Raw genomic sequence first — 40,866 nt, forward strand, 5'->3', positions numbered from 1 at the left:
GAATTTTGAATTACAGAAAGAGAATCTTGTAGCTGTAATTCCTTTTTATGTTGATCAACAAACACAATTGTTCAATACTAATTTCAAGCAAAGAATAGATAAAGAACATAGCTCCCCTCCCTTTTTATTAAGCTCTACTCTTCTTATTTGATTTTTCACTAATTTCATTCCATTAATAGAAGTTAACTACTTCTTGGTGGCTTTCTGGACATACTCCGTATTCTCTGTATAGTGATTTTTTCGCAGAGTTCATTTGAGAATTTTCAGATAACCACTGAGAGAATCTTAAAATATATTGAGAAAACATTATGATTGAAAAAATAATTGAATGGTCTTCGCAGAACAGATTCATTGTGATTCTGATTTATCTGCTTGTGATCGGTTTTGGAATCTATAGCGTTGTTAATTTGCCGGTTGATGCCATACCCGATCTTTCTGAAAATCAAGTAATAATTTTCACTGAGTGGATGGGACGATCACCCCAGATAATTGAGAACCAAATTACCTTTCCAATAGTCTCCGGTTTACAAGGATTGCCTCATGTAAAAGCTGTCCGTGCAACTTCAATGTTCGGTATGGCTTTCGTATTCGTAATCTTTGAAGATGGTGTAGATACTTATTTTGCACGAACGCGCGTATTAGAAAGAATGAATACAATTCAAGCGCAACTTCCGGGCGGAGTTGTTCCTTCTCTTGGACCGGATGGAACCGGCGTCGGTCATATTTATTGGTATACAGTTGAAGGTAAAGGATTCGATCTCGGTGCTCTTCGTGCAGTTCAAGATTGGTATATACGTTACAAACTATCATCTGTTGACGGAGTTGCAGAAGTTGCAAGCATCGGCGGATTTGTTAAACAATATCAAGTTGATGTTAATCCAACTGATCTCCGTGCTTACAATTTAACTGTCTCCGATGTTGTCAATGCCGTTCAAAGAAGCAATAACGAAGTTGGCGGAAAAATCTTGGAAGTAAGCGACGCAGAATATTTTGTGCGCGGGCAAGGTTACATCAAATCAAAAGATGATGTTGAAAACACGGTAATAAAAACCGCATCGAATGGAATTCCGATCCTTATTAAAAATGTTGCATCGGTTTCTTTAGGAGGAGATATAAGACGCGGAGCGATGGAAAAGAACGGTGAAGGACAAGTTGTTGGCGGAATTGTTGTTATGCGAACCGGCGAGAATGCACAAAAAGTAATTGACCGCGTAAAAGAAAAGATTAAAGAAATTTCTCCCGGTCTTCCTCCCGGAGTGGAAATTGTAACTTCGTATGATAGAAGCACATTGATAAAAGAAGCCGTTGGAACTTTGGAAAAAGCTTTGATTGAAGCGTCAATCACAGTTTCTATAATGGTAATGATTTTCTTACTTCATTTTAGAAGTATTGTAAGAATTTTAATTGAACTGCCGATAGCAATTCTTATCGCTTTCATTCTGATGTATCTATTCGGAATTTCCTCCAACATTATGTCGCTCGGCGGAATAATTTTAGCGGTAGGGGTAATAGTCGATTCTTCCATTGTACTTGTGGAAAACGCGTACAGAAATTTAGCCAAGGCAATTGATGAGAAAGGACACCTAACGCCGGAAGAATATAAACGCATTTCAATTGATTCGGCTAAACAAGTCGGTAGAGCAATCTTCTTTTCCGAATTAATCATTCTTGTTTCTTTTCTTCCTGTATTTATGTTAACCGGGCAGGAAGGAAAATTATTTCATCCGCTGGCTTACACAAAATCATTTGCACTGATCGGATCTGCAATTGTAGTTATCTCTCTAATTCCCGTCTTGATGACAATGTTGATGCGAGGTAAGTTCAAACCGGAAGATAAAAATCCAACCACGCACTTTTTCATTAAACTTTATGCGCCGGTAATTCATTGGGTGCTTAAACACAGAAAAATTACTATTGCTATTAATGTAATTGCTCTTCTTATAACTATTCCAATGATTCTTAACACCGGCAGCGAGTTTATGCCCCCGCTTGATGAAGGTTCAATTCTTTATATGCCGGTTACTTTGCCCGGAGCTTCTATTGCTGAGGTGAATAGGATATTACAGGAACAGGATAAAATTATTAAGTCGGTTCCCGAAGTTCATCACGTCCTTGGAAAAACCGGACGCGCAGAAACTGCAACAGACAACGCACCGCTTAGTATGATCGAAACAATTATTTTACTCAAACCTAAAAACGAGTGGCGCCCTGGAATAACAAAACAAGATATTGTTGCCGAACTCGATTCTAAATTACAAATACCTGGTGTGCGCAACGGATGGACTCAGCCGATCATCAATAGAATAAATATGCTTTCTACTGGTGTTAGAACCGACATCGGTTTTAAAATTTTTGGTCCCGATCTCGATACTCTTGAAACATACGCCATCAAAGCGGAAAAATTATTGAAGACAGTAAACGGCGCAGCAGATGTTGTGGCTGAAAGAGTTCAGAATGGTTATTACTTAGACATACAAATCAAACGCGGTATCGCCGCTCGCTACGGTGTAAACATCCGCGATCTTCAAGACATAATTGAAACTGCTATCGGCGGTCAAAATCTTGGGATTGTTATCGAAGGACGAATGCGCTTCCCGATCAGAATGCGTTATCAAAAAGATTACCGTGACAACATTGAAGAACTGAAAAGCTTAATTGTTCCTGTTGCATTATCAAATCCTATGGCTGTTCAATCTTCTTCAAGTTCAATGAGCGGTGGTAAAAGTAACTCCGGCGGGATGTCTCCCTCGATGGGAAGTTCAAGCCAAGCAAGCATCATTCCGCAAGCATCTAACACACAAAATGATTTTTCACTCACAAGCACAAATCAAAACGCAATTACTTATCTGCCTCTCACAGAATTGGCAGATATAAATTTAGTAACCGGTCCTCCAATGATAAGCAGTGAAAACGGAATGCTTCGTTCAATAGTTTTTATGAACACACGTGGACGCGATATGGGCAGCGTGATGGTTGATGCTAAAAAGGTTATCGAAAATGGATTAAAACTTCCAGCCGGTTATTCTTACACGTGGAGCGGGCAGTATGAAAGCAAAGTAAGAGCTCAACAAACAATAGAAATTATTATGCCTATAGTTTTCTTGTTGATCTATCTTCTTCTTTATTTAACACTAAAAAATTATGTCGAAGCAGGTGTTGTGATGCTTTCAGTTCCATTCGCTCTCATAGGTGGAATGTACATGGTTTATATTCTTGGTTATAATTTCTCGGTTGCCGTTTGGGTCGGGTTCATTGCCCTATACGGAATTGCAGTAGAGACCGGTGTTATAATGGTTGTTTATCTGCATGAAGCTTTGGATAGAAGAATTCGCGATCATCAAAAAGGGAAAAGAGGACCAATAACAGATGTTGATATTTATGAAGCAACAGTCGAAGGTTCAGTTTTAAGATTGAGACCAAAACTAATGACCGTCTTTACTGCAATGGTTGGACTTGTTCCGATCATGTGGGCAACCGGCACAGGTTCCGATGTTATGAAACCGCTCACTGCACCAATGATTGGAGGACTCTTGACTTCCGCAGTTCATGTTCTTGTTGTAACACCAATTCTTTTCACAATGATGAAAGAACACGCACTTAAAAAAGGTACGCTTGAAATTTCCAAAATGGCTGATTGGATGAAGGAGGGAGAATAATATGGAAAATGTAAAATGTATGATGGTTGAGGGAAAATATAAAATGGAGAATTTAGAACTATGCCTACCGGCAGGCAGGTTGAGAATGGAGAATTATAAAATGAAAAAAAAATTGTGGAACTCTACGTTTTTCTCAGCGGTCTTTGCGGTAAGCCTTTTCTTCTTATCAATTAACCAACTAAACGCACAGTCTGTTGATTCTTTAGTGGTGGAAGCAGTAAAAAATAATCTGCAGTTGAAATCACTTCAATATAAAATTACTGCTTCTGAAAAGAGAACTGAATCGATCAACACTCTTCCGGCGCCGAATCTTTCGGTCGAGTTTTCTCAAGTACCAACAAATACTTTTGATGTTTGGAATCAATCCAATTCCAACAACTTCGCTCTCTCTCAAATGTTTCCTCTTGGCGGAAAGTTGAATGCAATGGCGGAGGTGGAGAGAAAAAATACTTTGGTTGAAGGTAGCAATTATGAGATATATAAAATTAATCTTACTGCCCAAGTTAAAATGTCGTACTACACACTTTGGTTGTTTGATAGAAAAATCGAAGTCCAAAAGAAAAACATCTCATTGATAAATGAGCTAACCAAATCAGTTGAATCCTCTTACTACACGAACAAGATCAATCAAGCGGATCTTCTCACACTTCAAAGTGAAATTGCATCTTCCGAAACCCAGCTTTTGATTCTGGAAAGACAAAAAGAAGCTGAGATTTACAAACTCAATAAGCTACTCGGACGTAATCTTGACTCGAAAGAAGTTTATGCCGTTACAGATTTCTCAGTGGATATACTTTCATCTTCTCAATCAAAATTAGAAGAACTACTTGGTTCCTTAAATCCTTCGCTTAAAAAGATGGATAGTATGATCGAAATGAATAAGGCAATGATTGATGCAAACAACCGAGAGTTAATTCCAGACTTGATGATTCAAGGAATGCTTATGAGAATGCCGCGAGGAATGATCTTAACATCGAAAAGCGATCTTACAATGCTCGATCCGAAAACAGAAACAATGTATTCGCTGATGTTCTCAATCAATCTTCCGTTTGCTCCATGGTCAATCAACAAATACAAAGCTAAGGAAGAAGAATTATTTGCCGGAATCAACAGCATTGAATATGAAAAATCCGATATGCAGCGCGAGATGACTTCTCAATTGAAAACAGCTCTTGTTAAATATAACACCGCAGTTGATCTGACTAAACTTTACAATGAGAAAGTTATTCCGCTTTATAGCAAAGCGGCGGAATCACAAGTTTCGGCATATCAGAATAACAGAACCGGTGTTACAACCGTAATTGATTCTTACCGCATGTTATTGATGCAGCAGATGAATTATTACATGTCGCAAGCTGATATTCAAATGTCATTAGCGGAAATCGAAATGATGGTGGGAACAACTCTTAAAAGTTTTAGGTGATACTATGAAAATTTTTATAAGAATAAATAGAGGAACAAAAATGAAAATAGTGAGATATCTATTCATTCCATTTATTGCTTTTGCTCTTGTACTCTCAGGCTGCACAAAATCTTCAGAGAACGGTAAGCAAGAAAACACGGAAGTTAAACAAAAAGATTATTGGACATGCACCATGCATCCGCAAGTCCACATGGATAGACCGGGCGCTTGCCCGATTTGCGGAATGGATCTCATCAAAAAAATTGCTGATGAAAACGAACAACCAGCGAATGATAAAGATATGGTGAACATGGTTACGCTTAGCGGTAAAAAACAAGTTCTCGCAAATGTTTCAACTGTTATTGTGAAGAAAGAAAATCTTCAAGAACAAGTTACTGCATACAGCTATCTAGATTTTGTTGAGAACAACCGCAAAACAATTTCTGCGCGTTTCAACGGAAGAATTGAAAAGCTGTTTGTTAATAAAACCGGAGATTATATTAAGAAAGGCCAACCGCTATTTGAAATATACAGTCCGGATTTAGTACAAGCGCAGAATGAATATCTGATTGCGCTGAACAATTCTTCAAACTCTTCTTCGCTTCTTAAAGCTACAAAGAAGAAATTGGAAATCTTCGGATTGACTCCAGAACAGATTCAAACGCTTGAAAAGACACGAGAGATAAACATCACTCTGACATATTTCTCCCCTACAAATGGAACTGTGATTGAGAAGAAAGTTCAAGAAGGTGTTTATGTAAATGAAGGAACTGTAATTTATGATGTTGCCGAACTTTCAACTCTTTGGAATATCGCTGAAGTATACGAAAATAATTTATCGAATGTAAGAGTTGGGAGCTCAGTTAAACTACACTTACGAGCTTATCCCGGTGAAGAGTTTAACGGAAGAGTTACTTTCATTTATCCGGTAATTAATTCGCAAACAAGAACGGTAAAAGTAAGAAGTGAATTTTCTAATTACGGCGGTAAACTTAAACCGCAAATGTATGGTGAAACTGTATTCAACAAAGCCGGCGGACAAGGTTTACTTGTTCCGGCAGATGCAGTTATCATTGCCGGTAAAAGAGCTGTTGTTTGGGTAAAAACCGGTGATGGAATGTTTGAAGCACACAGTGTTCAAATCGGCAATCGCTTCGGGGATAAATATCAAATTATTTCCGGATTAAATGAAGGCGATGAGATAGCAGCTACTGGTGGTTTCTTAATTGATTCCGAAAGTCAGCTTAAAACCGGAATGCCTAGCGGCGATAAAATAAACGGTTCAAAAAAATCAGCTCCCAGCACAATGCCTGGAATGAAAATGTAATATCTAATTCATGAAGAATAAGCATGAACAAAATACATAAGGAGTAACAAAATGAAATCACTCAAAATTCTTTTAATTGCATGCACGTTAATCGCAACTTCTTCGCTGGTAATTCTTGCACAAGAGAATACGCATGGGAATCATTCTAAAATGGAAATGAAAAAAGATTCTGTAAAATCAGAAAATATCGTTCGTAAAGGCGTTATTAATCTGAAAGCAATCGATAAAAACAAAGATGGGAAAGTATTTCAAGATCAAATGGATTGGAATGTAATTTCCGATAAATCTGGAAAGTGTCCGTTATGTAATATGAAATTAAAAGAAGTTACACTTGAAGATGCTAAGAAAAATTTAACAGAACACGGTTACAAAACAAAATAAATCAACTACTGGAGGAAATATGTTTCAACAAAGTAATTTTACAAAACTTTTTATCATCGCTGTATTATTTATTGCTTCTTCAATATTTGCTCAAAACAAATCAATGCATATGCAAATGAAAGATATGAAGACTGAAAAACAATCTACTGACTCAAGTATTGTTCGAAAAGGTATAATTGACTTAAAATCTATTGATAAAAATAATGATGGTAAAGTCTATCAATGCCCGATGGAAGCAAATGTTTTATCAGATGAAAAAGGTGAATGTCCTTTATGTGGAATGGATATAAAAGAAGTTACCATAGAAAAAGCTAAAGAAAAATTATTAAAAAGAGGATTTAAAGTTTCGGAAACAGAATTAAAAGAAAATCCCGGAACTGTAAATAAATCAACCGACACAAAACTTAGCATTTGGAACAAGGTTTGCCCTGTAACGGGTGAAGATGTAGATACTGATACACCCACAGAGGTATACCAAGGAAAAACAATTGGATTTTGCTGTTCAGGATGTATTAAAAAATTCAAAAAAGATCCGGAAAAGTATATGAAGAATTTAAGTGAGGATGGGTCAAAATTCCTAGATAAATAAAATCATTCAGAGCCTAAGAATTCTTTCTCAGGCTCTTTTTAAATGCTAATAAATGAACTATTTTGACAATTATTGGGTTAAAATTATAGTCTAAATGTTATTCAGATATTTATTGTCAGCAATTTATTATATAAACTAAACTTTTGTTACCATATAGTTAGATTTTGATAGACAATCAGACAAAATTTACTTACTTTTGAGCGGTGATTTTAATTAGCACATATCAAATAACTACTTATAAAAATAAGTTTTGTACTCTCTTTTCAAATTCACATCAGAGACAAATTAAATAAGGAGAAAATATTCATAAGAAGAATATTTCCCCTCTTTAGGAACTTTATCGAGTAATAAGAGTCAAAAGTAAGTTTAATCCAGTAAAAATTAGTTTATCAGTAGAAAATTTTAATTCAAGGAGATAGTAAGAATTGAAGATTACGAAGCAATTTACAAACCGCGAAAGTAAATCTTTAGATCAGTACCTACAAGAGATCGGGAAAGTAGATCTCCTTACACCAAATGAAGAAATTGAATTGGCAATTCGTATCAAAAAGGGAGATCAATTAGCTCTTGAGAAACTTACTAAAGCAAATTTAAGATTTGTCGTAAGTGTTGCCAAACAATATCAGAATCAAGGTCTTCCTCTTGGTGATTTAATCAATGAAGGTAACTTAGGTTTGATAAAAGCCGGAAGAAGATTTGATGAAACACGCGGCTTCAAATTTATTTCTTATGCAGTTTGGTGGATTCGCCAATCAATTATGCAGGCAATTGCAGAACAGTCTAGAATGGTTCGTCTTCCGTTGAATCGTGTTGGTGCATTGAATAAAATGGGAAAAGCACTCAGCCAACTCGAACAAGAATATGAGCGAAGACCAAGTCCCGAAGAAATTGCTACTCAACTTGATATGGATGTTTCTGATGTTACTTATGCTATGCAGATTGCAGGCCGTCACGTTTCAATGGATGCACCGTTTGCTCATAGTGAAGATAACAATAACAGTTTGTTAGATGTTATGCCGAATGATGATCAACCGGCTCCGGATTTTACTCTTATGAAGGAATCTCTAAAAGCTGAAATTGAAAGATCACTTTCTACACTAACTGAAAGAGAAGCCGAAGTCATTCGTCTTTACTTTGGATTAGGTAAAGAACACTCACTTACTTTAGAAGAGATCGGTGAGAAACTGAATCTAACCCGCGAACGTGTTCGCCAGATTAAAGAGAAAGCATTAATCAGATTACGCCATTCTACACGAAGTAAAAATTTGAAAGCATATCTTGGTTAATTTTGGAAATTAATATAAAGCCCCTTGCATTGCGAGGGGCTTTTTTGTTTTAAACTGACTATTTTTGAATTGTTTAGAATACATTTTGGGAATTATGTGAAAACATTATTTAAAATATTTTTCCTTTTGATTTTGTCTTTATCACAGATCAATGCACAAAAAGAAATTTTAGGTTACTGGTCCGGAAAATTGAAAATGCTCAGTATGGAATTGAATTTTCAAATTCAAGTTTCCAAATCAAATAAAGCTCTCGATGGATTCATTAATATCCCTTCTCAAAAAGTTAGCAAATATAAATTACCAGTCTTTACATATAGAAAAAATCAAGTCCATTTTGAACTGCCCGGTTCAGCAGGTGTTGCAAAATTTGACGGCAGATTAAAAGCTGATTCAATAAAAGGAACACTTCTTCAAGCAGGTATTAAAGGAATATTCAATTTAGTTAAAACAGATCAGCCGGTTAAAGAAGAGAAAGTTGAAATACAAAAGAAAGAACCTCTTCCCTATTCAGAAGAAGATATCGCATTTAAAAGTGGACGAATACTACTTGCTGGAACATTAACAACACCCAAGACCGAAGGCATATATCCTGCAGTAATTCTTCTAACTGGAAACGGACCGCAAGACAGAGATGAAGATGTTTTCGGATTTAAAATTTTTCAAATAATTGCCGACTACTTAACCAAAAATGGTTTTGCTGTTCTTAGATATGATGACCGCGGCGTTGGCGGGTCAACCGGTAACACAATGCAATCTACAACTGAAGATTTTTCAAACGATGCGCTCGCAGCAATCGAATTTCTCAAAAAGCAAAATAAAATTGATCAAACAAAAATTGGTTTATTGGGACACAGTGAAGGCGCACAAATAGCTGAACTTGCTGCTGTTAATTCAAAAGATGTTTCTTTTATAGTATTGCTTTCCGGAAATGGTGTTGATGGCGGCAAGGCATTGATAGAACAGCAAAAATTAATTTTAAAAGCAAGCGGCGTTGCAGATACTCTAATTACACAAAATTTGGAATTACAAAATAAGATTAACTACGCTCTCCGTAATGATATTGACCTCAATGATATTCGAAAAGATATCAGAGCATTTGCTGAAAAAGATTTTGCCGGCTTAAGCAAGGAAGTAAAAAATTCTATTCAGAATAAAGAAACTTATCTCAACTCTAACGTTCAATCACAAATTCAGATTTTCAATAATCCTTGGTTTAGGTATTACGTTAAATATGACCCGATTCCAACATTAGAAAAAATTAAGATTCCGGTTCTAATGTTATTTGGAGAATTAGATTTACAATTTCCTCCTTCCTTAAATAAACAAAGAATGGAAGATGCACTTGTTAAAGCCGGAAATAGAAATTTCGAATCAATTGTACTTCCAAAAGCAAATCATTTATATCAAGAAGCAAAAATCGGAATTCCAGCAGAATACTCAGAATTGAAAAAGGAATTTGTGCCCGATTTTTTAGAAACAATTGGAATTTGGATTCAAACTGTTATAAAATAATTTATTCAACGCGTTGTGTGAATTAAATAATATAGATTGGTAAGTTAACCCCGCGATTAATCGCGGGGTTAGAAAAACATAACGCAGTTATAAAACCGTTTTAACGGTTTACATTCTAATTCACATAACGGGTTTATTCAATTCTTTTAATACAGGATAAAATATGTTAGATAATCAAAATCGAGTTGCCGGACTATCAAGTATGATGGGCAATACTCCCCTATTAGAAATTAAATTTTTATTTAACGGAGAGAAGAGAAGAATTTTTGCCAAGGCAGAAAATCTAAACATGACTGGAAGCATCAAGGATAGAATGGCATTCTTCATTTTTAAGAACGGATATGAAAAAAATAATTTAAGACCAGGCGCGTTAATCATCGAAGCAACAAGCGGAAATACTGGAATTTCTTTCTCTGCTATCGGCAGAGCTCTCGGGCATCCAGTAACTATCTTTATACCTGATTGGATGAGCCATGAAAGAATTAATCTCATTAAAAGTTTTGGAGCTAATATTGTTTTGGTAAGCAAAGAAGAAGGCGGATTTCTCGGAAGCATTCAACGCGCTGAAGAGTTAGCCGCTAAAACAGAAAATTCTTTTCTCCCGAGACAATTCTCGAACAATGATAATTGTGAAGCGCATTACCGAACTACCGGACCGGAAATTTTTTGGCAATTACAATTTCACGGTTTAAAACCGGATGCATTTATAGCGGGTGTTGGAACCGGCGGAACTATTATGGGAACGGGACGGTTTCTAAAAGAAAAATATCCGGATATAAAAATTTATCCTTTGGAGCCATCTAATTCTCCAACGCTTTCAACCGGTTACAAAGTTGGCAAGCACCGCATACAAGGTATATCCGATGAATTCATCCCGCAGATATTAAAATTAAATTCCTTAGATAAAGTTGTTGACGTTGACGATGGAGATGCAATTATTATGGCTCAAAAACTTGCGTCCGAACTTGGCATCGGTGTAGGAATTTCATCGGGCGCTAATTTACTTGGAGCTCTAAAAATTCAGAATGAACTTGGTAAAGATGCTGTTGTTGTAACAGTTTTTTCCGACGACAATAAAAAATATTTAAGCACGGATTTATTCCACGAAGAACCAATTAAAAAAGATTTCCTGGCTCCGCATATTAAATTGTTGGAAGTACGTGCATTCAAACGTGTTTGTTATACTTGCTGTAATCCTGAAGAATGTACGGATGCGCATTTTGAAACCGCATTTGAATTTCCGAATGGCTGTCCAAGAAAGGTTGATACAAAATTCTAGTTAATAAAGTTTTCCCCTCTTTGCGGGGCTGTCCGTATTGAGCAATGGGTTATAAGGAGTTTATTTAATCTCGTATTAATCTTTCTTGTAAAAGTTTTTGCATATCTCTACGACCATCCAAGACACAATGAATAAAAACCTCTTTCTCAATAATTTGATAAATAATACGATAAGGTTTATAGTTTAGTTCTAGAAAATCATTTATTCCAAGCAAACTTAATTCTGGAGGGACGTGACCACGCTTTGGATATTCTTGAAGGGATAAACATTTCTCATACAATTTCGAGTATAAATTCTCGGCTCTTTCTTTAGAATCATTAAAATAAACATATTTATAAATTTCAAATAAATCTTTTTCAGCAGATGAAACGATATTAACTTTGAACTTCACGTTGTCCCCGTTTAAAAGCATTTATACGACTTCGAACATTTTCAAACGTTTTTTCTAATGTTTTATAATTACCTTTTCTTAATTCTTTTCCACTCAATGCAAGAATTTTTAATAGAGCAATGCTCTCTTGTGTCTTTTCATATACTTTGACATCTTGAAGAATAACTTTTGCTTCACCGTTATGCGTGATAATCAATGTTTTTTGATTCTCTGCAACATCGCGGATAACTTCAGAAGCATGTGTTTTTAAATAACTTATTGGCTTTACCGCTTCACTGAATTTCATTTTGTTCCTTTTAATTTTACGACCACAATATAGCCCTTTAAGTAGTCTCGATCAATCCAAACATCAAATCTGATTTTATGCTTTATACCGTGTTGTTTTAAGCCGTCGCTCAGATTTACCCGCCATCTTATTGGCGGGACAGCAATTTATTTCGTCAAGTTTGCCCGCCGGTTTGTTGGCGGGGTCCATACCTTGACTGAAACAATTTATTTTTTCCAGAAACATTTTTTCTTATTTGCTGCAGTAGTGCTTCCTCCAAGCGAAATGCTTAATCCTAAAAGATAGCCGAAATTATACCATCCGCCGTTATTATAAACGGCATAGATAGCAACATTTTTATCGAAGAGAGAAATTATAAAACTTATCGGTGCAATAATTCCGTGCCATAAACCATACCAAAAACCAACCGGTTTAATATCTACAGCATATTGATATTGAATAGCGTCTGCACAGCCGCTTAACAAGACAATTAATATAACCGAAGCAGTAATGACTAATAATTTTTTGTAGCGCATTTTTTATTCCTTAATCTGTTAATGTGTGTTTCTATTTTTTCTGTCAAGGAGTGGTCCTTGACGACCGAGTAATTATGGTTTTACGCCAACCTTCCATCGTGCAAATAGTCGAAGTAACCAGGGAAGTAAGCTCCAAAGAATCATAATGATTACGACTAGCACTGTTGTAATCACATTGTGTGGTAAAATATATGACAATATTATTATGAATGGAAAAAATAGAACCCACCCTATCAAATATAAATACACATACAACACTTGGTAGAATGAAAGAGATTCGTTAGAGATAAATTTATAGTGACTTATTTCTGTTCTGCTCCCCCATTCAAATTGGCTTTCGACTCTACTTTGAGGCATACTTCGAGGTAAAGGACCTAAGTCATCTCTCTCAAATGCCCAAGCTATTCTAACACTTCTAAGCGGGAAGATTGGTATAAAAAACAATGTGAACCATTCTGTTGTTAACCAAGAACAGTCAGGATGGTAATCTCTTTGGCCACAATATCTAGTTCCTATTCCGTTGATAGTGGATGGCATTTTTTATCCTTTTTTATTGAAATTATAGTAAACATGCGAGGCCGACTAACAGCGTGGCTTTTCATCCGTCCACCCGAACAACAATTCGAAACTGAAAAGCTACTGCCAATAATTTTTAACAATTTTATTTAATAGAACAATGTTACTTGCGATGCTTACCTTTTTAACCAAACCAGAAATCTTAAACACTGCCGCAATGAAAAAGCGATCGGGTGGAAAAGCTGGTTAGGTGTATTTTTAATAGGAATCGGAATAATCTTCACTAACACCTTTGCCAAAATATACACTACGACTTTCTCTCAACAGCATAAAATCTTGTAATCCTTTATAAGGCAGAGTCTTTCTCTCCACTTCATCGTATTCAAGACGATATGTAATATCTTTTCCTTCAATAGTGGGTCCTTGTGTTATTAGCAATACTCCTTCTTTTATTCTATAACTTTTTAAAAGATATTTTCTTACAAGTTCGTATATATAATTGCAAGCTTTAGTTAATTCGCAAACAAAATCATCTATTAGGGCTTCGTGAAAATTAAATTTCTTCAATAACATATCATATCTTTCTTTATCATACTCACGAATATGATAGAATCTTTCAGTAACGCACCAATCGTCACTTTTTTCAGTTGTCATATGCTTGTCAAATACTAATAAGAAATCATTAAGAATTAAGCGAAAGTTTAGAAATGCATCTTCGAGCTCGGTATATCTATTAGGCCATACTCTGTTTAATAAATAATTTCGCAATTCTTTCAGATTATTGTAATGTTCTTTAGTCATTTCTGAAGATGATGAAATAATAAAGGATGTCCAACCATTCCAATTATCTGCGTTAACTAGTTTATTGAAAGATTCTAAATAAGAAGCATATATTTCATCATCTCTTTGTTTTTGTTCATCATAACTTAATTTTTCCTTAACCCATTTTTCGTGTTCATTTTTCATATTTCCCAATACATCAACTGAATAGGTATTATACTGATCATCAGCCAGTTTATGGTGAATTTTACAAAGCAAAACTAAATTTCCATATTTATCAATTTTATCAATTGGATAATTTGGATTTCCCCTAGGGCCATCAGCTTGTTGAGCTATAATGTGAGCTTCGTCCCCGATAATGGACTCATCGTCAGTTTCTGTTTCGTCCATTACCAATTCAATTTTACAATCAGGAAAAGCACAACGATTCGCTGCTCTTCCCCATAACATTTTTCTTGTCTTTACTCCAATACTCATTACAATACACGTAACTATTAGTTAACCAGCTAATTTATATAATGGCGTTTTTGTTTTATCAAACTGAATATTTTACTGCCCGCTAAAGGAATAATCTATTTATATAGATGTAAACTACTTTGTGGAATGAAAAACTGAAAAGAGAAATTGATAGAATCTTGAGCCATAAGAGATATCCCCTTGTTCTGCACACAACTTAGAATAAAAATAAGAATAGGTCAAGGACTAATTGAGAATTGAGAATGGCGAATTGAGAATTGGAAGTTGTTGTTGTCTGGGGGTTAATGTTTACATATTCTATAAAAATTCTTTAAGACTTCTTCTCCGGCTATACCGGATAGTTCCGGATTGAATTGCACACCGAAATAATTATCATTTTCTAACGAACCGCAAATCTCTTTCCCATCTAACAAAATAATTGAAGTCGAATCTTTTGATGATTCTACACTACAAGTTAGATTAGAAAGTATCACTCTTTTATCTGATAGATTACCGAGTAGCTTTGATTTTGCAGTTGTCTTAATAACAGATTCAATTTGCTCTTTTTGATTTTCCAGTCTTACACTTTCACATTTGAAAAATCCTAGTCCGTGAACGTTCTCTTCTAAAATTGATTCTGTCATTAAATTCATTCCGGCATTAATTCCAAGAATTGGTTTTTTTATCATTCGAAGTGAACTGTTAAAATTACATAACTGCAACTTCTTAGAAGCTAACTGAATGTTATAACAATCCGGAATTATTACTCCGTCTGCTTTAAGAACTTCATCTTCTTTATTGGATATTATATTTTCAATTCCTAAAAAAGTAAGAAAATCAGAAACAGATTTACTACGCCCGGTTTCGATATCAAGTATTACGATCATTAAATTTCCTAAATAAATAAACTGGAGAACAAAAATATTTATTAATTTTGAAACGGACTAATTAAAAATAATTCTATGATTTCCTTATTTGTTTCAGATCTTCATGGCAAAGAAGAGCAATACGTTAAACTATTCAAAACAATTGAATCTTATCAGCCGGCATTGGTCTTTTTAGGCGGCGATCTTCTGCCGCATCACTATCTTAATAAGAATTTTATTTTCGATTTTCTTCAACCAAATCTTCAAACTTTAAAAACCAAACTTGAGATTCATTATCCCAAAATTTTCTTAATCTTGGGCAATGACGATGCTAGAATTGAAGAACCATTCATTCTTGAACTTGAAAAAAAATTATTGATCGAATACATCCACTTTCGTAAAACAAATTTCTTAGAATATGATATTTACGGTTATGCTTTTACTCCGCCGTCTCCTTTCTTATTAAAAGATTGGGAGAAATATGATGTTTCAAGATTTGTTGATCCGGGATCTATTTCACCCGAAGAAGGAAAAAGAACAGTTGATGTTTCGATCCACGAGAAAAAATATTCCACAATAAAAGATGATCTGGATACGCTTACTAAAGATGAAGATCTTTCCAAATCAATTTTTCTTTTCCATGGCCCGCCTTATCAAACTAATTTAGACCGTATCGCACAAGGCGGAAAGTTAATAGATCATGTTCCTGTTGATACTCATGTTGGCAGTGTTGCAATAAAAAGATTTATTGAGAAGAAACAACCGCTGATTACTTTACACGGTCATATTCATGAATCAGCTCGAATTTCCGGAAGTTGGAAAGATAAAATAGGCAGGACATATTGTTTCAGTGCTGCTCACCACGGAAGCGAACTGGCAATTGTAAAGTTTGAATTAAATAATCCGGAAACAGCAGAAAGAATTCTTCTCTAAGAACCACTGAAAAATATATTATGTCATTACAACTCCCGCATTGCGGGGCTTCTTCGACTTGCCTGCGGTAAACACATTGGCGTCAACTTAACTATGAATTTTTATTAATAACTCCGGCATTCATGCCGGAGAATATCAACTCACTCAAAATTCTGGACTTTAGTCCAAGACAAAGTAACAATTTGGGCTGAAGCCCTTGGTTTTTGTGCTCTTTTTTTCCCCGACTTAAAAAGTCGGGGTTATAGCAACAAACTTCTACTAAGTTGACGCTGATGTGCGGTAAGCAGGAATGACATTTCAGAATTTTTCAGATTTTTTCTTTAATTAGCTTTAGCCTTAACCTTTAATGGACGTGCTGCATCAGTGACAGCACCGATCTTTGAAGCATAACTTGATTTATTTTTAATATCTTCATCTGTAACGTAATGAATGTCAAGCAATCCCGATGATCTGTAACCGGTGCGCAAATAATTCATTTCACTTAGAGCTAAACTCCATCCTTCGAACCACAATGAAAGTTCTTTCATATTACATTTTTCTTTTTCAATATGAACAATAAGATCTATATCACTACCCGGACCTGAAACAGCATTCTTTGTACTTCCGAAAACATAAATTCCTTTTACACCAAATCGGTCGGCATCTAACTCTGAGGCAATCTTCTCAGCCATCTTCATCCGCCATCTCCAATAATCGCTCGGATGATATTCAATGACTTCTTTATATTCTTTTTCCGAATTTATTTCAGTGGACTGAGCTGCAAACATTCCTAATGCTTCATCAATCTCTGCATTCATGAATAACTTTAATATTGATCCTCCGGTAGAACTAATTACATCAATTACTTTAATCGTATCTTCTAAATAATTATACTCCTGGACTAACTCACAAAAAATATTCGGCGAAGAATTTAGAAACTTCTCATTAAATACAACTCCCGCATCATCAGGATACAACGGCAGATAGCGAATACCGGCTTCAACAAGGTCTTGGAAAAAATGTGTTCCGAAAGAAAGATCAGGAACGTAATTCCCTTTTTTTCTTGCAACTTCAATCAGCACGGCTGTGTTATTAATATCAGAATATGTAACGCTTACTCCAAGTTTTATATCACCTCTGCTGCCCCATCTGCCCGGACCAATTAAGATAAATTTTCTTTTGGGAAGAGTTTTGTTCAGCTTACTTATTGCACGCCCAACATTAAGCATTTTGTTCCGATCGGATATCTCAGAATATTTTTGCGGATCCACATAAACGATATGAGTTATATCAGGCACTCTTCCGTTGGAAATAAACTTATGAGCAGTAAAAACAATTTTCTCTTCCGGTACATCTTTAGGAATTGACTCAGAATTTGATTCTCTAGTGAAACTTTGCGGACGGCACTGCAGCATATAAAAATCTTTTCCATCATAGGCAAATTCAATATCTACCGGAGTTTTAATTTTTTCTTGCAAAGTTTTTAATATTACATCAATGCGTTTCAAGAAATTAGTCTTTGAAATTAATCCATCAAACGTTACTAAAAATTCTTTAGAATGATCAAATACATCTAACGGTCCGGGTTGTCTAATCATCGTTCCATCAAGAACTGAAAATATTTCGGTGAACAAAGGGTATTCTGAACTACATTCTTCTAAAAGATTATTGATCTGGATTGATTCAAAATCATTTGTTTCTAAATTTATAACATCTATTTTTTTCGGAGAATATCTTCGCAATTCTTCAGGAGAAATATTTATTTTTAGATTCGGCTGACCGGGGGAAACAAGAACCGGATAATCATCGCTCAATCTATCCACAGCTCGTGTACCTAAACCGGGAACCATTCGTACAAGCCCATCTTCCCTTTTAATACGAGGAGACCAGCGGAATTCATTATTGCTAAATGCAACACCGGCAAATGCAGGAAAATAATATTTGCCGACTTTCGTACCGACCATTTCCTGGATCATAACACCCATCTCTTCGTGGAAATCTAGCAAACCACGTTCTGCGCGATATTCTATCGGGTCGGGACTGAATAATGATGCATAGACTTCAGCGATTGCATCCATCAATGCAATTAATCTCTGCTGTTTTGTTCCTTGATTGGCAAGAAATAAACTTTTGTACTTACCGGAGAATGCCGCACCTATTTGATCTTCAAGAAGACTTGAACTTCTAACGACTAACGGTTTGTCACCAAGATCATCCAACGCAACTGATAAACCTTTAATTATATCCGGTGGGAATTCCGAATTCTTAAATAATTGAACCACATGAGGATATTCAATTCTGACTTCATCAATCTCTTTATATTTTTGTTCTAGAACTTCTTCAAGATTATTATGCTGCATAAAATGAAGAATACCATCTGAGGTTAGGTACCACGTCTTCGGAGTTTTGATATCGCTTAAGAGTTCAACACTTTCACCAACCTTTTGAAGAATGTGAGCTGCTAAAAACAATCCTGCACTTTTACCGCCCAGTTTACCGTGGCTTCCGGAAGGAAAAATCATTTTATCTATAAGTTTATAAAAATCCGTTAGCTTAACATATTCTTTTGCTACACTGATGTATTCAAGTTGTTCGGTAAAAAATCTTCTTAAGAGTGAAACTCGTAATCCTTTTATTGTTGATGGCGGAAGTTCAAATTTCTCCGGAGCCATGTGATAATATTTACGAATTGCATCGGCAATGTCTGTTAGTGATGTGTCTTGTGTTTCAACAACTTTTACAAGTGCACTCGATTTATCTTCTTGAATCCACTTTTGTATTCTAGAAAGGATTATATCATCCGGTAAATTTTCATCAGCCAATTTTAAAATTGTTTCAACATATTGATCATAGCTAACCATCTTAGAAACTTTTAACGGTTTATTTTCATCATACTGAAGTTCTTCCTCTGTTGTCCCGCCTCTCCAAGAAAGACTTGTATGCTTCATCAACATTTCTGCTTCTTCAACACCCTTCCAACATAAAAGATGAAGTGTTTTTCTTATTAGACTCATGAACAAATTAGGATCTGTCTTGCGGATCATATCTAAAACGATTCGCCATTCTCCTTTTGTATGTCCGTCAACTTGTTGACGTACTGACTTAAATTCATTAAAAACATTTTTCAATTTTTGATGAAGAATGAAGTGACCAAGCCGTTCAGCAATTGTATCTAATAATTTTTTTTCTTCTTTAAGAAATGGGCCGGTACCCGACGAAGGAACTTCCTCTGTGTAATAAACTGCTATATGTCCAACCACTTGTTCCTGCACAACAATATTTGATTTAATCATCCACCTAGTTTCTTCAAAATCACTCGTTTGATAAACAATATCGCCGTAAACCAATTTTGCTTTACAAACATTTTGAAATTGCCAACCGGGAGGAATTGCATTTATAACTGTGTGAAAAGCCTGGCGCAGTGAAATATCCGATCTGTTCAAACTATCTTCTATAGTGTAAAGACAGTTTAATTCTTTTGCACGTTCTTGAAGTTCAAATACTAAATTATCTATCGGTTTTTGTTCGTTTACCATTTTTGAATTACTCCGCGGCTCTTTCTTCCGTCAACTTTTATTTTTAGAGATTTTGAAAGTTTTACATGTTTAACAAAATTTTTCTCAGTAATTACCGTCTGTTTATTTAGCCAATCCCAGTCTATCTTAAAATCTCCATCAAAAGTTATTGAAAAATAGCTTACGTTGAAACTGGTAAGATTATGAAAGAAATGTGAACCTTGACTCAATTCAACATTTATTCCGAATAAAGTAGATTCAACAATAGCTTTTACGCCGGCTATCTGTCCCCAATCTATTGGTATGCCTAACCAAGGATCGCAACTTCCCCATCTGCCGAAACCTATTAGAAGATATTTAGTATTTCCATTAACCAAATCTTTATTGATCGAATCAATTTCAGCAGCAATTTTTACTGTATCTTTTTTATCAAATGTTTCCGGCTTTACAAAGACAATATTAAAAATATTATCTACCAATCCATTCCCCATAACACGGTCTGAAGCAATTAAAACATCGTCGCCATACATTTCAGATTTATCAAGATCGATCGTTTCATCCGATACAACCATTGGCCGAACTTGCAGAAATCCTAATCGCAATTTTTTAGGCTCGTTTGAAATTGTAACTGCAAATTCAATTTCAACCGGACTTTGTAAAGCTTGTTCATAAACCTCTAATAATTTTTTGATAAGATCATTGAATTTAAATTCATTCATGGACAGTAGTTGTAAAAAATTAATCACCCTCGGTCCACTATTCCCTGTTCCCATTACGATACGTTGAGATGATGCATCATAAGTTGATGCAATATATTTAAGTGTATCATCATAATCGGCTTCACCTAAATCCGGTTGTATCAAATACTCTGTTTCCTTAGTGGGATCGTATTCGATTACCGGATTCATATTCACTGCCCAAAAATTGTTCTGAGTATTTTTCAAAATATCTGTTGGATCTGCAAACGGAGTTACTGCTTTTGGAAATGCCGGAGAGTAACTCCATACTATTCCGCCATCAACAATAGTTTTGCCAAGACCAAGAGCAAGATTTACAACTCCGTTTTTAGGTTTAGCTCTCCCTGTCGGATAAAAATTATACGACCTCGCAACTCCCGAAAAGTTCGGATAAAATCTAACGTCGTATTTATTACCAACGACTTCTTGAATAATGACCGCCATCTTTTCATCTTGTAATTTGTGTGATGATACTTTGAAATAATCTTTAGATGCTTTAAGAAATGTTGACGCAAATACAAATTTAATTGCTTCAGTGAGTTTCAAAAATCTTGTATCTGTACTCGGTTGATTATTGGGAATCATCTTTGTTGCAAAAATACCGGCAAAAGGTTCAAACTTTGCATCTTCAAGCATACTTGATGAACGAACCGCCAAAGGAATATTCACACTTTCAATAAGAGAACGCAAATCTCCAAGTATCTCAGTAGGAAGATCTGATTGTAAAAATTCAAGAGTTATGTCGTCGTCGGATTGATCAGAGTAAGCAATTTCAAAAAGATTATTTCGCTCCATAAATAAATCGAACACTTCAGTACGGAGAACAATCATCCGCGGAATATTTAACTCAACTTCCGGAAAGACGCTAAGATCAATTTTCTCTTTTATGATTTTATTTGCTAAGGCAAGACCGCTCGCTTTTCCGCCGAATGAACCTTCACCTATCCAAGAAAAATATTCAGATGATTCAAAAAAGTTACGATCGAATCGAGGTAAAAATGTGTTATCGTTATTTGTGTTTGATAGCATTCAAAACCTAATGAAGATTAAAAAGCCGGAAACTGTTTGAATGGATCTCACAATTCCCGGCTAAAAGCTAATGGCTAATCGCTTTTCATACCCAACCGCGGTCTTTACAAGCTTGCGCTACACGATTAACAGAAATAACATAAGCAGCATCTCTCATATAAAGTTTTTTCTTCTTTGCCAAATCGCTTACAGCATGGAAGGCGGCGGTCATCTTAACATCTAACTTACCAAGCACTTCATCTTTTTCCCAATAGTAATTCATGTTACATTGAACTTGCTCAAAATAACTGCAAGTAACACCGCCTGCATTAGCCAAGAAATCGGGGACAACAAAAATTCCTCTTTCTTGAATTACTTTATCAGCTTCAGGTGTCGTTGGACCGTTAGCACCCTCAGCAATAATTTTTACTTTTTTACTGATCTTATCAACGTTGTCTTTACGAATTTGATTTTCTAGAGCAGCAGGAATAAGTATATCAGCTTCTTGTTCGATCCATGCATCTCCATCTAGAATTTCGTATCCAAGTTTTTTTGCTTGGGCTTTATCAATTCCGCCGAACTTGTCTGTAATTTTCAACAACTCTTGTAAATTAATTCCACTTGCACGCTTAAATGTATAAGAACATTGATCATTTTGGTCCCAACTTGAAACGCAAACAACCTTTCCGCCCATCTGGTTATAAAGCTCAATTGCATATTGAGCAACGTTACCAAATCCTTGTACTGCTGCTGTTGTATCTTGCGAACGAATGCCAAGTTCTTTTAAAGCTTCACGAACTGTAAAAATAACTCCATAGCCGGTAGCTTCAGCTCTACCAAGAGAGCCGCCCATTCCAACCGGTTTTCCTGTAATGAATCCGGGAAATTTAGCGCCATGAATTGTTTCAAATTCATCAAGCATCCATAACATGTGCTGTGCATTTGTCATCACATCAGGTGCCGGAACATCATTAAGCGGACCTACATTTTTTGCCATTTGACGGATCCATCCGCGGCAAATTTTTTCTTGTTCTTTCATGCTAAGATTATGAGGATCGCAAATAACTCCTCCCTTGCCTCCGCCTAATGGAATATTTACTACTGCACATTTCCACGTCATCCACATTGAAAGTGCTTTGACAGTATCAATGGTTTCTTGCGGGTGAAAACGAATTCCGCCTTTACATGGACCGCGTGCATCATTATGCTGAACTCTGAATCCTCTAAATACTTTTGTTGTTCCATCATCCATTCTTACAGGAATGCTAAAGTGAAATTCTCTTAATGGATTTCTTAATAATTGTCTTGTCGCATCATCGAGATTTAATATTTCTGCAACTTTGTCAAATTGTGTCTGTGCCATCTCGAAAGGATTAAAAGCTTTGTCGCTACTCATAAAATAACCTCTATTAGAATTTTGTTATTAATATTGATGAGCTACCGAATTGAAATTCTACAGTGAAAAGATTTTATAGGATTTATCTATTTACTTTAAATCAGAACTCAAATCGTTAACCGATCTTCCATAAATTGGAAAATTTACATAAGAAAAATAGACACGTTTGCCTTCTTACGCAACTATAACAGCTTGATAGTAATCCATTATTGGAATCAACTGTAATCAAAAATTTGATTTTTGGTTGAATAGATTAATATTTTCACAATGTATAAAGTGAAAATGATTTTTTTTAACAAAGGGAGCAATAAAATGAAGTCTTGTATCAAGCTATTAGTTCTGATTGCTTTTATTTACTCTTCACTATCTGCACAAAATCAACAAATTAAATATCCTACAACAAAAAAAGTAGATCATGCTGATGATTACCATGGCACAAAAGTTTCAGATCCTTACAGTTGGCTTGAGGATAATAATTCAAAAGAAACTGCAGATTGGGTAGAAGCGGAAAACAATGTAACACACGATTATCTTTCCAAAATTCCTTTCCGTGATGAATTAAGAAAAAGACTTACTGATTTGTGGAATTATGAAAAGTATTCAGCACCATCTAAACACGGTGAATATTATACTTTTTCTAAAAATGATGGTTTACAGGAGCAAAGTGTAATTTATATTCAAAAAGGTTTGAACGGAACACCGGAAGTTTTACTCGATCCTAATAAACTTTCAACGGATGGTTCTATTAGTCTGGGAAGTTTAGCTTTTTCTAAAGATGATAAATATTTGTGTTACGGAATTTCCCGCGGTGGTTCCGATTGGCGAGAATTTTATGTGATGGATATTCTAACAAAAAAATTAACAACCGATTATATCAAATGGTCTAAGTTCAGCGGCACTTCTTGGCACAAAGATGGCTTTTATTACAGCCGATACGATGAGCCTAAAGCCGGTGAAGAATTAAAACAAAAAGTAGAATTTCAAAAACTTTATTATCACAAACTTGGGACACCACAGACAGAAGATAGATTAGTAATGGAAGACAAACAAAATCCAAAATACGGATTTGGTGCCGGTGTAACAGATGACGAAAGATTCTTGATAATATCTGTTTCTCAAGGAACAGCACCGGAAAATCTTCTTTACTACAAAGATTTGACAACTGATATGCCGATTAAACCAGTATTCACAAAATTCGAAGCAGATTATAGCCTTATTGATAACATCGGCGATAAATTTTTAATATCTACAAATTATCAAGCGCCTAATAACAAACTAATCTTAATTGATCCAAATAAACCTGAAAAGGAAAATTGGAAAACAATTATTCCTGAAGCTAAAGAAGTTATGCAAAGTGTTTCTCTTGTTGGCGGTAAATTATTTGCTACTTATTTAAAAGATGCAACAAGTAATGTTTCGGTTTTCGATACAGATGGAAAGTATTTATACGATGTTAATTTACCTGCGGTTGGAACTTGCGGAGGTTTTGATGGAAAGAAAGATGAATTTGAAACTTTCTACACTTTTACTTCCTTTACTTATCCACCAACAATTTATAAGTACGATATAAAAAACAATAAATCAGAATTATTCAGAAAATCGGAAGTTAAATTTGAACCATCGGCCTATGAAACAAAAGAAATCTTTTACGAGAGTAAAGATGGTACAAAAGTGCCAATGTTTATTGTATATAAAAAAGGATTGAAACTAGACGGCAATAATCCAACTCTTCTTTATGCTTATGGTGGATTCAATATATCAATATTACCCGGATTCAGTGTTGCAAGAATTCCGTTACTGGAAAATGGAGTTGTTTATGCTTCGGCATGTTTACGCGGTGGCAGTGAGTATGGTGAAAATTGGCATCGAGCTGGTATGTTCGAGAAAAAACAAAATGTGTTTGATGATTTTATTTCTGCTGCAGAATATTTAATCAAGAACAAATATACAAATCCAAATAAACTTGCAGTTCAAGGCGGCTCTAATGGCGGATTATTAATCGGTGCTGTAATTAATCAAAGACCAGATTTATATAAAGTGGCTTTCCCGCAAGTTGGTGTTATGGATATGCTGCGTTTCCACAAATTCACAATTGGTTGGGCTTGGGTTTCGGAATATGGATCAAGTGATAATCCCGATCAATTCAAATATTTAATAAAATATTCTCCCCTTCACAATATTAAGAAAGGTGTGGATTACCCTGCAACAATAATCACTACTGCTGATCATGATGATCGAGTTTTCCCTGCTCACTCATTTAAGTATGCTGCAACTCTTCAAGAAATGAATAGCAGAAAGAATCCAGCTCTAATTCGTATTGAGACAAAAGTAGGACACGGTGCAGGAACAAGTACATCAAAATCTATTGAGCTTGTTACCGATCTTTATTCTTTCATGTTTTATAATATGGGAATTACACCGAAGTTTTAATTTTTCATGATAAATCTGTTTGCTTAGAGACGTCATTTATGACGTCTCTACCCCTTTATTCTTTTCTAAAAATTCTTGAAATTATTTTTAGCAGGTTTATTAATCCATTCAACTTCAATGATAACTTTTTACTGTAAAGTAAATCAATCAATCCCTTCAAACCTTTGTAAAGATTTTTGTTGAACGGATGCCACCACAAATTCTTTTTTACAAATGGTAGAATATCTTTTACAATTGTTAATGGCTGTGTCATTTCATCGAATCCCATTTCACCATGAGTTCTACCGATACCGGATTCCTTAAATCCTCCCCATGGTGTTTCAGCTAAACCGTGACTCATTAAATGATCATTTATAGTAACTACACCTGCTTTAATTTGCTTTGCAATTTTTTCGCCTCGATTTTGATTTTTCGTCCATACAGATCCGGTAAGCCCCAGATAAGAATCATTTGCCAGTTTAATAGCTTCTTCATAATTATTGAATTTCATAACTCCAACAACGGGTCCGAATGTTTCATCGCGCATGACGATCATATCGTGATTAACATTTGTAAGAACCACAGCCGGATGAAAATTTTTCAATTTATTATTCTTCGGTGTTTTTGATTGAGCATAAACATTTGCGCCTTTATTCAACGCATCTTCGATATGATTTCTTACTGTCTCTAATTGTCTCTCGGTAGTCATACAACCCATATCAGAATTAAAATCAGTATCGTAATCAACATGAAGGTTTTCAATTTTATCTTTTAAGATATTCATGAAAGAGTCATAAATTTTTTCATGCACATAAATTCTTTCAACACCGCCACAAGATTGTCCGGCATTCTGGAATCCGGCCCATAAAGCACCCATTGCCGCACGATATGGATCAGCATCTTCACAAACAATCATTGCATCATTGCCGCCGAGTTCTAGACAAATTGGAGTTAAAGTTTTTGAGGCTTGTCCCATCAAATATTTGCCGACTGCTACAGATCCTGTAAAAAATAATTTATTAATCCCGCTATCAAGAAAAGCATCACCGGCAATTTTTCCGGGTAGATTCATAAAATTAAAAATCCCGTTCGGAAGATTTGCAGATTCAACTGCTTCCTTCAATGCTAAGCCAACCATCTGTGTTTCAGATGCAGTTTTTAATATTACAGCATTGCCGGCAAGCAAACCCATAATAACTTCCGCCAAAGGAATTGAGAATGGGTAATTCCATGGAGAAATTATTCCTACCACTCCGTAAGGTACTCTTACTATTTTACTTCTTTTATTGATCAGAAATATATTTCCGCTTCCGAGTTTTTTATCACGTAAAAATCTTTTTGCATTTTTACAGTAGAAAGAAACTCCCATCGCAGCAGGTAAAACTTCAGTTGCTAATGCATCAATCCTGGTTTTCCCATTATCCCGGGAAATTATCTCTGCTATTTTATCTGCATTATCAACTATATATTCACGAATCTTCAAAACAGATTTAATTCTATCTGCTACTGAATATTCTTTCCATAATTTCTGTGCCTCTTCTGCATGATGGACCATTTCTACTAACTCATCAACCGAATGTAATTTAGAATATCCTAAACTTTCTCCGGTAGCCGGATTAAAATCTTCTGTTTGATTGTTCATGATTCTCCATAATATTTTGCCAATAAAATAATTACTCTAATTTAATATCTGTTAATGGAATAATATTAATTAGTTTATCAATTCCATTTGAGACAGCATAATCGAGTGGTGGATATGTAATATTCTTACTATTAAGAGAATATCCTTCTTCACCTAATACCTGCGATTTCCATAAAACTCTTCCATCTTTCAGTGAGATTAAATAATAAGTGAATTGACACGAAATTAATGTTGCAGGTTGAATCCCGTAATGTGTTCTAGAAGAAGTGTAACCTTTTTTCTTAACCACTTTATTTATCACACCAATAATCATTGCATCCGTAGAATCTTCATCAACAGCATAACCAATATCAGTATCAAAAAAATATTTTAGATCAAGTCTTCTCAATTTCTCAATAGAATCAATTATTTTAGAAATAACTAAAGTATCTGAGGTTAATATGGAATCAACAAGTGGTATAATAAACTTAGTATTTGGAAAATTTTGCTTTAATGAATTAAGAAAATGGTTTGTAGCAAAGAAAGTTCCATTATCAGTAGTATCATCAGGTGCCATTGGTAATAAAGCAATTGACCGTATTTTATATAAATTAAGTTTGGGTGATTCATATACCGAAAGAATCTGATTCCTTGGCCATACAATTCTATCGAGCAACTCATTGCACGCAGAAAAGAATATGATAAAACTTAGAGTGGAAAGAAGTAATAATAAACCGGTAATTTTACGGTAATTCATATTCTTATTAACTTAATCTGCATTTTTTAGATCAATGTCATTTATAATTTGCATTAATTTTAATATGATGTCAACGTATAAATGAAAGCAAAAGAAATTGCAGTTATTTTTTAAGTATTAGTAGTCAATTTTGAGTATGATTTACTAAATTTGTGCCTCAAAAATCTATTGTAAAAGGAAAGGTTCATGGGAAGAATATTCGAAACAAGAAAGCATGTAATGTTTGCGCGTTATGCACGTATGTCTAAAGCATTTAATAGAATAAGAAAAGATATTGAAATTGCTGTTAAAGCTGGTGGTTCTGATACGAAAGTAAATTTTAAACTCAGAATTGCAATACAAAATGCAAAAAGTGTTAACATGCCAAAAGATAAAGTTGAAGCTGCAATTAAAAGAGCTATATCAAAAGACACTACCGGTTATCAAGAAATAATTTATGAAGGTTATGCACCGCATGGAATTGGTGTAGTTGTTGAATGTGCGACAGATAATCCAACAAGAACTGTTGCAAACGTACGTCATCATTTTAGAAAACATGAGGGATCTTTAGGAACAACAGGTTCTATCTCTTTTATGTTTGAAAGAAAGGGATTGTTCAAAGTACTTAAAAATTCAGTTACTGATCTTGAGAATTTAGAATTAGAATTAATTGATTTTGGTCTTGATGAATTTTCTTACGACGATGAATTCATTTATATCTATACGCCGTTTCAAGAATACGGCACTATGCAGAAAGCTCTTGAAGAAAAAAATATTGAGATCAAAGCAACGGAACTTCAGTACTTACCTACGAATTACAAAGAAGTTACTGAAGAACAACGTAAAGAAGTAAATGCTCTTATCGAAGCTCTGGAAGAAGATGACGATGTTCAATCAGTTTATAATAATATGCAGTAATATTTTTTTTGCTCACTTCTTATTCATAATTAGAAGATAAACAACAAATGAAACTGCGAAACCTACGAACCAAGCATAGTCATATAAAAACCTGAGTGATGGAACCATCAATCCAATAAGCGCAATAAACACTCCTGCGGCTAATGCATATATTGCTTTTAGATTAAAACCATTCGTGTATTCATATTCACCGTTTCTTCTATAGAGATCAAGTACAATCAATTTCTTTTTCTTTATCAAGAAATAATCGCAAATCAAAATTCCAGCGATTGGTCCTAAGAATCCTGAGTAACCAACAAGCCAACCGAAGATATAGGCGCTGTAATCAGATAATAATTTCCATGGCATAATAACAATGCCGAGGATTGCCGTCATCATTCCGCCACGCACGAAATTAATTTTACTCGGATAAAGATTTGCAAAATCATTCGCCGGAGAAACCACGTTCGCTGCAATATTTGTTGTTAAGGTCGCAACCATCAGAGCCAGCAAGGAAATGACTACGATAATCGGATTCTGAAATTTTGAAAGAAGAACAACCGGGTCCCAAATTGCTTCACCAAAAATCACAACTGTTGCTGATGTGACTGCAACTCCGATAAACGAATACAGCGCCATTGTCGGAGGTAAACCAATTGCTTGTCCTAACATTTGTGCTTTTTGGCTTTTTGCAAAACGCGAAAAATCTGGAATGTTGAGAGATAGCGTTGCCCAATATCCAACCATTCCGGTTAATGCCGGAATAAAAAATTTCCAAAATTCTCCAACGGTTTGAAATTTACTTGGCTGACTTAAAATTGGTCCCCAACCTCCGCCCTGAACATAAGCCCAAATGAGAAGTGCAATTCCAACAACAAGAAGAAATGGTGCGCCAAGAGCTTCAAGCCACCGAATTGATTCCATTCCATTCACGATGAAATAAACATTCATCGCCCAAAAAATTAGAAAGCCTGCTGCCGATCCTAAATTCCATACAGCCCATTGCGGAATAAGAACGCTCATGAGCGAATTCAAAGCTTGTCCGCCAATCCATGTTTGAATACCGAACCATCCGCAAGCAACAACAGCGCGGAGAAGTGCGGGAACGTTTGAGCCAAGCGTGCCGAATGCCGCGCGTGCAAGTACCGGAAATGGAATTCCATATTTTGTACCGGCATGTGCATTAAGTATCATTGGAATTAGAACAATGACATTGCCGATTGTAATTGTCATAAGCGCCTGCCACCAGTTCATTCCACCGGCAATTAATCCACTGGCTAACATGTATGTTGTAATGCAAACACTCATCCCGATCCAGAGTGAAGCAATGTTGTATGTTCCCCAATTTCTTTGAACGATCTTTGTTGGTGCAAGATCTTTATTAAATAGTTTAGTGTCTTTAAGACCAGAAAGATCTGTTTCAATCAAGCCATCGGAAAAAAGTTTTTCCATGCTATCCTTTCATTGATGATTAAATTAATTCTTAGTGATTTACAGAATCCAATCTGTTAATTCCATGCGGCACCGTGTGTATCCCTCTTTACAAAATTTCCTCTTCCGGCTTTGCCAAGAAATTTTTTGTTCTCAATAATCACTTCTCCTCGTGAGATAACCAAATCAGCGTCACCTTTAACTTTCTTACCTTCGAACATTGAGTAGTCAACTTTCATGTGATGAGTCTTTGCGGAAATTGTGTGTTCCTTTTGCGGATCCCAAACAACAATGTCTGCATCGGAACCTGGAGCTATGGTTCCTTTGCGCGGATACATACCAAATATTTTTGCCGGGTTAGTAGAAGTTAGTTCAACCCATCTATTTAGAGAAAATCTTTTCTCATTCACACCGCCTTGATACAATAAGTGCAAACGATTTTCAAGTCCAGGTCCTCCGTTAGGGATTTTTGTGAAATTATCTTTTCCCATATCCTTCTGACCTTTAAAATTAAATGGGCAATGATCGGTTGATACAACTTGAAGATCATTCTTTTGTAATCCAGCCCACAACTTTTCTTGATTCCATTTTTCTCTTACCGGAGGAGAAAAAACATATTTCGCTCCTTCGAAATCCGGTTTGGCAATGTCATCAATTGAAAGATATAGGTATTGGGGACAAGTTTCTGCAAATACTGGTTGACCTTTAGCTCTTGCCTCACTGACTTTAATTAATGCGTCATTGCATGTAAGATGAACAATGTAAATTGGAGTCCCAGCCATCTCAGCCAAAGCTATTGCCCGATTTGTTGACTCGCCTTCTGCCGCAGCCGGACGGCTTAATGCATGATATAACGGAGAAAGATTTCCTTTAGCAACGGTTTCTTTAACAATTTGATCAATTACCATTCCGTTTTCTGCATGCATGCAAACTAACCCACCATTTTTTGAAGTTTGTTTCAAAGCTTTGAAAATTATTGCATCGTCAACCATCAATGAATTCGGGTAAGCGAGAAACAGTTTAAAACTTGTAACTCCTTCAGCTACCATATCATCCATCTCACTGATTCTCTCATCGGGCAAATCCGTAATGATCATATGAAACCCATAATCAATTGTTGCTTTTCCTTCAGCTTTCTTTCGCCAGGTATCCAATCCTTCACGCATACTTTTTCCTTTCGGCTGTATCGCGAAATCAATTAACGACGTTGTACCGCCAAAAGCCGCTCCAATTGTTCCTGTTTCAAAATCATCGCTCGAAGTTGTTCCGCCGAACGGCATATCAAGATGTGTGTGAACATCTATTCCGCCGGGGATTACATATTTTCCTTTTGCATCAATGATTTTAGCTGCTTGAATGTTGAGAGATAAACCGATTGTTGTGATCTTATCCTTCTCGATAAAAATATCGGCAATGTAATCTTGTTCTGCGGTAATAATGCGACCGTTTTTAATTAGTAATGACATGATCAATTCCAATCTTTATGAATAAAATTTTAATGAATAACTATATTGTGTTTATGCTGAAACTCCGCAAGATTTTCCCAGGTCATTTGCTTTCCGCTTTTCTTAAATTCTTCTGTTAATTGGTTCCAAGTTTTTGATGCAGAGCCGTCATCTATTCTCACCATAGAGATACAATTTTCAACCGGACAAACTAATGAACAAAGTGCGCAGCCGACACAATCTTTTTCTCGTACTTCGGTTTTGTTATGTCCGTTAACCGGAGTTAGATCAATACACTGATGAGCAGCATCCTCGCAAGCGATGTAACATAAATTACAATGAATACATTTCGATTGATCAATTCTGGCGATAGTTCGATTAAGCAAATCAAAATTTCCAAAATCATTCACTCGCGGAAGAGACTTTCCTCTAATCTGATCGAGAGAAGTAATTCCTTTCGATTCCATCCAGTTCGACATTCCTTCAATCATATCATCAACTATACGAAATCCATAATGCATTACTGCCGTGCAGACTTGAACACTTGAAGCACCGAGTAATATAAATTCTAATGCATCCCGCCAATTACTAATTCCTCCAATTCCCGAAATGGGAAGATTAACTTCCGGATCTATTGCAACTTGAGAAAGTAAATGAAGCGCAATGGGTTTTACTGCGGGACCAGCGTAACCACCATGCCCGCCCAATCCGCCAACGTTTGGTTTCAATTCAAATGTATCAAGATTAATTCCGATAATACTGTTGATAGTATTGATAAGAGAAATTCCATGAGCACCGGCAGCTTTTGCCGCACGTGCCGGCAATTGAATGTTGCTAACATTAGGAGTTAGTTTAACGAGCACAGGTATTGTCGAAACTTCAGTAACCCATTCAGTTATCATTTTGCAATATTCGGGAACTTGCCCAACAGCAGCTCCCATACCGCGTTCACTCATTCCGTGCGGACATCCGTAATTTAATTCTATTCCATCGCAGCCTGTATCAATTGTGCGTTTAACAATCTCATGCCAGGTCTCTCTCTTCGATTCGACCATCAAAGAAACTACAACTGCACGATCAGGCCAAAGTTTTTTTGTTTCCGCAATTTCCTTAAGATTAACTTCAATGGGTCTATCGCTGATCAATTCTATGTTGTTCAATCCGAAAATTTTTTGTCCGTTGTAATCCAATCCGCCATAACGGTTGAAAACATTCATCACAGGTTCACCGATAGTTTTCCAAACTGTTCCTCCCCATCCTTGTTCGAAAGCTTTGCAATTTTGATATGCAGAGTTTGAAGGAGGCGCTGATGCAAGCCAGAATGGATTTGGAGATTTTATTCCGCCGCAATTTATTGAAAGATCAACCATAAATTATTTTCCTCCTTTCGGAATTGATAAAAATTTATCAATACCATGTGCAGCACGTTTACCATCATAAGCGGCATTTACAACTTCTTTACCTCCGTTAATACAATCGCCGCCGGCAAAGATTTTTGGATTAGTTGTTTGATATGTAGTCTGATCAACAACAACACAGCCCTCATCATCAAGAGTTACTTTTGGAATTGAGCCTAAGAAACTTGATTTGGTTTCTTGTCCGATTGCTTTAATAATCATATCAACCGGAATTGTGAATTCCGATCCGGGAACTGGGACCGGTTTTCTTCTGCCATGAATATCAGGTTCACCAAGTTTCATTTTTAAACATTCAATCCCTTCAACAAAACCTTTACCTATAATTTGTTTAGGCGAAGTAAGAAAATGAAAAACAATTCCGTCTTTCTTTGCGAGATCATATTCAAAATCATAAGCAGACATTTCAATATCGCTTCGTCTATAAATGATATACACCTGTTCTGCACCTAACCGCTTAGCTTCGGTTGCCGCATCAATTGATGTATTTCCCGCACCAATTACAGCAACTTTTTTCCCGACTTGAATATCATTCCAATTTTCTGTTTTAACTTTCTCTATGAAATCAAGTGCACCTACAACTCCTGATAATTCTTCTCCTGTAATTTTTAGTTGAGGACTTTCTCCCAAACCAACTCCGAGGAAAATTGCATCGTGTTTTTTTAAGAGGTCATCAACTTTGAATGTTTTACCAATCATGATTTCAGTTTTAAGATCAATACCGAAACTTTTTACCAATTCAACTTCTTTCAAACTATCTTCTCTTCTCATTTTATACGGTGCGATGCCCCAAGTATTTAATCCGCCGGGAATTTTGTTAGCTTCATAAATAGTTACCTCATAACCCATGAGAGCAAGTTCAGCACCGCAAGCTAAGCCAGCAGGACCAGAACCAACTACGCCGACTGATTTTCCATTTTTAATTGATTTATGAAAGAGCGCGGGCATACCTATTTCAAAATAATTCTCGATTACATAACGCTGCAGCCTTCCTATCTCAATCGGTTTTTCCCCTTTCGCATTATAGACACAAGCCCCTTCACAAAGGACAGCAACTGGACATGCTTTTGCACAAGTAAGAGGAACCCAATTCGATTTATAAATTGTTTTTGCCGAGCCAAGAAGATTTCCGGTAGAAATCTTTTTTATAAATGTTGAAATATCAATGTGGGTCGGACAAGCTTTCATACAAGGAGAATCATAACAATAGAGACAACGATTTGCTTCTGCAATAGCAGAGTTATGTATAAACGGCGAGTGTAGGTCTGAAAAATTTTTCTCGTATTGTTCACTCAAAAGTTTTGGTGCGATATTCTTCATAGATTTATCCCAATCTAAACTGTGAAATTGAACAACTAAGTTTTTAATGCATCATCAGCTATTGAAAGACATTCATCAAGTTTTTCAACTGCAAAATCAATTTCTTCTTTTGTGATGATTAACGGAGGTGCAATGATAAAATGACTTACCCAAGATTGAACATAAACTCCGCGTTTCATCATCTCTGCAGAAATCTTATCAACGAGCAAAGGTTTCCCGCTTACTTTATCTTCCTTGGTGTTGAATGGTTCTTTGGTTGATTGATTTTTCACTAACTCAACAGCATAAAAAAGTCCAATGCCTCTAACATCACCAATCGAAGGGTGTTTTGATTTCAGAGCGTTCAATTTTTTATTTAGATGATCACCCATTTCCACAGCACGATCAATTAATTTTTTATTTCTCAACTCATTGATTGCAGCAATTGCAGGAGCTAACGTTAATGGATGAGCTTCGTAAGTATGTCCGTGTGCAAAATAATGATCATTAAAATAATCAGCGATTTTCATTGTGGTGGCGGTTAATCCGAGAGGTACATAAGCTGAAGTAATTCCTTTAGCAGTAGTAAGAATATCCGGTAAAACATTCCAATGATCAACAGCAAACCATTTTCCGGTTCTTCCCCATCCGCTCATTACTTCGTCAGCGATAAGCAAAACATTATTATCATCACAAATTTTTCGCAATCTCGGCATATATTCCTTAGGCGGAATTAATATTCCATTTGTTCCAACAACAGGCTCAAGAATAATTGCGGCTACATTGCTTTCATTCTTAATCATATGTTCGATGTAATTTACGCATGCAATTTCGCAATCCGGATACGAATGATTGAGCGGACAATGATAACAATTACATTCAGGTGCAAAAATTACTCCATCAATTTTTCCTGAAGGTTCAACTGCCCAACGTCTGGGATCTCCTGTCGCTGCAATAGATGCCGCAGTTGATCCATGATAGGAATTATAACGTGAAATAATTTTGTACTTACCGGTGTACATTCGTGCAATTTTTATTGCGGCTTCATTCGCTTCTGTCCCGGAAGTAGAAAAATAAAATTTCTCTAATCCTTTTGGTAAGACTTCTAATAATAATTTACTCAACTCAGCGCGTACTTCTGTAGCAAATCCAGGTGCAGCATAAGCAAGTTTCTTTGCTTGCTCTTCTATCGCTTTAATGACTGCTTGATTTTTGTGCCCGAGTGTAACACACATCAGTTGAGAAGAAAAATCGAGATATTTCTTACCTGTTGAATCTGTGAAGTAACATCCTTCAGCATCAACGATCTGAAGTGGAGTCCAATTTTTTTGAAATCTCCATGTGCCGTAAGTATGTTTAGCGGTTATTGCAACTACTTCTTCGGGTGTCAATTTAAATTTCCTTATAGAATTGTAATAATATTTGCTTTAACTAATTCTCATATATTGAATGGATCTATTTCTGAAGATCAGTTATAGCTCCATAAGATTCCGGTCGCCTATCGCGATAGAACTGCCAAACATTTCTGACTTCAAGAATTTCATCCAGATTAAGATCAGCTACAACTAATTCATCTTTATCTCTGCAAGCCTGAGCAATTATTTTACCACGTGGATTGCAGAAATAACTTTTACCATAAAATTCTCCAATGTTCCAAGGTGCTTCTGTTCCAACGCGATTAATTGCACCAACAAAATATCCGTTTGCAACTGCATGAGCAGGCTGTTCCAATTCCCATAAATATTCTGAAAGTCCGGCTACTGTTGCAGAAGGATTAAAAATAATCTCTGCCCCGTTCAATCCAAGAATTCTGGCTCCTTCAGGAAAATGGCGATCATAACAAATATAAACTCCGATATCTGCAAATGCAGTTTTGAAAACGGGAAATCCAAGATTACCGGGTTTGAAATAAAATTTCTCCCAAAATCCCGGATCGCAGTGAGGAATATGATGCTTCCGATATTTACCAAGATATTTCCCATCCGCATCAATAACTGCCGCTGTGTTATAATAGACGCCTTTAATTTCTTCTTCATAAATTGGGACAACTATTACCATTGAATATTTCTTTGCAATCTCTTGCATCAGTTTAACTGTTGGACCGTCAGGAATTTTTTCAACAAGCGAATACCACTTTGTTTTTTGTTCGGCACAAAAATATGGTCCATAAAATAGTTCTTGCATGCAAAGAATTTGTACTCCTTTCTTTGCAGCTTGTTTAATTATTAACAAATGTTTTTCGATCATTGATTGTTTAACTTTTTCAATCGGTTGCTCAGCGGACATTGAAAGAGTTGCCTGAATCAAACCACCGCGAACTGTTCGTGACATATTCTTACCTTTATATTTTCTAATAGATAATATTTTGATTAAGCTACTATTTATAATCCTACATACAAATTTCTACTTACTACATTAAGACTCAACTCATCCAGTTTATTTGCGATTCCGGATTCCATTTGACCGTAGTTTTTTTCAACTTAGTCCAAAATTCTATTGAACTTTTTCCGGTTATATCACAAGTCCCGAATTTCGATTCGTTCCAACCGCCAAATGAAAAAGGTTCTCTAGGTACAGGTACTCCAATGTTCACACCAATCATTCCGGCGCTAGCTCGTTCACTGATATATTTTGCCATTCCGCCGCTTTGTGTAAAGACAGATGCAGCATTTCCATATAAAGAACTTTGCTGAATGGACAGAGCCGTGTCAACATTATCAGCACGAATTATTGCCAGCACAGGTCCAAAAACTTCTTCTTTAGCAATCCGCATTTCTGGTCTTACATAATCGATAACAGTTGGACCTACATAAAAACCATTTTCTTTACCGGGCACTTTACAATTTCTTCCATCTAATAAAATTTTTGCACCTTCTCTCTCTGCTTCAGTAATATAATTTTCAATTCTTTCTTTTGCTTGTTTTGAAATTACAGCGCCAAGATTTTTTCCCGGAATAATTTTCTTCGCTTCTTCTACAAGTTGATTAATAATATTATCAACAGAACCGACTGCAATCATAGCAGATGCAGCCATACAACGCTGACCAGCGCATCCTGACATTGATGCCGCCACATTTGATGCTGTCATAGCAACATTCGCATCGGGTAAAACTATTAAATGATTTTTTGCCCCACCTAGTGTTAAAGCTCTTTTTAGATTTGATGTAGAACGAGTATAAACAATCTTTGCAACTTTTGTAGATCCGACAAATGAAACAGCTTGGATACCGGGATGATCACATATTGCTTCAACAACATCTTTTGCGCCATGGATAACATTGAAAACACCATCCGGTAATCCGGCTTCTTTTAACAGATCAGCAATTCTGTTTGCACTTATCGGAACAAGCTCTGATGGTTTAAGGATCATACAATTACCTAAAACAAGTGCATTCGGTATTGTCCAATTTGGAACCATATTAGGAAAGTTGAATGGAGTAATACAAGCAACAACTCCAACAGGAAAACGTTCAACTCTACACTCTACTCCTCTGCTTACTTCCATTACTTCACCGGCTGCGAGCTGCTCAAGTGAACAAGCAAATTCAGTAACCTCAATGCTCTTCTCTATTTCAGCAGTACTTTCTGAGATTGTCTTACCGTTTTCTTCATGGATCAATTCAGCAAGTTCATTTAGATTTTTTTCGAGAAGAGATTTGTACTTGTAAAAAATTTGTGAGCGTTCTTTTATCGGTGTTGCAGACCAAGCTGGAAATGCTTTTTGAGCAACAGTTACTGCCAGATTTACAGCATCTGTTCCTGAGATCGGGACAGTTGAGATTATTGACCCATCAATAGGTGAAATTACATCAATTCTTTTTTCTCCACCATCAATGGATTTACCATCAATATAATTTTTCAAAGAAGGGTACTTCATGAAACCCTCATATAGTTTTTAGTGTAATATTTTTTCACTTTTAAGTTAAAAAAATAGAGATTATTAATGAAGAAAGAAAGATTTTTTTAATAGGAATGATTAGAATAGATATGCACAATAAATAAGAAATTAAAAGCGAGTATTAATACTTAGATAAATTCGGGAATAAGTTGTTGTCGCTTGGAATGTTCCCTCATAACTGATAGTAAGAAAACTATTATAAAATAAGCGCCAAGATAAATCCAGATTTCCAATATTCTGAATCAGATTCGGTGAACCGCTAAGGAATTGATAATTAATTCTTTTTAATCCAAATCCAACATTCATTTCACCATTAAACAAATCCTTATTGATTGCCGCGCTGTAATAATCTCCATTCACATATCCAGATTCAATTTTATTATAGTTAAGATAAATTGATGACAATATCAACGGAAGTTGTATATAACCTAAATTAATTCCATAATTTCTTGATGGCTGCGGATCACCCTTACTAAAACGATAACCATAATTAAATCCTAACCACAAATAATTAAACGGCCGCAGATTCATTCTCAATCCAAATCCTTGCTGTGTTGATGATGCAAGAATACTATCTGCCAAGTTCTTATATGTCTCATAGTATGCGATGTTTTTTCTCGCATCATAAGAGGCGCTAAAGTTTAACCAATTATTGAGAGAATAAGAACCAAGTATGAACAAACTTGTAAGATCAAAGGATGATTGATCAATTCCATTTTTCCTTTTATAGAGATCTACTTCAGAAGAAAAAAACAGACCTAAATTTTGCGTAAGATTACTATTATTCTGGAAGTACAAAAATCTTCTGTCGGTCTTAAAATTATTTGTCTGCTGAAAAATTCCAATAGTATTTTGCATTGAAGCATTTCCCAAACTATCGCTTCTGAAGAGATAGCCGCCATACTCAAACAATTTAATATCATATCCATAATCTGTAAAGTTTGGTCTCGAACCTACAATAGCGCCAATTACAAATTTGCTGATAGATGTTTCTAACTGAAGTCCATCAATAGCGCCAAGACTTGAAGTTCTAATATTAATTTTTCTTCCGAATGTAATTTTTGTTTTATCGCTAATTTTATAATTGATTGAAAGGTCATATACTTTCAAAGCGTCTCCAATATTATTTTGAACATCGTTCCATCGGTCTGATCTGTATGAAAAATTAATATAACTTGAAAATGATAATGGCGATCTGAAAATTGAATCTGCATCCATTGAAAAAGAATAACGCCAATTCTGAGAATTAGGTAATCCGTCAGCGTTAGATAAATTTGAATACGATGAGATTGAGAAATTACCTCTGATCTTTTTAGTATAATACGGCGTTACTCTCTCTGTTACAGCTTTATTTTCTGTAACTGTTTCCTGTAAAGATATTTTTTGATCAACTTTTTCTGCAACAGGTTTAACCGTATCCGTTTGTTTTGCAAATGTTCTAATCTCGTCCCCAACTTTCAATTGATAGTTATTAATTGCAATTCCTGAGCAGGACGTAGTTGAAATAAATTTAATAATTATCACCGGCTTCAGAATCCCTTTAATATCAGTATATAAAGTATCGTTAGTTGCTATTCCTTCAGTATTCTCGAATCGCACATAAATATTTTGAGAAGTGATAAAAGAAATTTTCCCTACTCTAACTTCTTTAGAAATCTCTTGTGCAAATAAACTAACAGCACACATTGAAAAGATAATTATCAAAAAAATTCTTTTTACCATTTATCCACCCGAATCTCCAGTTGGATGACAACTATAGCAACCGGCAGGAGTGGAAACGTAATTTCTAACACCTTGGTGCTTGGAATCCATCTGTGCCTGAGGATGACATTTGAAACAGCTGAATGTTTTGAAATTTGTTTGATCTGAATGACAATCACTGCAAAGTGTCCATCTACCTCTATGTTTTCCCGAATAGATTGGGAAGTACTGTCCATCATGATTAAACGTTGAAGGTGTCCATGCATTTTGTGTATGGCAACTTTCACAATTCGTAGGGAAATGGGCAGTTACATGGTTCGGATTAGTAGTACTGTTGTATTTTGCCTGATGGCATCCTACACACTGAGTAGGAGCGCTACTATAATTTCCAGTATGACAATTAGCACACTGATTCGCAATCGTAAGATGAGCACCAAGTATTGGATAATAATTATTATGAATCGGAAAAGTAGCCGGCTTCCAACCAGGATTAGTTGTGTGGCATTGATCGCAGGTATTAGGAATATTTAATGTCACATGATTAGGATTAGTTGTGCTCTGATACCTTGCTAAATGGCAACTCGAACAAATTGTTGAAGTTCCTTTAAATGTTGTTACATGGCAACTAGTACAAGTCACATTTACATGAGATCCTGTTAAAGGGAATGACGTTGTTGAATGATTAAATACAGCTCCTTGCCAGGTTGTTGTTGTATGGCATTGTGTACAATCTGTTGGGTATCCTTGTGAAAGATGATTTAGTGCACTATTAAAATTTGTTTGATGGCATGAGATACATGTTGTTGGTGTTCCACCTGAAAATCCGTTTGTATGGCATAATGCACAACTGACATTTACATGAGATCCTGTTAATGGAAATAACGTTGTTGAATGATTGAATGTAACTGCGTTCCATGCAACTGTGGTATGGCACTTTGCACAATCTGTTGGGTATCCTTGTGCAACATGATTTAGTGCACTATTAAAATTTGTTTGATGGCATGAGATACATGTTGTTGGTGTTCCACCCGAAAATCCGTTTGTATGGCATAACGCACAACTGACATTTACATGAGATCCTGTTAATGGGAATGACGTTGTTGAATGATTGAATGTAACTGCGTTCCATGCAACTGTGGTATGGCACTTTGCACAATCTGTTGGGTATCCTTGTGCAACATGATTTAGTGCACTATTAAAATTT

At 35.7% G+C, this 40,866-nt stretch carries 31 protein-coding genes (1 of these 31 only partly in view); 12 read left to right on the forward strand and 19 right to left on the reverse strand.

Annotated features, from left to right (window positions below; all coding sequences use genetic code 11):
- From NTZ27_03885 to NTZ27_03925, 9 genes are all read left to right on the forward strand, one after another.
- A protein-coding gene (locus tag NTZ27_03885) for a hypothetical protein (protein ID MCX6173877.1) crosses the window boundary here: on the forward strand, positions 1-151 show its end. It extends 287 nt beyond the left edge of the window; the window shows 151 of its 438 coding nt (coding positions 288-438); the start codon falls outside the window, past its left edge; its stop codon occupies positions 149-151.
- Positions 152-308: 157 nt separating this feature from the next.
- On the forward strand, positions 309-3,656 hold the full coding sequence (locus NTZ27_03890; GenBank protein ID MCX6173878.1) for a CusA/CzcA family heavy metal efflux RND transporter: 3,348 nt from the start codon (positions 309-311) through the stop codon (positions 3,654-3,656).
- 1 nt (position 3,657) lies between these two features.
- Positions 3,658-5,079, forward strand: a complete 1,422-nt coding sequence (locus tag NTZ27_03895; protein MCX6173879.1) for a TolC family protein — start codon at positions 3,658-3,660, stop codon at positions 5,077-5,079.
- Between the two features lie 40 nt (positions 5,080-5,119).
- A complete protein-coding gene (locus tag NTZ27_03900) occupies positions 5,120-6,385 on the forward strand; it encodes an efflux RND transporter periplasmic adaptor subunit (GenBank protein MCX6173880.1) in 1,266 nt (421 codons plus the stop codon).
- Between the two features lie 51 nt (positions 6,386-6,436).
- Positions 6,437-6,766, forward strand: a complete 330-nt coding sequence (locus NTZ27_03905) for a hypothetical protein (GenBank protein MCX6173881.1) — start codon at positions 6,437-6,439, stop codon at positions 6,764-6,766.
- Positions 6,767-6,785: 19 nt separating this feature from the next.
- Positions 6,786-7,355 (forward strand): YHS domain-containing protein, encoded by a 570-nt coding sequence (locus tag NTZ27_03910; protein MCX6173882.1) that lies wholly within the window; start codon positions 6,786-6,788, stop codon positions 7,353-7,355.
- Between the two features lie 425 nt (positions 7,356-7,780).
- Positions 7,781-8,641: a sigma-70 family RNA polymerase sigma factor gene (locus NTZ27_03915; GenBank protein MCX6173883.1), complete on the forward strand. Its 861-nt coding sequence runs from the start codon at positions 7,781-7,783 to the stop codon at positions 8,639-8,641.
- Positions 8,642-8,737: 96 nt separating this feature from the next.
- Positions 8,738-10,153: an alpha/beta fold hydrolase gene (locus NTZ27_03920; GenBank protein MCX6173884.1), complete on the forward strand. Its 1,416-nt coding sequence runs from the start codon at positions 8,738-8,740 to the stop codon at positions 10,151-10,153.
- A gap of 163 nt (positions 10,154-10,316) precedes the next feature.
- Positions 10,317-11,432, forward strand: a complete 1,116-nt coding sequence (locus NTZ27_03925; GenBank protein ID MCX6173885.1) for a cysteine synthase family protein — start codon at positions 10,317-10,319, stop codon at positions 11,430-11,432.
- A gap of 64 nt (positions 11,433-11,496) precedes the next feature.
- Here NTZ27_03925 and NTZ27_03930 read toward each other — a convergent pair whose 3' ends face one another.
- The 5 genes from NTZ27_03930 to NTZ27_03950 form a co-directional block, all read right to left on the reverse strand.
- Positions 11,497-11,823, reverse strand: coding sequence for a type II toxin-antitoxin system RelE/ParE family toxin (locus tag NTZ27_03930; GenBank protein ID MCX6173886.1), 327 nt, complete (start codon positions 11,821-11,823; stop codon positions 11,497-11,499).
- Entirely contained in the window at positions 11,807-12,109 is a 303-nt protein-coding gene (locus NTZ27_03935; GenBank protein MCX6173887.1) for a type II toxin-antitoxin system Phd/YefM family antitoxin, read from the reverse strand. The genes NTZ27_03930 and NTZ27_03935 overlap by 17 nt, the downstream gene beginning before the upstream one ends.
- 206 nt (positions 12,110-12,315) lie before the next feature.
- Positions 12,316-12,624, reverse strand: a complete 309-nt coding sequence (locus NTZ27_03940) for a hypothetical protein (protein MCX6173888.1) — start codon at positions 12,622-12,624, stop codon at positions 12,316-12,318.
- 774 nt (positions 12,625-13,398) lie between these two features.
- The gene (locus tag NTZ27_03945; GenBank protein MCX6173889.1) at positions 13,399-14,397 is read right to left on the reverse strand and encodes a hypothetical protein; all 999 of its coding nucleotides are present in this window, start codon (positions 14,395-14,397) and stop codon (positions 13,399-13,401) included.
- A 281-nt stretch (positions 14,398-14,678) separates the two neighbouring features.
- Positions 14,679-15,263 (reverse strand): hypothetical protein, encoded by a 585-nt coding sequence (locus NTZ27_03950; protein ID MCX6173890.1) that lies wholly within the window; start codon positions 15,261-15,263, stop codon positions 14,679-14,681.
- 75 nt (positions 15,264-15,338) lie between these two features.
- Here NTZ27_03950 and NTZ27_03955 point away from each other — a divergent pair, with 75 nt between their 5' ends.
- Positions 15,339-16,175: a metallophosphoesterase gene (locus NTZ27_03955; protein MCX6173891.1), complete on the forward strand. Its 837-nt coding sequence runs from the start codon at positions 15,339-15,341 to the stop codon at positions 16,173-16,175.
- Between the two features lie 320 nt (positions 16,176-16,495).
- On the opposite strand, the gene NTZ27_03960 is transcribed toward NTZ27_03955, so the two are convergent.
- The 3 genes from NTZ27_03960 to NTZ27_03970 all read right to left on the reverse strand — a co-directional run bounded on the left by NTZ27_03960 (position 16,496) and on the right by NTZ27_03970 (position 22,810).
- Entirely contained in the window at positions 16,496-19,690 is a 3,195-nt protein-coding gene (locus NTZ27_03960; GenBank protein MCX6173892.1) for a nucleotidyltransferase domain-containing protein, read from the reverse strand.
- Positions 19,684-21,435: a hypothetical protein gene (locus NTZ27_03965; protein ID MCX6173893.1), complete on the reverse strand. Its 1,752-nt coding sequence runs from the start codon at positions 21,433-21,435 to the stop codon at positions 19,684-19,686. Before NTZ27_03965 ends, NTZ27_03960 begins: the two co-directional genes overlap by 7 nt.
- A gap of 85 nt (positions 21,436-21,520) precedes the next feature.
- Entirely contained in the window at positions 21,521-22,810 is a 1,290-nt protein-coding gene (locus NTZ27_03970) for a Glu/Leu/Phe/Val dehydrogenase (GenBank protein MCX6173894.1), read from the reverse strand.
- A 312-nt stretch (positions 22,811-23,122) separates the two neighbouring features.
- Here NTZ27_03970 and NTZ27_03975 point away from each other — a divergent pair, with 312 nt between their 5' ends.
- Positions 23,123-25,240, forward strand: a complete 2,118-nt coding sequence (locus NTZ27_03975; protein MCX6173895.1) for a prolyl oligopeptidase family serine peptidase — start codon at positions 23,123-23,125, stop codon at positions 25,238-25,240.
- Positions 25,241-25,295: 55 nt separating this feature from the next.
- Here NTZ27_03975 and NTZ27_03980 read toward each other — a convergent pair whose 3' ends face one another.
- Positions 25,296-26,861 (reverse strand): aldehyde dehydrogenase family protein, encoded by a 1,566-nt coding sequence (locus tag NTZ27_03980; protein ID MCX6173896.1) that lies wholly within the window; start codon positions 26,859-26,861, stop codon positions 25,296-25,298.
- A 31-nt stretch (positions 26,862-26,892) separates the two neighbouring features.
- Complete coding sequence (locus NTZ27_03985; protein MCX6173897.1) at positions 26,893-27,597, reverse strand: hypothetical protein; 705 nt, start codon at positions 27,595-27,597, stop codon at positions 26,893-26,895.
- Between the two features lie 186 nt (positions 27,598-27,783).
- Between NTZ27_03985 and NTZ27_03990 the strand changes: the two genes are divergently transcribed.
- The gene (locus NTZ27_03990) at positions 27,784-28,494 is read left to right on the forward strand and encodes a YebC/PmpR family DNA-binding transcriptional regulator (protein ID MCX6173898.1); all 711 of its coding nucleotides are present in this window, start codon (positions 27,784-27,786) and stop codon (positions 28,492-28,494) included.
- A 12-nt stretch (positions 28,495-28,506) separates the two neighbouring features.
- Here the strand turns inward: NTZ27_03990 and NTZ27_03995 are convergent, their stop codons facing one another.
- From NTZ27_03995 to NTZ27_04035, 9 genes are all read right to left on the reverse strand, one after another.
- A complete protein-coding gene (locus NTZ27_03995) occupies positions 28,507-29,925 on the reverse strand; it encodes an NCS1 family nucleobase:cation symporter-1 (protein MCX6173899.1) in 1,419 nt (472 codons plus the stop codon).
- A gap of 56 nt (positions 29,926-29,981) precedes the next feature.
- Positions 29,982-31,370, reverse strand: a complete 1,389-nt coding sequence (gene hydA, locus NTZ27_04000; GenBank protein MCX6173900.1) for a dihydropyrimidinase — start codon at positions 31,368-31,370, stop codon at positions 29,982-29,984.
- A gap of 29 nt (positions 31,371-31,399) precedes the next feature.
- Positions 31,400-32,719, reverse strand: coding sequence for an NAD-dependent dihydropyrimidine dehydrogenase subunit PreA (gene preA / locus NTZ27_04005; protein MCX6173901.1), 1,320 nt, complete (start codon positions 32,717-32,719; stop codon positions 31,400-31,402).
- Positions 32,720-32,722: 3 nt separating this feature from the next.
- Entirely contained in the window at positions 32,723-34,084 is a 1,362-nt protein-coding gene (locus NTZ27_04010; protein ID MCX6173902.1) for an NAD(P)-dependent oxidoreductase, read from the reverse strand.
- 35 nt (positions 34,085-34,119) lie between these two features.
- Positions 34,120-35,454, reverse strand: coding sequence for an aspartate aminotransferase family protein (locus NTZ27_04015; protein ID MCX6173903.1), 1,335 nt, complete (start codon positions 35,452-35,454; stop codon positions 34,120-34,122).
- Between the two features lie 64 nt (positions 35,455-35,518).
- Entirely contained in the window at positions 35,519-36,394 is an 876-nt protein-coding gene (locus NTZ27_04020; protein MCX6173904.1) for an acyltransferase, read from the reverse strand.
- Between the two features lie 91 nt (positions 36,395-36,485).
- Positions 36,486-37,940 (reverse strand): CoA-acylating methylmalonate-semialdehyde dehydrogenase, encoded by a 1,455-nt coding sequence (locus NTZ27_04025; GenBank protein MCX6173905.1) that lies wholly within the window; start codon positions 37,938-37,940, stop codon positions 36,486-36,488.
- A gap of 129 nt (positions 37,941-38,069) precedes the next feature.
- Positions 38,070-39,683 (reverse strand): hypothetical protein, encoded by a 1,614-nt coding sequence (locus NTZ27_04030; GenBank protein ID MCX6173906.1) that lies wholly within the window; start codon positions 39,681-39,683, stop codon positions 38,070-38,072.
- Positions 39,684-40,866 (reverse strand): cytochrome c3 family protein (locus NTZ27_04035; GenBank protein MCX6173907.1); only part of this gene is annotated, 1,183 nt, incomplete at its 5' end.

It is taken from the genome of Ignavibacteriales bacterium (assembly GCA_026390775.1).
Classification (GTDB): domain Bacteria; phylum Bacteroidota; class Ignavibacteria; order Ignavibacteriales; family Melioribacteraceae; genus Fen-1258.

Bases quoted from the DNA above. Each gene is read 5' to 3' on its own strand.
- NTZ27_03990 (MCX6173898.1), top strand. From the start codon at position 27,784: ATGGGAAGAATATTCGAAACAAGAAAGCATGTAATGTTTGCGCGTTAT.
- NTZ27_04010 (MCX6173902.1), bottom strand. From the start codon at position 34,084: ATGAAGAATATCGCACCAAAACTTTTGAGTGAACAATACGAGAAAAAT.
- NTZ27_04025 (MCX6173905.1), bottom strand. From the start codon at position 37,940: ATGAAGTACCCTTCTTTGAAAAATTATATTGATGGTAAATCCATTGAT.
- NTZ27_03940 (MCX6173888.1), bottom strand. From the start codon at position 12,624: ATGCGCTACAAAAAATTATTAGTCATTACTGCTTCGGTTATATTAATT.
- NTZ27_03925 (MCX6173885.1), top strand. From the start codon at position 10,317: ATGTTAGATAATCAAAATCGAGTTGCCGGACTATCAAGTATGATGGGC.
- NTZ27_03945 (MCX6173889.1), bottom strand. From the start codon at position 14,397: ATGAGTATTGGAGTAAAGACAAGAAAAATGTTATGGGGAAGAGCAGCG.
- NTZ27_03950 (MCX6173890.1), bottom strand. From the start codon at position 15,263: ATGATCGTAATACTTGATATCGAAACCGGGCGTAGTAAATCTGTTTCT.
- NTZ27_03995 (MCX6173899.1), bottom strand. From the start codon at position 29,925: ATGGAAAAACTTTTTTCCGATGGCTTGATTGAAACAGATCTTTCTGGT.
- NTZ27_03890 (MCX6173878.1), top strand. From the start codon at position 309: ATGATTGAAAAAATAATTGAATGGTCTTCGCAGAACAGATTCATTGTG.
- NTZ27_03935 (MCX6173887.1), bottom strand. From the start codon at position 12,109: ATGAAATTCAGTGAAGCGGTAAAGCCAATAAGTTATTTAAAAACACAT.
- NTZ27_03965 (MCX6173893.1), bottom strand. From the start codon at position 21,435: ATGCTATCAAACACAAATAACGATAACACATTTTTACCTCGATTCGAT.
- hydA (MCX6173900.1), bottom strand. From the start codon at position 31,370: ATGTCATTACTAATTAAAAACGGTCGCATTATTACCGCAGAACAAGAT.
- NTZ27_03980 (MCX6173896.1), bottom strand. From the start codon at position 26,861: ATGAACAATCAAACAGAAGATTTTAATCCGGCTACCGGAGAAAGTTTA.
- NTZ27_03895 (MCX6173879.1), top strand. From the start codon at position 3,658: ATGGAAAATGTAAAATGTATGATGGTTGAGGGAAAATATAAAATGGAG.
- NTZ27_03975 (MCX6173895.1), top strand. From the start codon at position 23,123: ATGAAGTCTTGTATCAAGCTATTAGTTCTGATTGCTTTTATTTACTCT.
- NTZ27_03910 (MCX6173882.1), top strand. From the start codon at position 6,786: ATGTTTCAACAAAGTAATTTTACAAAACTTTTTATCATCGCTGTATTA.
- NTZ27_03905 (MCX6173881.1), top strand. From the start codon at position 6,437: ATGAAATCACTCAAAATTCTTTTAATTGCATGCACGTTAATCGCAACT.
- NTZ27_03985 (MCX6173897.1), bottom strand. From the start codon at position 27,597: ATGAATTACCGTAAAATTACCGGTTTATTATTACTTCTTTCCACTCTA.
- NTZ27_04020 (MCX6173904.1), bottom strand. From the start codon at position 36,394: ATGTCACGAACAGTTCGCGGTGGTTTGATTCAGGCAACTCTTTCAATG.
- NTZ27_03960 (MCX6173892.1), bottom strand. From the start codon at position 19,690: ATGGTAAACGAACAAAAACCGATAGATAATTTAGTATTTGAACTTCAA.
- NTZ27_03970 (MCX6173894.1), bottom strand. From the start codon at position 22,810: ATGAGTAGCGACAAAGCTTTTAATCCTTTCGAGATGGCACAGACACAA.
- NTZ27_03955 (MCX6173891.1), top strand. From the start codon at position 15,339: ATGATTTCCTTATTTGTTTCAGATCTTCATGGCAAAGAAGAGCAATAC.
- preA (MCX6173901.1), bottom strand. From the start codon at position 32,719: ATGGTTGATCTTTCAATAAATTGCGGCGGAATAAAATCTCCAAATCCA.
- NTZ27_03900 (MCX6173880.1), top strand. From the start codon at position 5,120: ATGAAAATAGTGAGATATCTATTCATTCCATTTATTGCTTTTGCTCTT.
- NTZ27_04030 (MCX6173906.1), bottom strand. From the start codon at position 39,683: ATGGTAAAAAGAATTTTTTTGATAATTATCTTTTCAATGTGTGCTGTT.